General features: G+C 37.6%; 45 protein-coding genes and 1 pseudogene (1 of these 46 cut by a window edge). 37 read left to right on the forward strand and 9 right to left on the reverse strand.

All coding sequences use genetic code 11. The features are described from left to right. The 9 genes from QUF91_RS05035 to lpdA all read left to right on the forward strand — a co-directional run. Positions 1-96 carry the final stretch of an NAD-dependent epimerase/dehydratase family protein gene (locus QUF91_RS05035; RefSeq protein ID WP_289417050.1) on the forward strand. The gene continues 831 nt to the left of window position 1, outside the view, so 96 of the gene's 927 nt are visible here — the last part of the coding sequence; its start codon lies beyond the left edge, outside the window; the stop codon is at positions 94-96. A 741-nt stretch (positions 97-837) separates the two neighbouring features. Next, positions 838-2,121 carry an AAA family ATPase gene (locus QUF91_RS05040; RefSeq protein WP_289417051.1) on the forward strand — a complete coding sequence of 428 codons (1,284 nt, stop codon included), beginning with the start codon at positions 838-840 and terminating at the stop codon, positions 2,119-2,121. Between the two features lie 266 nt (positions 2,122-2,387). Beyond that, positions 2,388-2,963, forward strand: a complete 576-nt coding sequence (locus tag QUF91_RS05045; protein WP_285397590.1) for an RloB family protein — start codon at positions 2,388-2,390, stop codon at positions 2,961-2,963. A 431-nt stretch (positions 2,964-3,394) separates the two neighbouring features. Next, a complete protein-coding gene (locus tag QUF91_RS05050; protein WP_289417052.1) occupies positions 3,395-5,038 on the forward strand; it encodes a glycerol-3-phosphate dehydrogenase/oxidase in 1,644 nt (547 codons plus the stop codon). 257 nt (positions 5,039-5,295) lie between these two features. Continuing rightward, positions 5,296-5,853, forward strand: a complete 558-nt coding sequence (locus QUF91_RS05055; RefSeq protein ID WP_289417053.1) for a glycerol-3-phosphate responsive antiterminator — start codon at positions 5,296-5,298, stop codon at positions 5,851-5,853. Positions 5,854-6,014: 161 nt separating this feature from the next. After that, positions 6,015-6,818: an MIP/aquaporin family protein gene (locus QUF91_RS05060; RefSeq protein ID WP_289417054.1), complete on the forward strand. Its 804-nt coding sequence runs from the start codon at positions 6,015-6,017 to the stop codon at positions 6,816-6,818. Between the two features lie 42 nt (positions 6,819-6,860). After that, positions 6,861-8,357 (forward strand): glycerol kinase GlpK, encoded by a 1,497-nt coding sequence (gene glpK / locus QUF91_RS05065; protein ID WP_289417055.1) that lies wholly within the window; start codon positions 6,861-6,863, stop codon positions 8,355-8,357. 327 nt (positions 8,358-8,684) lie between these two features. Next, complete coding sequence (locus QUF91_RS05070; RefSeq protein WP_289417056.1) at positions 8,685-10,766, forward strand: catalase; 2,082 nt, start codon at positions 8,685-8,687, stop codon at positions 10,764-10,766. Positions 10,767-11,361: 595 nt separating this feature from the next. Next, complete coding sequence (gene lpdA, locus QUF91_RS05075) at positions 11,362-12,699, forward strand: dihydrolipoyl dehydrogenase (protein ID WP_289417057.1); 1,338 nt, start codon at positions 11,362-11,364, stop codon at positions 12,697-12,699. 144 nt (positions 12,700-12,843) lie between these two features. Here lpdA and QUF91_RS05080 read toward each other — a convergent pair whose 3' ends face one another. Beyond that, positions 12,844-12,999, reverse strand: coding sequence for a hypothetical protein (locus tag QUF91_RS05080; protein WP_285400278.1), 156 nt, complete (start codon positions 12,997-12,999; stop codon positions 12,844-12,846). A 211-nt stretch (positions 13,000-13,210) separates the two neighbouring features. Between QUF91_RS05080 and QUF91_RS05085 the strand changes: the two genes are divergently transcribed. The 7 genes from QUF91_RS05085 (at position 13,211) to QUF91_RS05115 (ending at position 25,662) form a co-directional block, all read left to right on the forward strand. Continuing rightward, the gene (locus QUF91_RS05085; protein WP_285400277.1) at positions 13,211-14,599 is read left to right on the forward strand and encodes an aldehyde dehydrogenase; all 1,389 of its coding nucleotides are present in this window, start codon (positions 13,211-13,213) and stop codon (positions 14,597-14,599) included. Positions 14,600-14,946: 347 nt separating this feature from the next. Beyond that, complete coding sequence (locus QUF91_RS05090) at positions 14,947-16,413, forward strand: UDP-N-acetylmuramoyl-L-alanyl-D-glutamate--2,6-diaminopimelate ligase (RefSeq protein WP_285400275.1); 1,467 nt, start codon at positions 14,947-14,949, stop codon at positions 16,411-16,413. Positions 16,414-16,692: 279 nt separating this feature from the next. Further along, positions 16,693-18,270 (forward strand): peptide chain release factor 3, encoded by a 1,578-nt coding sequence (locus tag QUF91_RS05095; RefSeq protein ID WP_285400274.1) that lies wholly within the window; start codon positions 16,693-16,695, stop codon positions 18,268-18,270. Between the two features lie 560 nt (positions 18,271-18,830). After that, positions 18,831-21,884, forward strand: a complete 3,054-nt coding sequence (locus tag QUF91_RS05100; RefSeq protein WP_289417058.1) for an efflux RND transporter permease subunit — start codon at positions 18,831-18,833, stop codon at positions 21,882-21,884. A gap of 18 nt (positions 21,885-21,902) precedes the next feature. After that, the gene (locus QUF91_RS05105; RefSeq protein WP_285400271.1) at positions 21,903-22,988 is read left to right on the forward strand and encodes an SDR family oxidoreductase; all 1,086 of its coding nucleotides are present in this window, start codon (positions 21,903-21,905) and stop codon (positions 22,986-22,988) included. Between the two features lie 411 nt (positions 22,989-23,399). Beyond that, a complete protein-coding gene (locus QUF91_RS05110; protein WP_289417059.1) occupies positions 23,400-24,164 on the forward strand; it encodes a TerC family protein in 765 nt (254 codons plus the stop codon). A 142-nt stretch (positions 24,165-24,306) separates the two neighbouring features. Further along, on the forward strand, positions 24,307-25,662 hold the full coding sequence (locus QUF91_RS05115; protein WP_289417060.1) for a TrkH family potassium uptake protein: 1,356 nt from the start codon (positions 24,307-24,309) through the stop codon (positions 25,660-25,662). A gap of 456 nt (positions 25,663-26,118) precedes the next feature. On the opposite strand, the gene QUF91_RS05120 is transcribed toward QUF91_RS05115, so the two are convergent. Beyond that, positions 26,119-27,858 (reverse strand): B12-binding domain-containing radical SAM protein, encoded by a 1,740-nt coding sequence (locus tag QUF91_RS05120; protein WP_289417061.1) that lies wholly within the window; start codon positions 27,856-27,858, stop codon positions 26,119-26,121. Between the two features lie 315 nt (positions 27,859-28,173). Between QUF91_RS05120 and QUF91_RS05125 the strand changes: the two genes are divergently transcribed. Next, positions 28,174-29,535, forward strand: a complete 1,362-nt coding sequence (locus tag QUF91_RS05125) for an ATP-binding protein (protein WP_285400281.1) — start codon at positions 28,174-28,176, stop codon at positions 29,533-29,535. A 123-nt stretch (positions 29,536-29,658) separates the two neighbouring features. Next, positions 29,659-30,105, forward strand: a complete 447-nt coding sequence (locus tag QUF91_RS05130) for a MarR family winged helix-turn-helix transcriptional regulator (protein ID WP_289417062.1) — start codon at positions 29,659-29,661, stop codon at positions 30,103-30,105. Positions 30,106-30,265: 160 nt separating this feature from the next. Here QUF91_RS05130 and QUF91_RS05135 read toward each other — a convergent pair whose 3' ends face one another. From QUF91_RS05135 to QUF91_RS05145, 3 genes are all read right to left on the reverse strand, one after another. After that, positions 30,266-30,967, reverse strand: a complete 702-nt coding sequence (locus QUF91_RS05135) for a hypothetical protein (RefSeq protein ID WP_289417063.1) — start codon at positions 30,965-30,967, stop codon at positions 30,266-30,268. Between the two features lie 61 nt (positions 30,968-31,028). Next, positions 31,029-31,646, reverse strand: a complete 618-nt coding sequence (locus tag QUF91_RS05140; RefSeq protein ID WP_285400262.1) for a CPBP family intramembrane glutamic endopeptidase — start codon at positions 31,644-31,646, stop codon at positions 31,029-31,031. Between the two features lie 79 nt (positions 31,647-31,725). Next, entirely contained in the window at positions 31,726-31,914 is a 189-nt protein-coding gene (locus QUF91_RS05145) for a YkvS family protein (protein WP_285400261.1), read from the reverse strand. 124 nt (positions 31,915-32,038) lie between these two features. Here QUF91_RS05145 and QUF91_RS05150 point away from each other — a divergent pair, with 124 nt between their 5' ends. From QUF91_RS05150 to QUF91_RS05185, 8 genes are all read left to right on the forward strand, one after another. After that, a complete protein-coding gene (locus tag QUF91_RS05150; RefSeq protein WP_285400259.1) occupies positions 32,039-32,227 on the forward strand; it encodes a hypothetical protein in 189 nt (62 codons plus the stop codon). Positions 32,228-32,319: 92 nt separating this feature from the next. Further along, positions 32,320-32,496 (forward strand): aspartyl-phosphate phosphatase Spo0E family protein, encoded by a 177-nt coding sequence (locus QUF91_RS05155; RefSeq protein WP_285400257.1) that lies wholly within the window; start codon positions 32,320-32,322, stop codon positions 32,494-32,496. A gap of 457 nt (positions 32,497-32,953) precedes the next feature. Further along, positions 32,954-33,820, forward strand: coding sequence for an NAD(P)-dependent oxidoreductase (locus QUF91_RS05160; RefSeq protein WP_285400256.1), 867 nt, complete (start codon positions 32,954-32,956; stop codon positions 33,818-33,820). Between the two features lie 724 nt (positions 33,821-34,544). Then, a complete protein-coding gene (locus tag QUF91_RS05165) occupies positions 34,545-35,864 on the forward strand; it encodes an MFS transporter (protein ID WP_289417065.1) in 1,320 nt (439 codons plus the stop codon). Between the two features lie 68 nt (positions 35,865-35,932). Further along, positions 35,933-36,835, forward strand: a complete 903-nt coding sequence (locus QUF91_RS05170) for a chemotaxis protein (RefSeq protein WP_285400253.1) — start codon at positions 35,933-35,935, stop codon at positions 36,833-36,835. A gap of 247 nt (positions 36,836-37,082) precedes the next feature. Next, positions 37,083-38,636 carry a Ppx/GppA family phosphatase gene (locus QUF91_RS05175; RefSeq protein WP_289417066.1) on the forward strand — a complete coding sequence of 518 codons (1,554 nt, stop codon included), beginning with the start codon at positions 37,083-37,085 and terminating at the stop codon, positions 38,634-38,636. After that, complete coding sequence (locus QUF91_RS05180; protein WP_285400250.1) at positions 38,626-40,782, forward strand: RNA degradosome polyphosphate kinase; 2,157 nt, start codon at positions 38,626-38,628, stop codon at positions 40,780-40,782. Before QUF91_RS05175 ends, QUF91_RS05180 begins: the two co-directional genes overlap by 11 nt. A gap of 27 nt (positions 40,783-40,809) precedes the next feature. Next, on the forward strand, positions 40,810-42,816 hold the full coding sequence (locus tag QUF91_RS05185) for a putative bifunctional diguanylate cyclase/phosphodiesterase (RefSeq protein WP_289417067.1): 2,007 nt from the start codon (positions 40,810-40,812) through the stop codon (positions 42,814-42,816). Between the two features lie 22 nt (positions 42,817-42,838). Here QUF91_RS05185 and QUF91_RS05190 read toward each other — a convergent pair whose 3' ends face one another. The 4 genes from QUF91_RS05190 to QUF91_RS05205 all read right to left on the reverse strand — a co-directional run bounded on the left by QUF91_RS05190 (position 42,839) and on the right by QUF91_RS05205 (position 45,858). Continuing rightward, complete coding sequence (locus QUF91_RS05190; RefSeq protein WP_289417068.1) at positions 42,839-43,012, reverse strand: hypothetical protein; 174 nt, start codon at positions 43,010-43,012, stop codon at positions 42,839-42,841. A 94-nt stretch (positions 43,013-43,106) separates the two neighbouring features. After that, positions 43,107-44,573 carry an IS1182 family transposase gene (locus QUF91_RS05195; protein ID WP_285398117.1) on the reverse strand — a complete coding sequence of 489 codons (1,467 nt, stop codon included), beginning with the start codon at positions 44,571-44,573 and terminating at the stop codon, positions 43,107-43,109. Between the two features lie 349 nt (positions 44,574-44,922). Next, entirely contained in the window at positions 44,923-45,198 is a 276-nt protein-coding gene (locus QUF91_RS05200) for a hypothetical protein (protein WP_289417069.1), read from the reverse strand. Positions 45,199-45,249: 51 nt separating this feature from the next. Beyond that, positions 45,250-45,858 (reverse strand): TetR/AcrR family transcriptional regulator, encoded by a 609-nt coding sequence (locus QUF91_RS05205; protein WP_289417070.1) that lies wholly within the window; start codon positions 45,856-45,858, stop codon positions 45,250-45,252. Positions 45,859-46,263: 405 nt separating this feature from the next. Between QUF91_RS05205 and QUF91_RS05210 the strand changes: the two genes are divergently transcribed. The 11 genes and pseudogenes from QUF91_RS05210 to QUF91_RS05260 all read left to right on the forward strand — a co-directional run bounded on the left by QUF91_RS05210 (position 46,264) and on the right by QUF91_RS05260 (position 57,649). Continuing rightward, positions 46,264-47,157, forward strand: coding sequence for an NAD(P)-dependent oxidoreductase (locus QUF91_RS05210; protein ID WP_289417071.1), 894 nt, complete (start codon positions 46,264-46,266; stop codon positions 47,155-47,157). Positions 47,158-47,172: 15 nt separating this feature from the next. Beyond that, positions 47,173-48,698 (forward strand): annotated as a pseudogene (locus tag QUF91_RS05215) (CoA-acylating methylmalonate-semialdehyde dehydrogenase). A 62-nt stretch (positions 48,699-48,760) separates the two neighbouring features. Next, positions 48,761-50,077, forward strand: coding sequence for a GntP family permease (locus QUF91_RS05220; RefSeq protein ID WP_289417072.1), 1,317 nt, complete (start codon positions 48,761-48,763; stop codon positions 50,075-50,077). Between the two features lie 12 nt (positions 50,078-50,089). Then, positions 50,090-50,851, forward strand: a complete 762-nt coding sequence (locus tag QUF91_RS05225; protein WP_289417073.1) for a 3-hydroxybutyrate dehydrogenase — start codon at positions 50,090-50,092, stop codon at positions 50,849-50,851. A 14-nt stretch (positions 50,852-50,865) separates the two neighbouring features. Beyond that, a complete protein-coding gene (locus tag QUF91_RS05230) occupies positions 50,866-52,050 on the forward strand; it encodes an iron-containing alcohol dehydrogenase (protein ID WP_289417074.1) in 1,185 nt (394 codons plus the stop codon). Between the two features lie 512 nt (positions 52,051-52,562). Further along, positions 52,563-53,015 carry an HIT family protein gene (locus QUF91_RS05235; protein WP_289417075.1) on the forward strand — a complete coding sequence of 151 codons (453 nt, stop codon included), beginning with the start codon at positions 52,563-52,565 and terminating at the stop codon, positions 53,013-53,015. Next, positions 53,008-53,832 carry a PP2C family serine/threonine-protein phosphatase gene (locus QUF91_RS05240; protein WP_289417076.1) on the forward strand — a complete coding sequence of 275 codons (825 nt, stop codon included), beginning with the start codon at positions 53,008-53,010 and terminating at the stop codon, positions 53,830-53,832. The genes QUF91_RS05235 and QUF91_RS05240 overlap by 8 nt, the downstream gene beginning before the upstream one ends. Before the next feature lie 923 nt (positions 53,833-54,755). Continuing rightward, entirely contained in the window at positions 54,756-55,523 is a 768-nt protein-coding gene (fadH, locus tag QUF91_RS05245) for a 2,4-dienoyl-CoA reductase (protein ID WP_285399760.1), read from the forward strand. A 253-nt stretch (positions 55,524-55,776) separates the two neighbouring features. Continuing rightward, complete coding sequence (locus QUF91_RS05250; protein WP_285399758.1) at positions 55,777-56,016, forward strand: short-chain dehydrogenase; 240 nt, start codon at positions 55,777-55,779, stop codon at positions 56,014-56,016. A 236-nt stretch (positions 56,017-56,252) separates the two neighbouring features. Continuing rightward, entirely contained in the window at positions 56,253-56,693 is a 441-nt protein-coding gene (cbpB, locus tag QUF91_RS05255) for a cyclic-di-AMP-binding protein CbpB (RefSeq protein ID WP_285399756.1), read from the forward strand. A 68-nt stretch (positions 56,694-56,761) separates the two neighbouring features. Further along, a complete protein-coding gene (locus QUF91_RS05260) occupies positions 56,762-57,649 on the forward strand; it encodes a transcriptional regulator CcpC (protein WP_285399774.1) in 888 nt (295 codons plus the stop codon). Positions 57,650-57,671 lie beyond the last annotated feature (22 nt).

Raw genomic sequence — 57,671 nt, forward strand, 5'->3', positions numbered from 1 at the left:
GCGAAGGCAATAGGATGGAGACCAAAAACTTCTTTTGCGGAAGGCATAGAGCGTACATTGCAAGCATTACAAAATGAAAAGATAGTAGAAATTTAAACAAATTGTAAAAGTATGTCCACAGTACCTCGCTTAGTACTCAAATATGAAGATGAAGATTTTTAAGTGTAGTATTTGACGATTTACCCTACTATATAGGGAAAATCGTCTTTTTATATTTTTACAGGCGTGTTGATTAGGAAAAAATAGGTTTATTATTGATCGATGAAAGGGTTTTTCTTGTTGCTAATTAGTGTCGAGCCCCAAAACAGAATCGCTAAAGCTACTTTCGTTCGTTTTATAGGAATACTTTGAAGATTTATCGAAACAAAATCGCTCTTTATCGAAACTATTTGAGCTTTTATCGAAACAAAATCTTATTTTATCGAAACTATTTGGGCTTTTATCGAAAAACAAGCTCTTTCTATCAAAGAAATCAACCACATGTTATGATGAAGAGCTTGTAGCGTTGGGCTACTCGACGCTCGCTCGCAGGAAGCCTTGCTCTGTGCGAAAGCGCAGCGACAGCAACAATACGAGGTTGGTCACGGAAGCGTTATTACAGGACGTGATGCTCTTAGCCTTCGTTCCTCTGCCGGCTTGCTCCATGGTCTCATCTGTGACACTGACCCCCCAAGGAGTCGCCCAGTCTCCACTCAACTTATTTACATAGCATACGTTTTAACATATGTCATCCACAACTTTTGGTGATGAGCCATTACGCGGAGTAATAGGCGTTTTTTTACGGCTATAGTATAATTATCTTAAAGGAATGTTGCGGAATTGAACGGGGGCTTGTATATGTTAGTAGATTTTAGAGTGAAAAATTGCTTGAGTTATAACGATGAAACGCTATTTTCGATGGTGGCGGGAAGCCGCATTCGAAAATTAAAGGACACACATACGATAAAATGTGACTCGTTTCGCCTTGTAAAAAGTGCCTTTATTTTCGGACCAAATGGAAGTGGAAAATCAAACTTATTCACTGCTATTAAAGTGTTGCGTTCTTTGTTGTTTAACTTTGAAAATCTTAATAATGTCAAACAACTGCGCTTACCCTATCAACCGTTTAAGCTAGGAAGTCAGCAAGGGCAACCAACAGAATTTATGATTTCATTATTACTCGATGGGGTACTGTACGATTATGAGGTACAGTATAATGCATCGCAGGTACTTTATGAATGCCTAACTAAAACGACAAAGTCCGTGAAAGAACAGCTCTTTATCAGACAGTGGGATGGGACAGAATATTTGTATAAAACTGCCCAAAATACAGCACTAGAACTGACAAAATATACGCGTAATAATACAGCTTTCTTATCAGTATTAAATGTCTTTAATGACCCAGATGCTACGAAAATATTTGATTGGTTTTTACATAAAATCCTATTTTTAGATGAGGCAAATCGGTTATCAAGTCATCCGCTTATTCGTAAACTTGAAGAGGAGCCATTTAAGAAAGCGGTTATTAAGTTACTAAAGATTGCGGATTTTTCTATTCAAGATGTGACGGCAAGACGCGTTGAGCGAAGAGAGAAAAATACCATTGGCTATGAATTTGACACACCAGAGGTTATACAAGAGGTGGATATTGATTTGCACTATTTATCGTTCAATGAAGCAGGTGCACCGATAGGCACAGAGACGATCAATTGGACGATGGATTCAAAGGGTACAGTCCGTATGTTACATTTAGCATGTGTTATGGTAGATGCATACAATAAAGGAAAGACCATTTTTATAGATGAATTTGATACGGCATTTCATGTGTCTATCTGCGAATTTTTAATGGCCATTATGAACAGCAAACGTAACGCTACGAATCAATTTGTTGTTACAAGTCATGAAATTGATTTATTAGATCAGCCACTACGTTCCGATCAAATATGGTTTGTGAATAAAAGCTTTAAAAATGAATCCGAGTTATACTCCTTATTTGATTTTACAGATTTGCAGAAGAAACGTGGAGATATTTCCTATGCCAAGCGTTACTTAAAGGGCGAATTCGGGGCAACACCGGTTATTAATGAATATTTATCAGATCAATATTTAACTTCTTTCAGCGGGTATCCAAACACCCGCTGAAATAGAGGAACTCAGTCTAAGAACGCTACGTCCTGTGGCAATTTATCTGTGCGAAAGCGTAGCGTCAGCAACACATGACTGAGTGACCAACATCATGTTACTGACGCTACGTTAGCACTGCGCTTTCGTACAGAAAACATTTGTTGGCCCAAAGCCTCTGGCGGATGTCACGGAATTGGAAAGGAGTGCTTTGTGCAAGCACAAAGCCGATTCCGGACGCAATTATGCCGAGGCATAATTGATAGGGAAGTGGAGGTTTCTGAGCAATGAGAGTACGTCAACAAGGTAACCGAACACTGCGTAAAACAATATTAATTTATTGTGAAGGTGAAACCGAGCGCATTTATTTTGAACAAATGCGTATTTTAAAGCGCTCAAAAATGGTAAGTGTCAAAATAAAAAACGTTAAGCGTTCAGCTATTAAGCTAGCCCAGCATGCATATCGAGATTCAAGCTATCAATATTTTGATGAGGTTTGGATTGTTTTTGATAAGGATGATTTAACCGAAAGGCAATTAGAGGAAGTTAATGACTTTTGTGAGGAGCAAAATATTCATATTGCCTACACAAATGAAGCGTTTGAATTATGGCTGCTGTTGCATTTTGAAGAGGTCGATATTTCGGAAAAGTATCCTCGTGCTGTCTTAAATGACAAGATGGAGCAGCATCTTGGGATTTCACGCTATTTTCGTCATAAAGCGGATGAGTCAGTCATTGCACCTATCGCACTTCGACATGAGGTCGCTATTAAAAATTGCACGGAAATGATGGCACTTCGCAAGACAGAAAGCCGTGACAACCCTTATTGCAACATACATGAAATGATACAATACATATTTTAACTTCTTTCAGCGGATATATGGACACCCGTTGAAAGAAAGGAACTCAGTCTAAGAACGCCACGTCCTGTGGGAATTTATCTGTGCGAAAGTCACGTTAGCACTGCGCTTTCGCACAAAAAACATGTGGTACTCATCGGCCCCCTAGACAGCCATAATGGGAACGGAAATCAACCACACGTTATGGTAATGAGCCAAAAATATGACAATTAATCTGTACATTTGGCACGCCTTAAAGCTATAAAAGAAACGTGTAAATTGTATTCGTCATCCTTTGCGATTAGCTAGATTGCCTTTTCAATCTAAACCCATTACAATAAAGTTAAGTTAATAAAAGGTTTGAGAGATTGAGAGACCATTAAAAACATATGTACATTTTGTACATGTGCTTTTAATGGTCTCTTTTTTCGTTCTCAATGAGGAGGGAATTCATTATGAGCACAGCTTCAGCATTGCAGCGTCAACAAACGATTGAAGATTTACAAAGTAAAGAATACGATTTATTGGTTATTGGTGGGGGTATTACAGGTTGCGGTATTGCGCTGGATGCCATTGCCCGCGGATTATCTGTAGCGTTAGTTGAAATGCAAGACTTTGCTGCTGGTACTTCTAGCCGTTCGACAAAATTAGTCCATGGTGGGCTACGTTATTTAAAGCAATTTGAAATAAAAGAGGTTGCGGATTTAGGAAAAGAGCGTGCGATTGTTTATGAAAATGGACCACATGTGACAACTCCTGTTTGGATGCTACTCCCATTCCATAAAGGTGGTACATTCGGCAAATTCTCAACGAATATTGGCTTACGTGTATATGATTTTTTAGCAGGCGTTAAACGTTCTGAGCGTCGATACATGTTAAAAGCTGCAAAAACAATTGAAAAAGAACCTTTAGTCAAAGCTGAGGACTTACGTGGTGGTGGTGTATATGTAGAATATCGTACAGATGATGCCCGTCTTACAGTTGAAGTTGCCAAAGCTGCTATCGAAAAAGGCGCTACACTTATTAACTATACAAAGGCAGAAAGCTTTTTATATAACGACCAAGAGAAAATTAATGGCATCATAGCACAAGATTTGATTGCCCAAAACACGTTTAATATTCGTGCTAAAAAAGTTGTGAATGCTGCTGGTCCATGGGTAGACGATGTTCGTGAGATCGACGGGAAAGAAAATGGTAAGCATTTAATTTTATCAAAAGGTGTGCACATCGTTTTTGATGAATCCAAATTTCCATTACATCAAGCTGTCTATTTTGATACACCTGATGGCCGCATGGTATTTGCGATTCCTCGAGATGGAAAGACATATGTTGGAACGACAGATACATTTTATAAAGGTGATGCATGTGAAATGAATATTCATCAAGAAGATCGTGATTATATGATGAAGGCAATTCATTACATGTTTCCAAAAGTTAATGTCACTGATGAAGATATCGAATCAAGCTGGGCAGGTGTTCGTCCATTAATTCATGAGGAAGGTAAAAATCCATCTGAAATTTCTCGTAAGGACGAAGTATGGGAATCTCCTTCAGGTCTTGTGACGATCGCTGGAGGTAAATTAACAGGTTATCGTAAAATGGCTGAAACAGTTTTAAATATGATTGCGCAAGAGTTAGAACAACAATTTGGTGTTACATCTAAACCATGTCATACAAAGCATATTCATATTTCTGGTGGAGATGTTGGTGGCTCCAAAAACTTCCATGCATTCGCATCTAAACGAACAAAAATGGGCGTCGCCATCGGATTATCTGAAGAGGAAGCACAACATTTAGCACATCATTACGGTGCTAATGTAGACACTGTTTTTGAATTTGCAAAAGAAAAGCATGCGGTTTTACCACAGGGGCTATATGCTCAGTTACTGTACGGTATTCATCATGAAATGGTTGTTCATCCAAACGATTTTTTGATTCGTCGTACAGCATATATGTTCTTTAATATCGCCCTTGTGAAACTGTATAAAGATGCGGTATTAGATGAAATGGCAAAACAATTATACTGGTCTACTGAGCAACGTACACAATATGAAAAAGATTTAAATACAGAAATAACACGAGCAACTACCGCATTATAATAAAAATGAGGAGCTGTCCTAAAAGTAAGAATATATAGGTAAAAGCGCGCGTAGACTTTAGCGAATTGTTTTTTCGACGAAGCATGGGCTGAGACGTGGCGTAGAAGATTCCTTTGCGATAAAGCGTAAGTGAACCACGTAGCGTATAAGCACCGCGATACGGCTCATGTCATGTTTGAGAAAAGCGAAGCGGATAAATTATGATTTCTTATGAAGAACTTTTTGACAGCTTGATTTTTAAATAAAGGGGTAATCTTATGAATTTCAATAATCAACAAATTATTCCCGCTGCACGTACAGTAAAGCAATTTGATGATGTTTTAAAAAGTCGATTCGAATACATTGTTCTACTAGAAGTGCATATTAGTTTACTCAAGTCAATAAAGCGTGAGGTAGATCGTAACGGTAAAAAATTAATTATTCATGCAGACTTAATTCATGGCTTAAAAACGGATAATTTCGCAGCTGATTTTTTATGCAATGATATCCGTCCAGCAGGTATTATTTCTACTCGATCAAATATGTTAATAAAAGCAAAATCTCGTGGGATTATCGCTATTCAGCGTGTCTTTTTAATTGATACGATTGCGCTTGAAAAAAGTTTTTCAATGATTGAATCAGCGAAGCCTGATTATATTGAATTATTACCAGGTATAATTCCTTCAATGATTTCAGAAGTACACCAGCGTACAAAAATCCCTGTTATTACAGGAGGCCTAGTCCGCACAGGTGAAAGTATAGAGGAAGCGCTAACAGCTGGAGCAGTAGCCATTACGACATCTAATGAAAAATTGTGGGAAAATTTCAAAAAATAGGTTGACTATATATATTGTTTTCTCTACAATGTGGGTAAGTTCAAAAGCGCGTGGTTAGGAAAAGGAACCCACATTTATTCATCTGCATTTCAGTGTGCAGTTTGTTTAGGTGTGGGTTTATTTTTTTTGCTAGGCGTACTATAACAAAGGGGGCTTCTTGTATGTCTACATTTACAGCTGAAATTGTTGGCACGATGATTCTTATTTTATTCGGTGGTGGCGTTGTTGCTGGAGTATCATTGCACAAATCGAAAGGCTTTGGCGGTGGATGGGTGGTGATTACATTCGCTTGGGGTCTAGGTGTGGCGATGGCTGCATATGCTGTTGGTGGTATTAGTGGTGCTCATTTAAACCCTGCTTTAACAATCGCACTTGCTACAATTGGTAATTTCCCATGGGAAGACGTCCCTACTTACATTGTTGCACAATTGATTGGTGCATTTTTAGGTGCGGTACTCGTTTATTTTATGTATTTACCACATTGGAAAGGCACGAAAAATCCAGATGCAAAACTGGGCGTATTTTCTACAATTCCTGCTATTAAACATCCATTATCAAATTTAATTTCAGAAATGATTGGTACATTTATACTTGTTTTAGGTATTCTAGCATTAGGAACAAATACAATTACTGATGGCTTAAATCCATTTCTAGTTGGTTTGCTAATTGTAGTCATCGGGATGGCATTAGGGGGGCCTACTGGTTATGCAATTAACCCTGCACGTGATTTAGGTCCACGTATTGCTCACTTTTTCTTACCAATACCAGGGAAACGTGACTCGGGGTGGTCATATGCATGGGTTCCAATTGTTGGTCCAATTATCGGTGGTACATTCGGTGCCCTATTTTTCCAACAAATTTTTGAGGGGAAAAATAGTATTGCATTTTGGTTGCTTGCTATTATCGTAGTTATTATTTTTATCAGTGCTCAAATGACAGTGAAAAATGTTAAAAGTGAAGCGTAATTAAAAAATTAGTAATTAAAAAAATATTTGGAGGTTTGTCCGATGTCAGAAAAAAAATATATTTTAGCTTTAGACCAAGGTACAACAAGCTCACGTGCTATTTTGTTTGATGAAAAAGGGAGCATTCTCCATAGTGCACAACAAGAATTCCAACAATATTTCCCACAATCTGGATGGGTTGAACATAACGCAGAAGAAATTTGGTCGTCCATTCTGTCTTGTATCGCTACAGCGCTTTCTGCAAAAAATATTGATTCAAATCAAATTGCTGGGATCGGTATTACAAACCAACGCGAAACAACAGTCGTTTGGGATAAAAATACAGGGAAGCCAATCTATAATGCGATTGTATGGCAATCACGCCAAACGAACGCTATTTGTGAAGAATTGAAAGCAAATGGTTACAATGACTTATTCCGTGATAAAACAGGTTTATTAATCGACGCATATTTCTCAGGTACAAAAGTAAAATGGATTTTAGACAATGTTGAAGGTGCCCGTGAAAAAGCAGAAGCAGGGGACTTACTATTCGGCACAATTGATACGTGGTTAATATGGAAGTTGACTGGTGGTAAAGTACATGTAACGGATTATTCAAATGCTTCTCGTACATTAATGTATAACATTTATGATTTAAAATGGGATGAGGAATTATTAAATATTTTAGGCGTTCCTGCCTCTATGCTTCCAGAGGTTCGCCCTTCTTCAGAAGTATATGGTTATACAGAAGAAGCTCTGTTCTTCGGTTCTGCTGTTCCGATTGCTGGTGCTGCGGGCGATCAACAAGCTGCTCTATTTGGTCAGGCTTGCTTTGAAGAAGGCATGGTCAAAAACACTTATGGTACAGGCTGCTTTATGTTGATGAACACTGGTGAAAAGGCAGTAAAATCAGAGAATGGCTTATTAACTACGCTAGCTTGGGGCTTAAATGGTAAGGTAACTTATGCTTTAGAAGGAAGTATTTTCGTAGCTGGCTCTGCTATTCAATGGTTACGTGATGGCTTACGAATGTTCCGCTCTGCTGCTGATTCTGAGCAATATGCTGAACGTGTGGAGTCGACGGATGGCGTTTATGTAGTTCCTGCATTCGTTGGTCTAGGAACACCTTATTGGGATTCTGATGTACGAGGTGCTGTTTTTGGTTTAACTCGTGGTACATCTAAAGAACATTTTGTACGTGCAACATTAGAATCATTAGCTTATCAAACAAAAGACGTACTTAGCGCAATGGGAGCAGATGCAAATATTCCATTAACAAAATTACGTGTAGATGGCGGCGCTGTTGCAAACAATTTCTTAATGCAATTCCAAGCAGACTTATTAAATGTTCCCGTTGATCGTCCGGTTATTAACGAAACAACTGCTTTAGGTGCTGCCTATTTAGCAGGTTTAGCAGTTGGCTTCTGGAAATCAACAGATGAAATTAGTGAGTATTGGAATTTAGAGCAACAATTCACACCTGATATGGATGACTCACTTCGCGAAGAAATTTATGCAGGCTGGAAAAAAGCTGTGACAGCTGCTCAAGCGTTTAAATAATTAGATTAATAGGTTGGATTTAAAAGATAGTTGTAGTGATAAGAAAAACCTTGATAGGCTAATTTGAAGCGAATCCCAGATTGTTAGACAAACAATTTAACTGTTGGGGTTACTTCATTCGCCAATCAAGGTTTTATTTGTTAATAAGAAATTATTCTATAACCACTTCGATAGTAACTTTAAGTCACTGTTTAGCAGACTTTTTTGAAACCTCCACTATTCGACCGTGCCCTTAGTGCCGAGTCGTATTTCTTCTATAGCAACGATCTTGAAGCATGTTTATTCCAAAAAAACATATAGTGTATATTGAGAATTATGAGTACTGGAATGAAAGGGGATTGCGTGGATAATTCTAAGTCGAATCAGCGCAAAAATTTAGATGAGAATGCAAAGGATCAGCAGCTGGAGCCATTTCGTGTCGATAATGATGGAAAAAAGATGACAACGAATCAGGGGCTGAAAGTTTCGAATGATGAGGATTCGTTGAAGGCTGGCATTCGTGGGCCAACTATTATGGAGGATTTTCATTTTCGAGAAAAAATAACACATTTTGACCATGAACGTATTCCAGAGCGTGTTGTACATGCAAGGGGCTTTGCGGCACATGGAGAATTTGAGTTGTATGAGTCGATGGGGGAATATACTAAAGCGAAATTTTTACAGGACCCTAGTAAGAAAACACCTGTATTTGTCAGATTTTCAACCGTAGTTGGAAGCTTAGGATCGATGGATACTGCACGTGATGTTCGTGGCTTTGCGACGAAGTTTTACACAGATGAAGGTAATTATGATTTAGTCGGCAATAATATACCTGTCTTTTTTATTCAAGATGCCATTAAGTTTCCTGATTTAATTCATGCAGTAAAACCGGAGCCTCACAATGAAATGCCCCAAGCAGCCTCAGCGCACGATACGTTTTGGGATTTTGTGGCGAACAATCAGGAAATTGCGCATATGATTATGTGGCATATGTCTGATCGAGCAATACCTAGAAGTTTTCGAATGATGGAAGGCTTCGGTGTTCATGCTTTTCGTTTCGTCAATGATAAAGGAAAGTCGAGATTTGTGAAGTTTCATTGGAAGCCTGTGTTAGGTGTTCATTCACTCGTTTGGGATGAAGCGCAAATTATTGCTGGAAAAGATCCGGATTTTCAACGACGTGATTTATGGGAATCAATAGAGATTGGTGATTATCCAGAATATGAGCTTGGTGTACAGATGCTTGAGCCAGAGGACGAATTTAAATTTGATTTTGATATATTGGATGCAACAAAGCTTTGGCCTGAGGAGATCGTGCCAGTTAAAAAGATTGGAAAAATGACCTTGAATCGCAATGTTGATAATGTTTTTGCTGAAACAGAGCAAGTCGCCTTTCATCCCGGAAATGTTGTGCCAGGCATAGATTTTACAAATGATCCACTTTTACAGGGACGATTATTTTCTTATTTAGATACACAGCTAATTCGTCTGGGTGGACCAAACTTTGCAGAAATTCCGATTAATCGACCTGTTTGTCCAATTCATAATAATCAGCGCAATGGGTTTAGTCGACAAACTATTAATGTAGGAAGAGTAAGCTATCATAAAAATTCCTTGGCAAATAATACACCGTCAACATCTACTGCAAAAGAAGGTGGCTATGTCCACTATGAAGAAAAGGTTGAAGGACGGATTACACGAGCAAGAAGTAAATCCTTTGATAATCATTTTTCACAGGCAAGGCTATTTTGGAATAGCATGTCGCCACCTGAAAAACAACATATCATTGACGCCTTTAGCTTTGAGGTAGGAAAGGTAAAAAGTAAGTCAGTTCGCCAACAGGTTGTCGATATGTTCGTTCGTGTGGATAAAGCAATGGCAACGACTGTGGCTGATAATATTGGTGTTAATCGTCCAAAAGGAGAGCAAATAAATGTCACTTTATCATCACCTGCACTAAGCCAGGCTAATACAATAAAAATGCCACAAACACTTAAGGTAGGTGTGCTAATAGGTGATGGGTTTGACGCAAATGAAGTTGGCGAAGTGCTGAAATATTTAACAAGACAAGGTGTACGATACAATATTATTTCCGACAGATTAGGGGTTGTGACTAGCAGCGATGGCGTACAGTTAACAGCAAGTGACACATTTATTACTACTGATGCGGTACTCTTTGACTCATTATATGTTGTAGGTGTAAAAGCAAACAACCAGGCAAAGTTTAATTCGCAAATTGTAAATTATATGAATGAAGCGTATAGACATTATAAACCGATAGGCATTGCCAAATCTGGAATTATATTTTTTAATATGTCTAACGTCAATGTAGGGCCAGGAATTGTGTTGGCAACTGGCGACGAAGGTTTCGCTAAAAAATTTGTAGCTGCCATTGCCCAGCAACGCTTTTGGGAGAGGAATATTTACTAACTTTACGTTGTTTCTACGAGGAACAGAATGTTTGCTTGCCGAGGAATACCCGCGGAAGAGGAGCGAATACCCGCGTAAGAGGAGCGAATACCCGCGGAAGAGGAGCGAATACCCGCGGAAGCGAAGCGAATACCCGCGGAAGAGGAGCAAATACCCGCGTAAGAGGAGCAAATACCCGCGGAGCCGAGCGATACCCGCGGAAGCCGAGCAAATACCCGCGTAAGAGGAGCGAATACCTGCGGAAGCCGAGCAAATACCCGCGGAGCCGAGCGATACCCGCGGAAGAGGAGCGAATACCCGCGGAGCCGAGCGATACCCTTTCAATCTATATGGCAAAAACGAGTATCTGCATAGAAAATAAAGTCTCTCATTGTTCAAAATGAATAGTGAGGGACTTTTTCGCGCTGATGGTTTGTATTTCGTTTTTTGTTCAGGAGGTCTTCTGTTAAAAAAATCGGCATTCTCATTCGCGATATAATGACTTTTTTTACGGCAGTGAACGATGGAGTGGACAAAGGATCTCAGAATTTACTGTAATTCCCATGACATTGCATTCAAATTTTGTAAATGATATGGTGGTCATGAGGTGAATTTTGTGGGAAAATTTGATATTGCAATTATTGGCGCAGGTCCAGGGGGATATGTGGCAGCCATTCATGCAGCAAAAAGCGGCAAGAAGGTAGCTTTAGTGGAGCGCGATAAAGTGGGAGGAGCCTGCTATAATGTCGGCTGTATTCCTTCGAAAATTTTATTGGAGCATAGTAAGCTTATTCAGGAAATAAAACGTGGTAATGACTGGGGCATTGAAACTTCTACAGTAAATGTAAATTTTCCGCGATTGATGAAACGTAAAGATGCTATTATCGACGAGCTTTTAACGAATATTGAGGATTATATTTTGAGCAATCAAATTACCTTTTATCGAGGAGAAGCAGCAGTAGCTAAAGATTTAACTGTAACTGTTGGAAGTGAGTCCTTTACTGCAATGGATATCATTTTAGCGACAGGAAGTAAACCATTTGTCCCACCGTTTAAAGGTCTAGAGACGTCTTCATATTTTACAACGGATACATTTTTTGATATTGAAGAGTTGCCAACGCAGTTAACAATTATCGGTGGTGGCGTGATCGCTGTGGAGATGGCATTTAGCCTAGCACCACTTGGAACGAAGGTGACGATGCTAAATCATAGTGAGGACATTTTACAGACAGAAGAGCCGGACGCACGCCCAGTTATTCGCGAAAAGATGAAAAAGCTTGGTATTGAGCTTGTGACAGATTTCCAATTCGAGCATTTTAATGGCAATGAAATTCATACATCTAAAGGAATTTATACATATGAAAATCTATTATTTGCAACAGGTCGACGCCCAAATACAGAAATCGCTCAGCAATTAGATCTAGCTTTCGATGGTCGATTGATTGCAGTCAATGAGCATCTTGAAACAAGTCAGCCACACATTTATGCCATAGGCGACTTAGTGGGTGGTTACCAGCTAGCTCATTCAGCGAGTGCAGAGGGAATTCATGTTGTGGATCATATTTTAGGAAATGAGCCAGCACTGATTGATCAAACATTGATTCCTCGCTGTGTTTATACACATCCTGAAATTGCGACGTTTGGTTTACTGGAAGAGCAGGTGAAAGAACCTTATACGGTGACTCAAATGCCTTTACGGACAAACCCTAAGGCATTAATGGAAGGAAATACAGTAGGTTTTATAAAGGTTATTGCGACGAAAAAGGAAGGACGTATTTTAGGAGCATGTGTTGTTGCTGATGGGGCAACAGAAATGTTAAATGCTATTTTAGCTACTAAAAATGCTGGTGGCACTGCTCATACTCTCGCAAATATGATTTTCCCACATCCTACAGTTTCAGAGCATATTGGGGATGCAGCAAAAGCTTTTTTTGACAAAGCCATTCATCAGTAGAAGTTTAATCATCTACATTCTTTAGCGGAAGATCGCCTTTTTCATTGGAAGAGGCGATCGATGAGAATTAAAATAATTAACTCCAAGTATCAAGTCCAAAAAAATAGCGCATTATAGGAAATAACCTCCTATAATGCGCTATTTTCAATCTGTATCAAGCTCTTCTTTTTTCTCAAGCGGTGTTGTAGAGAGATATAAGAAAGCCTCATCTTGCAAAAGTAATAATTTTTCTTCACTAATACCGTGTGCTAATGGTCCAGAAAAAATAGACTCCCACCAAGTTCCTGTTGTTGCTGTCATTCATCTACGCCCCCGTTTCAATTTTTCAATATGTAGTTGTAAATTTCCCAAAATCACAAACCATCTTAGCTTCATTCATTTCATCATCAGATCAGTAATAATTTAAGAAAGAGGAATTTTTGCTGTCAATGTTGTATCGTATAGACAAAGATAGTTTGTTTCGAAATGAAAAAACTATGTATGCCATTTTTAAAATAAGGGGTGCTTTAATATGAATTTTACGCCACAAGACGTTGAGAATATGATTACGGAGCAGCGTCAATTTTATTTTTCACGAGCGACTAAGAGTACAAAATTTCGAAAAGAACAATTAAAAAATCTGAAGAAATCAATTTTAAAATATGAAAAAGAAATTTTGAATGCTTTACATTTAGATTTACGAAAGAGTGAGTTTGAGGCATATGCAACAGAAGTTGGTATTGTTTTAGATAGTATTTCTCATATGGTAAAGCATGTTGAAGAATGGATGAAGCCAGAAGCAGTAAAAACTCCAATTCAATATCAGATGGGGAAAAGCTTTATTGTTCGAGAGCCATATGGAGTGACATTAATTATTGGCCCATTCAATTATCCATTCCAACTTGTCATGGAGCCATTAATCGGTGCGATTATTGGTGGCAATACGGCTATTGTAAAACCATCAGAAACATCTGTGCACACAGCAGTAATTGTTAAAAAAATAATTGAAGAAACGTTTAGTCCTTCCTATGTGCGTGTGGTGGAAGGAGAAAAAGAAGAAGTGACGGCACTTATTCATGCATCCTTTGACTATATATTTTTTACAGGGAGTGTGGCAGTTGGAAAGGTTGTTGCAAAGGCAGCTGCAGAACGTTTAACACCGATTGCCTTAGAACTTGGAGGGAAAAGTCCTGCAATTGTCGATCAAACAGCCAATTTAGAAGTAGCTGCGAAAAGAATCGCTTGGGGTAAATTTACAAATACTGGACAAACTTGTGTGGCACCAGATTATGTCCTTGTCCATAAAGATGTCTATGAACGATTTATGAAGTTATTGAAAGAAACTATTCGTTCCTTCTATGGTAAAAATGCATTAAAAAGCCCTGACTACGGCCGTATTGTGAATCTAAGACAATTTGATCGCTTACAGCAAATTATTACGGAAGAACGTGATGCTATTACGTTTGGTGGTAGAACAGACCGAGATGATCTATATATTGAGCCTACAATTATTGAATATGTGAAATGGTCAAATCCTTCAATGCAGGATGAACTATTTGGTCCAATTTTACCTGTGATGATGTATGGTGATTTGCCACTTGCCATTCACCAAATTCGTCAGTTACCAAAGCCTTTAGCGGCATATTTTTTCTCAGAACATGAAAAGGCTATTCAGTACTTCTTAGAGGAATTACCATTTGGTGGCGGATGTATTAATGATACGATTACACATGTTGGAAATTTACATTTACCATTTGGCGGTGTAGGATCATCAGGAGTAAAAGCGTACCATGGGAAAGCGAGTTTTGAAAACTTTACGCACCCAAAATCTATATTAAAAAAATCTTCTAAGTTAGAGACGAATATTCTCTTTCCTCCGTATAAACAAAAAGTGAAGCTTGTACGAAATATTATGAAATAGTGAAACGGAGGTGTCGGTAATTAAGATTATAGACACCTCCGCCTTTTTAACAGTATCACTATATTTTATACAAGTCTCCCGATATAACATCTACCAGCATATATATGAATTGTAGTTGTCGATACATGCCGATTTTTGAGTAGGAAGGTAAATTTCGACGAATTATTAACTTTATATTGAAATGATAGCGTTTTCATCGAAAAAACGTCGTAAGAGGCATTTTATTTATGGATGAATAAGTAGTAAAATAAATTCAATAGTATGTGGGGGTATTCATATTGTCATTTTTTGTCGAAAAAAACGACAAGTGATGAAATGAGTGTAGAGATTGATTGGAGGACTATGAAATGTATGCAGAGGAATTGTTAAGTGCATTACCTTTGAAAAAAATAATTGGAGTATTACCTGACCAAGTAAGTGATATTGTGATTGATTCACGAAGTGTGCAACCAAATAGTATGTTTGTTTGTATAAAAGGTTATACAGTAGATGGTCATGACTATGCACAGAAAGCTGTTGAAGGTGGCGCAACGATCGTTGTGACTGAGCGAAAATTACCATTAGGAGAAACGATTGCACAGGTCATTGTGAGAGATACAGACCGAGCAGTTGGCCTACTAGCTGCAAAGTTTTTTGATTATCCGTCTAAGGATATGACAATGATTGGCGTGACGGGTACAAATGGAAAAACATCAGTAACCGGTATTATTCAAAATATAATGCATGGTATGGGTGAGAAATCTGCATTAACAGGAACTATCGGCTTTAATTTAAATGGTATTTTATATGAATCTGCAAATACTACGAGTGATGCTTTGTCCACGCAACAAATGATTTTCCGTGCAAAAATGGAAGGCTGTCGATTAATGACTATGGAGGTATCTTCGCACGGTTTAACACTTGGACGTCTAGCTGGTGTAGAGTATGATGTAGCTATTTTTACAAATCTGTCACATGATCACCTTGATTTCCATGGTACGATGGAGGAATATGGCCATGCGAAGGGCTTATTATTCTCTCAACTTGGACAAGACTTAGAAAAGAATAAATTTGTAGTGTTAAATGCTGACGATGTTTGGTCGGAACGCTATGCAGCGATGACACCATTTCCAGTATGGACATATGGTTTAAATAATGAAACAGCTGATTTCCGTGCTATTAACTGTGAGTATCATGATTACAAGACATCTTTTGACGTCGAAATGTCAGAGGGAATATACCATGTGCAAATGAATTTACTTGGGGAATTTAATATATACAATGTACTTGCTGCTATGGTTGCTTTTTATGGTCGTGGTTATTCAATGGAAACAATCATTGAGCAAATTGAGCAATTACCACCAGTAAAGGGCCGCATGGAGAAAGTTTGCTCAGATTTACCAGTGCAGATTTTTGTTGATTATGCACATACACCTGACGCAATTGAAAAAGCGATTTCTTCAGCCCAACCATATAAAAAAGGCAAGCTTATTTTCCTAGTTGGCACAGGTGGTAATCGTGATAAATCGAAACGTCCTGCAATGGCAGAAAAGGCTTCAGCCGCTGATTACGTTATTTTAACGACAGATGACCCACGCTATGAAGAGTACGATAGTATAACAGGTGATCTTGCCAAAGGGATGCTACATGAAAATTTTGCATGTATAGGAGATCGTGCTGAGGCAGTGCGTCATGCGATTGAGGTTGCTGAACCAGGAGATATGATTATTTTTGCTGGTAAAGGTCATGAAGATTATCAAATTATTGAGAATACAAAATATCCTCATAGTGATGCAGAAATTGCAATAGAAGCTGGCCGTTTAAAATTCGTATAATATCTATTATCTGCAATCAAGCTGTTCTTAGCGCTGGATGCTAGAGCTTACTTGAATGTGTGACCGCCATACATGCAACAATGTGATAAATTCAAGACATTTAGTGAACCCTTTTAGTTACAGCTAAAGGGTTTTCTTTTGGGTTCTATTCTAATTGTTCAGTATTTACTCAAAACATTTGATATAAAACCTCTTTTTTTGAGAATTCATGTAAAAAGGTTGTACGAAAGGCAAGTCTTCTTTTATTATTATTAAGTATGAAAAAAGGAGAATGACGAGATGAATTTAAATTTAGAAAAAGATATATTATCGCGTCGAACTTTTGCCATCATCAGTCACCCTGATGCTGGGAAAACGACGATTACAGAAAAGCTTTTACTATTTGGTGGCGCGATTCGTGATGCCGGTACAGTAAAAGGGAAAAAATCAGGTAAGTTTGCAACTTCTGACTGGATGGAAATTGAAAAGCAACGTGGGATTTCTGTAACTTCTTCAGTTATGCAATTCGATTATAATGGCTCACGTGTCAATATTTTGGATACTCCAGGTCACCAAGATTTCTCGGAGGATACGTATCGTACATTAATGGCGGTGGATAGTGCTGTCATGGTCGTGGATGCTGCCAAAGGTATTGAAGCACAAACTTTAAAGCTGTTCAAAGTTTGTAAAATGCGTGGTATTCCGATTTTTACTTTTATCAATAAACTAGACCGTCAAGGGAAGGAGCCACTTGAGCTGATTGAAGAGCTTGAGGAGGTACTTGGCATTAACGCATACCCAATGAACTGGCCAATCGGTATGGGGAAAGAGTTTTTAGGTATTTACGATCGTTACAATAAACGTATCGAGCAATTCCGTACTGAAGAAGAAGAACGTTTCTTGCCAATTGATGATAATGGGGAACTTGCAGTCGAGCATCCAATGAAGGTGACTTCTTATTATTCACAGGCAATGGACGACATCATGTTGCTTAACGAAGCGGGTAATGAGTATTCTGAAGAAAAAATTCGTCGTGGTGAATTAACACCTGTTTTCTTCGGTTCTGCTTTAACAAACTTTGGTGTGCAAACATTCCTTGAAACATATTTACAATTTGCACCGACACCACAGCCTCGAATTACTGAGGATGAACAATTTATTGATCCAGTTGAGCATGATGAGTTTTCAGGCTTCATTTTCAAAATTCAAGCGAATATGAATCCTGCTCACCGTGACCGTATTGCCTTTGTGCGTATCGTATCTGGTAAATTTGAGCGTGGCATGAACATGACTTTATCTCGTACAGGTAAATCATTCAAAGTGACACAATCTACACAATTCCTTGCTGATGATCGTGAAACTGTAGATGAAGCTGTTGCTGGTGATATTATCGGTTTATATGACACAGGTACTTATCAAATTGGTGACACAGTTGTAGGTGGTAAAAAGACGTTCCAATTTGAAAAATTGCCACAGTTCACACCAGAGTTGTTTGTTCGTGTAACTGCGAAAAACGTCATGAAATCTAAGCAATTCCATAAAGGGATTTTACAATTAGTGCAAGAGGGCGCTATACAATATTATAAAACGTTGCATACCGAAGAAGTTGTTCTGGGAGCAGTTGGTCAATTACAATTTGAGGTTTTTGAGCATCGTATGAAAAATGAATATAATGTTGAAGTAAAGATGGAGCCAATTGGTTCAAAAATTGCACGATGGATTGAAAACGAAGAAGATGTTAAAGAATCGATGTCATCAGGTCGTTCAATGCTTGTAAAAGATCGTTTTGATAATCTTGTTTTCCTATTTGAAAACGAATTTGCTATGCGTTGGTTTGCTGATAAAAACGAAAACATTAAGTTATATAGCCTTTTATAATAAAAAACACGAATCGACATGTTGCGATTCGTGTTTTTTTACAAGGAAAATTGGTGCTATATGTAGAATATATACAGTATTAGTAAATTTAAGTCTCATGAAAAGCCTCTAGGAAAGAGGGATGGCATTTATTAAAACGTATATTATGTATAAAAGTTGATCTTTGTTCCGACTGGGCGACTCCTTGGGGATCAGCGTCACAGTTTAGACCCTAGAGTGAGCAGGCAGAGGAACGAAGGCTAAAAACATCCCGTCCTGTGATAACGCCTCCGTGACCAACATCGTGCTACTGCTGCTAGGTTAGCACTACGCTATCGCGCAAAAAGCATCGTGCTACTGCCACTAGGTTAGCACTACGCTATCGCGCAAAACATCGTGCTGCTGCCGCTACGTTAGACTATGCTTTCGCGCAAAAAAACATCTGTTGCCCCAAGCGGCTCATCGGACGCCACTGGTCGGAACGAAAATCAACTACACGCTATGGTGATGCCAAAATTTATAAAATATTCTCCTTTTCGGTTATCATAGAAGGGAAGAGATGGAAAAGGAGTTTGTAAAAAGTGAACATTAGTAATTTTTCTATTAAAAGGCCTGTTTTTACAATCGTTACGATGTTATTGGTCATTATTTTAGGTGGCGTGTCATTATTAAAAATACCTATTACGCTTATTCCAGATTTACGTCCACCAATAGGCGTCGTTGTTACCTCTTATCCTGGTGCAAGTCCAACAGAGGTTAATGAAAAAATCACGAAGCCTTTAGAAACAACACTAGCAACCTTACCAGGGATAAAAAAACTAAAGTCTACCTCGCAAGAAGGATCTAATTTAATAGTTCTCGAATTTGATTGGTCAACCAATATTGAAGATGTTCAGCTCGATATATTACAACGCATCGATATGACTCCTTTACCAAATGATGCTGAGAAACCTAGCTTTTTAAAATTTGATCCATCACAATTTCCTATAATACAGCTTTCACTAAGTGCGGAAAATGACAATGTAGACGTGAGGTTACTGGCGGAAGACTTGGAAAAAGAACTTCGTCGAACAGCAGGTGTAGCAAGTGTAAATGTTTCCGGTAAGCTTATTGAAGAAGTTCAAATCACTCTAGATGAATCGAAGTTAGTAGAAAAAGGGATAACCCAAGCAGATATTATTCAAATTATTCAATCGAACAATGTTTCTCTTCCTGGTGAACCGGTATTAACAGCCGATGGGAAAATGTTAACTACTCGTATTGTTAGTACGTTAACTTCACCAGAAAGCATTGAGGATTTAATCGTTTCAGTAAATCCAATAGATGGTAAAGCATTAACGGTTGGAGAAGTAGCGACTGTTGAGCGCGTGGAGCAAAAATCCATAACTACAACACGAGCAAATGAGCACCCTGCAGTTTTAATGTCTGTATTACAGGAATCGGGTGCAAATACAGCTGAGGTATCAAAAGCTTTCAAAGAAACTTTAAATGACTTATTAACGAAGAAGGAATATCAAGGAATCGCTGTGGATGTGCTAGTGGACCAAGGTAACTATGTGGATTTAGCGATTAGCAATATCGGATCTTCATTACTTTTAGGTGGCTTATTCGCGATGTTCGTACTATTTGTCTTTCTGCGAAGTGTGAAAAGCCCTATCATTATTGGGATTGCGATTCCATATTCAGTTATTGTTACATTTGTTTTAATGTTTTTTGCAAATTTCTCACTCAATATTATGACATTAGGAGCGTTAGCACTTGGCATCGGTATGCTTGTTGATAATGCTATCGTTGTTATTGAAAACATTGAACGACATTTAGGTCTTGGCAAGGATTCGATAGTAGCAGCTAAGGAAGGGACAAAGGAAGTGGCACTGGCGATTATTGCTTCCACTCTCACAACTATTGCAGTATTCATTCCTGTAATGTTTATTGAAGGTTTAATCGGACAAATCTTTACAGAATTTGCTTTAACTATTTCCTTTAGCTTAATTGCTTCTTTAGTCGTTGCGCTAACAGTTGTCCCGATGCTTGCAAGTCGTCTTTTGAAAATGAAATCTACAAATATTTATGAAAAACGTCATGAGTCACGTTTCTACAAAAGCTACAAATCATCAATTATTTGGGTACTACGTCACCGAATGCTTGTCCTTATCTCAGCCGTTGTTTGTTTTGGACTTGCGTTGTTTGGACTTACGAAAATTGGAACAGAGTTTTTACCGCCCACCGATGAAGGATTTACATCCATTAGTGTGAATCTCGAAAAAGGTGTAGCAGTATCACAAACAGAAAAAGTTGTTGCGAAAATTGAAGAACGCTTAAAACAGGAGAAAGATGTTGACGTATATGTTAGCTTTATCGGTGGTACACAGCAGACACAATCACGAGGACAGACAAATGCAAACCAAGCAGAGATCTATGTAAAGCTTGTCCCTTTAGCAGATCGGAATCGTTCTATTTTTGAATTTGTAGAAGAGGTTGAGCGAGATTTGCAAACAGAGCTTGGTGAACAAGCTGAAATCGCCTTCAGTGTCTCAACGTCAACTGGCTCTTCACCGAATACATTAACGTTTAGATTAACTGATTCAGATGAGCAACGACTTCATAGCTCTGTTGATAAAGTGCAGCAGGAGTTATTAAAAGTAAATGGAGTGTCAAAAGTAACTACGGATTTAGATAACATTGTTAAAGAAATTCAAGTAGAAGTAGACCGAGAAAAGGCAAAGGATTACGGATTTGTACCTGCACAAATTGCTCAAACGGTCAATCAAATGACAAAGGGACAACTAACTACGCAAATAATTGCAGAGGATGGTGCTGTATTGCCTGTCTATACCGGCTTTGGACAAGTATTTAATGATAGTATCGAAGCCTTAAAATCGATGCAGCTTCGTTCACCAGCTGGTTTATTTGTAAAGCTAGAGGACATTGCTACTGTTTCTGTAAAGGAAGGACCAGTATCGATTAGACGTTCTGATCAGGCGCCAGCTGTTGCATTCTTTGTCGATTATGAAACGAAGGAATCATTAGGAGGTATTTCAGCTAAAGTGGATCGAGCAATGGAAAAAGCTAATTTACCATCCGAAACTGAAGTGATCTTTAGTGGAGATCGTGAGCTTTATGATAGTGCGATTAAAGATATGATGTTAGCAGTTGCACTAGCAATAGTGCTTGTGTATATCGTGATGGCTGCACAATTTGAATCATTCAAATATCCATTCGTTATCATGTTCACGGTACCGTTAATGATTATTGGCGTTACAATGGCGATGTTTGTTACGAACACGCTTATTGGAGTGACATCTATTATAGGGATTTTAATACTAGTTGGAATTGTCGTAAATAATGGAATTGTACTTGTAGATTACATTAATCAACAAAAAGCCAATGGAATGGCAACGTACGATGCGATTATACTTGCTACACAGGATCGAATTCGACCAATTTTAATGACTGCACTAACTACAATTTTAGGATTGTTGCCACTTGCTCTTGGCATTGGAGAAGGAACAGAGATGAATCAACCAATGGGGATTGCAGTAATTGGAGGACTTGTAACTTCAACTTTGCTGACATTATATATTGTACCGATTGTTTATAGCTTAATGGATAAAGAAACTAGGAGAATGCGGTAAGTTCAGGAGGAATAAGAGATGGGAGTTCATTTTTTTACAGGTTTTCCAGGGTTTATTTCGGGTCAATTAATACGCGAGTTATTTCGAAAAAATCAATCACAGGAAGTAATCGCTATTGTTTTAGCTGGTGAATTAATAAAGGCAAATATAGAGAAAGATAATATATTAGCGGAGTTTCCCAACTGTTCTATTCGTATTGTAGAGGGAGATATTACATTACCGAATCTTGGTCTAGAAAATCAAGCTGGACAGGAAATTGTATCTCAAATTGAGGTATTTTGGCATTTAGCTGCAATTTATGATTTAGCAGTACCACGCGATATAGCGTGGAAGGTAAATGTGCATGGTACGACTATGGTCAATGATTTTGTTCGAACACTTCCGAACTTAAGGCGCTATATGTATTTTAGTACGGCGTATGTGGCAGGTACACGTGAAGGCGTTTTGCGTGAAAACGAACTAATTCGCCCTCCTGCATTTAAAAACTATTATGAGGAAACAAAATATGAAGCTGAGCAACTAGTAGAGGATCTAAAATCAGAGATACCACTGACAATTATTCGACCAGGCATAGTGCGAGGTCATTCCGAAACAGGAGAGACAGTTAAATTCGATGGACCTTATTTCCTTTTAAATATGGTGGATAAATTAAAATGTCTCCCTTGTATTCCGTATATTGGCCAATCGACATCAACAATCAATGTGGTTCCAGTAGATTATATTGTAAACGCTTCTACTTATTTAGTAGATGAAAAATGTGCTGAAGGGAAAACCTTGCATCTAACGGATCCAAATCCACATCCTGTGCAGGAAGTATACCGTACGATGGTAAAATTATTAACTAACCATTATCCTAAGGGACGATTACCGTTAACACTGGCAAGAGTATCTTTACAAGTGCCTATGATTCGGAAAAATCTAGGTGTTGAGCAAGAAACTTTAGATTATTTAACTTGGAATGCGAAGTTCGATACATCCGAAGCGGTTGCGATTTTGAAAAAGGGGGGTATTACCTGTCCCGATTTTATAAAGACTATGCCTAGGATGATTGATTTCTATTTATCGCATAAAGAAGATACAACCTATCAAATTGAGATAAAGTGAAACATCAATCAGTGGAGTCACTGGCTATTAACTGCCCGTAAACGCCCGATTGGTTTAACTAACGAATTAATGGAAAGATAATTTTGCCAGCCTTAAATGATAGTGCTATAATAAGTTTACAGAAGAAAATCCTTCGACATTTTGTCAAAGGGGAGTAGCTAACAGTTACGAACGATGTATCTGGATTCACATTCGTCAATACATGGTTTTTACCATCGGGTGTGATAGGCGAATAACTCTATGCTAAGGTATTCAATTACTAGTTATAGAGTGAGGTACTGATAACAAAGTGTCAGGTATTTATTTGCTTAGCGAGACCTTTGCCTTTTTAAACGGGCAGAGGTCTTTTCTTTTGTACTCGTATAGTAAAAACTATTTTTGGTATAAAGAGCTTGAGAGGGAGGCACTTGAATGGAATCAATTATTTTACAATACGGTTGGGTGCTTATTGTACTTATAGTATTAGAAGGGCTATTAGCAGCAGATAATGCGGTTGTAATGGCTGTGATGGTCAAGCATTTACCACAAGAGCAACAAAAAAAGGCTTTATTTTATGGGTTATTCGGAGCGTTAATTTTCCGATTCTCAGCACTCTTTGTCATTACAGTATTAGTTAATTATTGGCAAATCCAAGCGTTGGGAGCAGCTTATTTATTATTTATGTCTGCCAAAAACATATATGATTTGCATTATAAAAAGGAATCAGAAGAAGAGTCTAACGATCAGGTTAAGAAAAAGGGCTCTGGTTTCTGGATGACAGTTCTTAAGGTGGAAGCGGCGGATATTGCATTCGCTATCGATTCTATGCTTGCTGCAGTTGCCATTGCTGTAACTTTACCTGAGGTAGGTAACTTTGATGTTGGCGGCATCAACGGTGGTCAATTTATGGTCATGTTACTTGGTGGATTTATCGGAGTTATTATGATGCGATTTGCGGCACAATGGTTTGTGAAAATATTAAATGACTATCCATCGCTTGAAACCGCTGCGTTTTTAATTGTAGGGTGGGTAGGTGTTAAACTTGTTGTGCTAACTTTGGCACATGAGAAGGTGGGCATTTTACCAGTAGAGTTCCCACATTCTACTGCATGGGAGTTAACCTTCTGGATTGTGTTATTGGCCATCGCACTAGGAGGTTATCTAGTAGGCGTTCGTAATAAAGATCAACATAAATAATGAACTTATTTTAGCAAACACCATCCGCCAGAGGCATAATTGATGAGGAATAGTCGTAATCTATTCCTCTTTCTTTTTTTATGTATTTTTCCTATACTAATATCTATCGGGTTTGGCATTATGTGAGGGGGGAGATGTTAAAGTGCCTTGGAAAAAATCATCTAATAGACTTGTAACACCTTTTCAGGTACTTGTTTCTTATTATTTTATTGCTATAGCGATTTCCTTCCTGTTACTACGGTTACCAGGCGTTCATAAAGAAGGTGTGGAAGTTTCATTATTAGATAGCTTGTTTACTGCAGTAAGTGCCGTTAGTGTAACAGGTTTAACAACATTCAACATATCTGAGAGCTATACAACATTTGGGCTCGTAATGGTCCTTGTTATTTTACAGCTCGGAGCAATTGGCATTATGTCACTGGGTACCTTTGTTTGGTTACTTGTTGGGAAGAAAATTGGTATGCGTGAGCGTCAATTAATCATGATTGACCATAACCAGTACAATTTGTCAGGCGTTGTTCAATTAATTCGAGAAATTTTGAAAATTTTAATTGGTATTGAAGTGATTGGTGCGATTATTTTAACTTTGCACTTTACCAATTATTTTGATACTTGGGAAGAAGCCTTGATTCATGGTGTCTTTGCCTCCGTTTCTGCTACTACAAATGGTGGTTTTGATATTACAGGAATGAGTTTACTACCGTTTCATAACGATTACTTTGTTCAATTGATCACGATGGTACTCATTGTGCTTGGTGCTATAGGATTCCCTGTACTAATAGAAGTGAAAACTTTTTTACTCCATCGTCATGAGAACTTTCGCTTTAGTTTATTTACAAAAATAACTACCTCCACATATGCAATTCTATTTGTTGTAGGGGCTGTCGTTATTTTTTTGCTCGAATCATTCCATTCTTTTAAGGGGATGCCTTGGCATGAGGCTCTGTTTTCTGCGATGTTCCATTCTGTTTCAACACGATCTGCTGGACTTACGACATACGATGTAACATCCTTCAGTGAAGCGACAGATATTTTTATGAGCTTTTTAATGTTCATTGGTTCTTCACCAAGTTCAGTTGGTGGTGGGATACGTACAACAACGTTTTCGATGGCCATTTTATTCCTCATTACTTTTTCACGAGGAAGAGAGGATATTCAAGTATTCGGACGTGAAATACATTTAATTGATGTTTTCCGCTCGTTTGTCGTTATTTTATTGGCATTCTTTATGGTATTAGTCGCGACAATTATTTTACTCATTACGGAGCCAAACGCAACGCTCATTCAAATAATTTTTGAAATTACATCAGCGTTCGGAACCTGCGGGATGTCTTTAGGAATCACTTCTGACTTATCAGTAGTTGGAAAAATTATTATTATGATTTTAATGTTTATTGGTCGTGTCGGTTTAATTTCCTTCCTTTACACTCTCGGTGGTGGCGGTAGAGGTAAAAAATCTACTTATCACTATCCAAAGGAACGCGTTATTATTGGGTAACCTTTTGCTAGGATCCTTAGTGCACAATGAAGACTTCTTAGTAGAAGATTATATTGTGTCCTGAGGGTTTTATTTTAGTGTTCATGGTTTAACATTTGCAAGACATTCAGTAGAAAATTTGTTCGTTAAAATCCCTTTCTTGTAGTTTAAATAGCAAAAACTAGCTGTCGCCATACAATTGTCAAAAAATTTTTAATTGTTTTTTCCTGAGTATAATGACTGCTTAATGGGTATTATTTACAAGATAACTAGGTTAGTGAGACGAGAAATTAGTACTAAGCTTTTTTAGGATAATTGTAATGCCTTTACAAACATCTGATGATTATAAGAACGGTAAAGCTTTTACGGAAAATAAGTAATTGTTGAGTTTCATTTTAGGTTACTGAGAAATTTAAGAATTCTTTATGAATGTAAAAAACGCTAGTCCAATATTTATTAATGGACTAGCGTTTCTTATTATATAGAATGGATTGTTGCAAAGTATGGTGCTTGACCGTGACGGAAGTAAATTAAGAGATAGCCATTTTTTTGTACAATTTTGCCTTTTGAAAAATTTTGGTAATCGATGTGATGCGGAATAACGAGCGTATGTTTAAACAACTCTTTTTCAGAGAGATTGAAGTTGGCGAATGTTTCACCCGCAATTCCAGGGTTTTCACGTAAGGCATTATAAATTGCTTTTTGTTGCTCCTCTGTAGGGCGCTCTTTCCACCATAATTTACGTGGCTGGAACTGCTGTATTTTTAAATAATCTAGCTGCATTAAGCTTGTAATGATAGTTAAATTAGCACCCTCTACAGTCTCTAAAAACATTAATAAACGACGGAATAAATCCTCAAGCTGATGTCCGATACGTGACCAACCTTTTGTTTCCCAATACGTACCGAAATTTTGGAAGAAATCAAATGGTGTTTCAAACACTTCAGTTACTAAATATTCAATCGTATGATCCATACGGTGATCATTCCAGTATTTTTCAAGTACATCCTCTGCATGTTTAATGCGTACAATATCATCAAATGTTAAGACATTATTTGAGAAAATCTCGTAAGGAGCTAAGTCCACATAAGTATAGCCGAATTTTTCAGCCTCTAGACGAAGGCCTGTACCGCGCAGAAGTTTAAGGAATCCAAGCTGTAGTTCTTCTGGTCGCATGGCAAATACATCATTAAAGGTTTGACGGAAGCTTGCATAATCTTCCTCTGGTAAACCAGCGATTAAATCTAAATGCTGATCAATCTTTCCACCTTCTTTGACCATCGTCACTGTACGCTTTAATTTTTCAAAGTTTTGACGACGTTTCACAAGCGTATTGGTTAAATCATTTGTTGATTGAACACCAATTTCAAAACGGAAAAGACCTTTTGGTGCGTTATCATTTAAAAATTGGATAACCTCAGGACGCATAATATCTGCGGTAATCTCAAATTGGAATACAACCCCTGGTTGATGTTCATCAATTAAAAACTGGAACATTTCCATTGCATAGCTACGGCTTATATTAAATGTACGGTCAACAAATTTAATAGTACGTGCACCATTGTCCATTAAGAATCGAATATCTTCTTTTATTTTTTCTCGACTAAAATAACGAACTCCTACTTCAATAGAAGATAAACAAAATTGACAGCTAAATGGACAGCCTCGACTTGTTTCTATATATTGAATTCGTTTGCCTAGATGCGGGAGATCCTCCTCAAAACGAAATGGACTTGGCAACTCACGTAAATCTATTTTTGGTGCTTGTGCGTGAATTCGTACCTTACCATCCTCTAAGTAGCAAATCCCTGGAACATCCTCTAATGCTATTTCTCCATGTAAATAGCGTAGTAATTGTTTAAAAGAAGTTTCTCCTTCACCCATAACAATGAAATCAACCTCTTCAATCCTGCGCAACCAATGGTGGGCATCGTAAGAAACTTCCGGACCCCCGAGCAAAATTTTAACATTTGGACAGACAGTTTTTAACATTTTGATAACGTGAATGGTTTCTTCAATATTCCAAATATAGCAACTAAATCCTACGATATCAGGTTTTTTTTGGAACAAATCTGATACAATATTAAAAGCAGGATCTTTAATTGTATATTCTGCAATGATTGGATTGAACTCTGGTAAAGCAGCACCTTTTAAATAACGCAAAGCTAAATTGGTGTGAATATACTTTGCGTTTAATGTAGTTAAAATAGTATTCATGCAATAATCTTCCCTTCAATTTCTAATTGTAACAGTCAAGTAGCTGTCATACAATATAATTCTTTTTACCTATTTATTTTGTGAACAGTTCGTGAAATAATTTTAAATACTTAAATTTACTAAATTTTGTAATAATAGAATCGTACAGTCATAAATTATATAAAGGCTCAAAATTCGATTAAGAGGTTTTATACTCTTTTGAAAGGTTCGGTGAGAAAGTTGAAGCAAAATGATATTAATCAATGTTTTGGAAATCTTATGAAAAGTACTTCGTCACCAACACTTATTCTTAATAAAGCAGGAAAAATTTTGAACATGAATGAGGCTGCTATTAAGCTTTTTAACCTTAATTCAACGTATATTGGCTATTTAGCTATGGACGAGCCATCAAATTTAAATTGGGCAAAGTTCATCAAACAATTACAAAGTGATTTGAGATCAGAAGAAATCTTCAATATTCAAACAGCTAGTAATGAGTTCGAAATGATGTCCTTCAAATGTTTTTATGATCCGAACACAGAAGAAATAGTTGCGCAAATTTCAACATTAAATAATGATGTAGCTCATGAATTGTATGTTAGTCAAGAGCAGGAGAGATCCCAATTTTTCAATGCTTATGATCACTTACCGTATGCCGTTATTGTAAGTGACGCTAGCGGTATAATACTTGGGCTTAATAAGTATGCTGAAATGTATTTAAAAATAGAAAAGTCGCAGCTTCTTCATAAGGCACATCAACACATATTTGACGCATTTTCTTTGAAGAATGGTCAAATTACATCATACCTTTCTAAACTGATGGGTGAAAAACATGCAAGTATTCATGTAGTGGATGAAGCTCAAGTTAGCAGAATTTGCTATTATGAAATTTCGAGTATTTTTGATGAATATAACAATATTATTGTCACAGTCATTAATGATGAAACAGAAAAGAAACAACTTCAACATAAAGTTGAACATCAGCAAGCTTTAAATGTTGTCGGTCAAATGGCCGCGAGTATTGCCCATGAAATTCGTAATCCATTAACTTCCTTAAAGGGCTTTACCGAATTATTAAAGCTAAATGCTGATGAAGAGTCACGCATGTATTTATCTGTCATCGATAGTGAACTCCAAAGGATGGAACAAATTTTATCCGAGCTTTTAGTATTGTCCAAGCCTACAAGTATGAAGGTGGAATTACTAGAGATAGACAGCATTGTGAAGCAAGTGATTGAGTTTATGCTACCAGATGCACTTATGAAAAATATTATGATTCAATATATTTCTCCTCCTACCCAAGTATATATTGGAGGCAATGAGAATCGCTTAAAGCAAGTATTCATGAATCTTATTAAAAATGCGATGGAGTCCATGAATAATGGTGGAACGATCACAGTAGAAATGAATGTTCTTGACTGTGCGATTGTAGAACTAATGATTAAAGACGAAGGTGTCGGTATGGACAGCGCTACCCTTCAAAACTTATTCCAACCTTTTTACACGACGAAATCAACAGGGACAGGACTAGGCCTTGCTTTCGTGAAAAAGGTGATTGAAGAGCATGAAGGCGTAATAGGTGTGAATAGTGAATTACAGAAGGGGACATGCTTCCACTTACAATTCCCAATTTACACATTTAATCAGCTAGATAAAATGGACGTAACCGCGAAAGATTCTGCTTATTTAGTAACATAAAAAGATTAATAATGGTTGCATAAATCACCATAATATGACACAAAATCAAATATTGCTTTTGACAAGGCTTTTCTAATATCGCTATAATGGCATGTATAGAGAGCGAATTGAGAGGAAAAGGTTATGACGTCAGAAGATATAAAGCAATCTTTAAAATTGTATATTGTATTATCACGTGCACATAAAGCAATTAATGAAATGACACATCAATTTTTTCAAGAGAACGGATTAAACCCTACTGAATTTGCTGTATTAGAGCTTCTTTATCATAAAGGAAGACAGCCATTACAGCAAATAGGCAATAAAATTTTGCTAGCTAGTGGGTCTATTACGTATGTCATTGACAAGCTTGAAAAAAGAGGGTATTTATTGCGTGTTTCTTGCCCCGCAGATCGCCGTGTTACCTATGCAGAAATTACTGAAAAGGGTGAGGCGTTTATGGGCGAACTATTCCCTGAACATGAACGACAATTACATGAATTGCTGAGTGTGCTGTCGTTTGAAGAAAAAGAACAAGCTATTACTTTATTAAAAAAATTAGGTCTGTCTATTAAAGATTTGTCTTATTAAAAAGAGTTGTCTCAATGCATTTGAGGCAACTTTTTTTAATGTAAGAACCTCCTCATTTTGACGTTCTATCTGTCACTTTTGTTTCTATGAGCACAATGCAAGCCTTTAAAAACATAAAAAGACTGTAGAGCAAAGTATGTCTACAGTCTTTTTAGATGGATTAATTTTTAGAAATAGTTGCTGCCATTTTAAGCATAGCATCTGTTAGATCTAGTTCGTCGTTATCGTGAATCGTTAGTTTTGAAATTAAACCGTCTTTTTCAAAAACAACACCGATTACTTTTTCTTTATCGAAATCTACAACATAACCTTCGACGTTTTTAACATCTTTAAATGCTGCTAGTTCTTCAGAAGATAACGCTGCTGTTTCACCAACAGCATTCATATAATCTTGCATAGATGTTTTTGCATCAGCATAGCTTGATTGTGATGCATCAACTGTTTCGATACGCATGAATACTTCAGAGTTTTCTTTAGAAACTAACATGTCTTTCCCTGGTTCTTCTTGAGTAAGTGTAAATCCAGGTAACTGTTGCATTTTATAGCCTAGATCAGCACTTTTAGATTCCGTTGCTTTTTCAGTCTTGTCTTCGCCTTTTTGTTTGTATTTAACTTCTTGTTCGGTCTTAGATGAAGTGTCTGTTTTGTCCTTATTGTCTTTATCTGTTTCGTTTGATGTAGGCGTTTCTTGCGATTCATCTACAGCTTTATCCTCAGAAGCTGGTTTTTGTTGTTCAGTCGATGTATTTGATGGCTCATTTTTTTGAGCATCAGATTCCTCTGATTTATCAGAAGTGTTACATCCTGCGACTAAAACGGCTGTTAGAAGTAATGCAGATAGAGAAAAAAACATTTTTTGCATGAAAAGCCCTCCTTTTCTTAATTAAACGTTCGTAAAGATAAAATGTTTCCAAATTTTAATGTTAAGATGTTAAAGGTAACACTAAAAATAATAATAGTACAAAAACTACATGGGTTACAATAACAAGTGGCATACTTTTACGCCATTCATATAAAAAGCCCCAAATAAGGCTTGTTATAAGTGCAGCGATCACACCAAGCATAAAACCGCTTAGTGCAATGGAGATGGCGCATAAAATCGCAGTTACAATAACAGCGTAAGCAGGACGCATAAAGCGCTTCAGCTGTTGTTGAATATAGCCGCGCCAAAATAGCTCTTCACCAATAGCAACGATGAATACTAGTAAAATATAGTGCCAAATATTATGCGGTCCATAGTTAGTTAAGAAATTTTGTACTGATTGTACTAAAGAATCATTAATGTATGGTGCAAGCCAATAGCCAAAGCGTATAATACCGTATGTTATTGTACCGTAACCAATACCGAAGAGTAAAAATTGCCAGGTAGGTAACTGATCTTCGATTTTACCAGCCATAATTGCAATTGCAATACAAACAAGCAAAGTAAATGCATATAGGTACCAAAATACAGCTTGGTTAGCAAAAGTAAAAGCTAGCATGCCATAAACGAATAATAAAGAAAGGAGAAATATTATAGTTTGTTTCGAATTTGTAATCATATTCGACCTCCATACTTTAATATTATCAAAAAAAAAGTCCCTTATCATCTATAAAGACAAATAGGGACTATTCAGACTATTAAGCTTTATTTGTATACAAAATTTTGTACCGTTTATGGTTGACGACCGTTTTCTCTTCAATTTCAAGGGAATCAAAATTCTCCATGTATGTTAAATCAACGATCACCGAATTTTCATTTACTTTTTCGACTATACCTTGTAAGCCATCTTTAAACTCGATAATATTTCCAACTTCAGCTATTTTCACAGACAGTCAGCTCCTTCATCGACTAATAATATACAGTTTGCATGAAAAAATGGGAAACGTAAAGGCTTTTTTGAATAATTCATAATATATTACACAAAATGATAAAAAGAAAGGAATAGAAATAATGGAAAAATACGAAAATATGATTAAACAATTACAAAACGGGGAATTAAATAGTATAGAAATAGACAAGGAACAATTTTATGAGTTTCGAGAAGTACTTGTAAAACATCCTTTATTTAAACATTTTAGAGGTGAGGCCAAACAAAATGGACTTGTGATTTATACTTATCAGGAAATTCCTAGAAGTTGATTTGTCGAACATTGTCGGAAGTTAATGCTGTAAGAAATGAAATATAAATGTATAATAATGGTATGATTATTTGTGTGTGGAGGGTTATATGAATGGTCAATCTACTCTTGAAACAAATGGAACAAACTCGTGAGATGATGATTCGCTCAGGTGTAGAAAACGGGTTGCGAAATGCGAAAACCATTCAACTGAGTCGCAGATTAGATCAGTTAATGAATACTTATTATAGACAGACAGCATTTGAAGAAGAAGAAGATCAGGAAGATTGAACGAATGTTCCAATTAAGAGTATAAACTTTTTAAATAAATTGTTTAAAAAGCATTCTACGGGGAATACTAAGTACGAACACAGCAACATTCTCATTTCCCCCTTTAGAGCAGTGATACCCCATCAACTGCTCTCTTTTTTATCTTCATTCTACTGAATGAAAATAAAGCTTACAGCGGATGTCACGCGTTGTTCGTCTGTGCGACAGCCACAACATGGTTTTGTCTGTGCGAAAGCGAAGTGCTAACGTAGCGACAGCCACAATTACGCGTAATGAGAAATTGATTTACTCGTATATATGCAACACATTAGGTTTTTAGTACAAGTCATAACAAGAGTTTGAATTATCCTACTTATTCAACTACACTGAAAGATAAAATAAGTGCTAATGGTTGGTAATTTGAACAATGGAATAAAGAATCAATCAAAAGCCTTTATAACAAAGGAGTATTTTACATATGGGAAAAGAGCGCATTGCATTTATCGGTACAGGCGTTATGGGAGCTAGCATTATCAAGCATTTATTAGAAAATGGTCATGAGGTAACCGTTTATACACGTACAAAGGAGAAAGCAGAGCCACTTATGGCATTGGGGGCATCTTGGGCAAGTTCTCCAGCAGAGGCATTTGAAAATAAAGATATTGCCTTTACGATGGTTGGATACCCTGCAGATGTAGAGGAAGTTTATTTTGGAGACAACGGATTGTTTCAAACGGCTGAATCGGGCAATATCGTTATTGATATGACTACTTCAGAACCAACATTGGCAAAGAAAATTTTTGAACATGCCCAAAAGCTTGGAGTAGAATCGTTAGATGCACCTGTTTCTGGTGGAGATATCGGTGCTCAAAATGGTACATTATCCATTATGGTTGGAGGTAGTCGAGCTACATTCAATAAAGTTTTACCAGTCATGAATCATTTTGGTGAAAATATTGTTTATCAAGGTGAAGCTGGTGCAGGACAGCATGCTAAAATGTGTAATCAGATCGTTATTGCCTCGGGAATGATTGGTGTGTGCGAGTCAATGGCTTACGGTTTAAAGGCTGGACTAGATTTACCAACAGTATTGCAATCCATTTCTTCTGGAGCTGCAGGTTCTTGGTCGTTAAGTAATTTAGCACCCCGCATGATAAAAGGAGATTTCGCACCAGGTTTTTATATTAAGCATTTCGTGAAGGATATGAAAATTGCTTTAGATGAATCTCAAAAAATGGGGATTACATTACCAGGTCTAACACTTGCTTATGATATGTATGAAAAGCTAATTGAAGAGGGCTATGGTGAAAATGGTACACAGGCACTTTTAAAGGTTTATCAATAAATGTTAATACTTTAACAAGTTGTGAGAATTCATCATAGAAAACACTAACTATAGAAAAATTTTAGGAAGCCCGAAGTATCATCTTATGAAAGGATGGATACTTCGGGTTTTTCATATTTCAAATAGCTTTACTACCACACAGAAATAGTGAGGCTAAGGAAGTATTACGCTTTACCAAAAAGTTTTGCGTATAAGAAAAACTAGATGCCCTTGCAAGTGCAAAGTATAAAGAAATTGCCAGCTAAAGGCTAAATCTTATTCATATACAGCAGAGCCGTCTGTGCCGATAAAGCCAACGCTAAGCTTCACTGAAAAAATGGCAACTAAAGTAGCGAAAAGTCTTGTGCCTAATCCTAAAATAATGGCGAGGGGGGCTTGTATACCTTTTTTATAATGGAGGTAAAAGTGATGACCGTATGTTATGTGTATAAGTTGTTCTTCGTTCCGGCTGATTGACTCATCGGACGCCCCCAGTCGGAACGGAAATTACCCCAAGCTATGATGATAAGCCATATTTTAAAAAAGTTCTATAGTCCTTGGTATTAAGTATCAAGTGAATCTTTAGTATGGTTTAGATAGGGAGAATATTCGTTCATTTTAGAGTGTTAGTTAAGTGAGTTTGATTGTATATTGTAAATAGTATTAATTTTCTTTTAAAAAGAATATTTTTTATTACAGAGGGGAATTTTTTTTCATATTATAGAGAATGGGGAGGGGGGTTTTTATGAAGCGGAATACAGAAGACGCACAGCATCGAAGTCAGTTAGCTCTTTATTTGTCACTGCCAATTTTATCGTGGGCATTTTATGATTTTGCGAATACAATATTTTCTTCAAATATTAATACGATATTTTTCCCATTTTATATGGATGAGGTTTTAGGAAAGAATGAGGTCATGCAGCAGGTGGCAAGCACGTTTATTTCGTATGCCAATGCCATTGCAAGCTTTTTCCTCGTCGTTTTTTCACCTCTCTTTGGTGTATGGATTGATAATACTGGTTATAAAAAGAGATTTATAGTGTGGTTTGCATCTATTTCTATTTTCTTTACTTTTATGATGGGTGTTTTTGCGAATCTACAGACGTCAACAAATTATTCAGGCGTGCCAATTAGTTTGTTTTTAGTTGTTGCTAGTTTTGTCATTGCGAAATTTTTCTTTAATTCAAGTCTAGTGTTCTATGATTCAATGATGGGAGATTTAGGGACGAAAGAGGAAATGCCTCTTATTTCTGGTTATGGGGTAGCGATTGGCTATTTAGGTACAATTTTTGGATTACTTGTTTATTTGTATGTCGGAAACAGTGGTTTCCATCGTGCATTTATTCCAACTGCCATTTTATATTTATTATTTTCTTTGCCATTATTTTTTATTAATAAAGATATACCGATTCCAAAGTCTCAGCGAAAGACCATTAAATTTCTAGATGGTTATAAGGAAATCGTTAAAACCTTTAAGGAAATGAAGCAATATAAGGCCATTTTCACCTTTATGATTGCTTATTTCTTTATAAATGATGCCATTGCAACAACCATTGCAATGATGGCTGTATATGCAACAGCGATTGTCGGCTTTACTTCGGGTCAATTTATCGTACTTTATTTAGTGTCCACTGTTTCAACAATTATTGGCTCACTAGCATTTGGTTATATTACAAAGGCAATTGGAGCTAAACGTGCGATCACTGTGGTAGCACTAATAATGATTGTCGCTTTATCTTTTGCTGTTTTTGCGACCGAGCAATGGATGTTCTGGATTGCTGGTAGTATGTTTGGCATATCACTCGGATCAATGTGGGTAACATCTAGAACCTATATTATTGAATTGTCTCCAGATGAAAAACGTGGTCAGTTTTTTGGCTTATTTGCATTTTCAGGTAAAGTATCCTCAATAATTGGGCCAGCAGTCTACGGAACAGTCACATTATGGATGAAAGATTACGGAACGCTAGCAAGCCGTGTTGCGCTATCTACATTAATTGTGATGACAGTAATTGGCCTATTGGTGCATCTAAAAGTCAATGAAAAAAATGGGAAAAGCAAGTAGGAGAAACGTCTTGCCTATGATACAATTGAATTATAAATAGAAGATGGAAAGAAAGGAGCGGGGTTGCTTTGGAACATAAAGGTATATTATTAGAAAGTGGCACAAATGAGCTAGAAATTGTTGAATTTGAAGTAGCTAACAATAAATTCGGTATTAATGTTATTAAAGTGAAAGAAATTATTCAACCGATTCCAGTTACGTTTATTCCACACGCGCACCCGCATGTAGAAGGGATTATACAATTACGAGGTGAGGTTTTACCGGTAGTTGATATGCTTAAAGTATTGGGAATTCAAAATACAACGCGTAATCCTCAACAAAAATATATTGTTGCTGAATTTAATAAACAACGAGTAGTCTTCCATGTCGATAACGTTACACAAATTCACCGTATTTCATGGGATCAAATCGAGAAACCTTCTGATATGTATCAAGGAGGAACATCTCAAGTAATTGGTGTTATTAAGCAAAATGAGCAAATGATTCTATTGCTTGATTTCGAAAGAATTATGGTGGACATTAATCCAGATTCAGGTATTAGTGTAGAATCTGTTAAAAAGCTTGGTAAACGTGAGCGCTCTGAAAAACGAATTTTAATTGCTGAAGATTCACCATTATTACGCAAGCTATTATTCGATACTATGAATGAAGCAGGTTACGAGAATGTAGAATTCTTTGAAAACGGCCGTGATGCTTATGAATACTTAGAAGCAATCGCTAAAAGTGGTAGCGATGTAACTGAACATATTCAACTAATCGTGACGGACATTGAAATGCCACAAATGGATGGACATCATTTAACGCGTAAAATAAAGGAACATCCGGATCTCCAAAAGCTTCCTGTCATTATTTTCTCAAGCTTAATTACAGATGATCTTCGCCATAAAGGCGACCAAGTAGGTGCAGAGGATCAAATTAGTAAGCCAGAAATTGCAGAGCTTATTTTACGAGTAGACCAACTTATCCTCTAAAAGAAAGATTACTAAAACGGATAAAGTTAGATAAGGTACTTCACAATATTAATAATGGGTATCCTGAAAGTATATTAATAATTAAAAGAAAGTCGGATGCCTATTTTAGGCCCGACTTTTTTTGTATAGATCATGGTGCTACGAGTAAAATAAAGAGTATCCATACAATTTAACATCTGAATAACGTGCCGAAAAATAGGCTAGTCATCGGAAAGAATATGCATGTACATGTTAAGGAAGTGATTATTTGAACGAATTAAAAACAGCTATCATCGATATTGGCTCAAATACCATTCGATTAGTATTGTATCAATACGATAAAGAAGAGGGACTTCGTGAAATTGGAAATATTAAAACAGTTGCACGTTTACGTACATATTTACAGCCCTCGGGTGAAATGTCTGAAGAAGGTATACAAGTATTAACAGAAACGTTGTTGACTTTTAAAGCAATGCTTGATGATTTTGAAATAACTGATGTAAAAGCTGCTGCAACAGCTGCAATCCGTCAGGCAACAAATAGAGCAGAAATTATTACCTTAATGAAGGAACGGACAGGCATTCAAATAGAGCTTTTAACTGAAGAAGAAGAGGCATATTATGGCTTTGTTGCTGTAGCGCATTCAATAGGCACAAAGTCTGCTGTAACTATTGATATCGGTGGTGGTAGTACCGAAATAACGCTTTTTAAAAATAAGGAACTACAGAAATCTCATAGTTTTCCTTTTGGTACAGTTTCTTTAAAGCAACGTTTTGTAAAGGGCGATATTATAAATGGCAGTGAAAAAAAGGAACTCATTGCATTTATAAAAGAGCAGTTTAAATCACTTCCTTGGATTCAGGATATCGGTTTACCAATTATCGCTATTGGTGGTAGTGCCCGAAATGTTGCTCAAATTCATCAACAAAAGCATGCATATCCAATCGCAAGTGTACATGGTTACGAAATGACTAAGGAAAATTTAGATGAGCTTAGTTTATTTTTAGGTAATTTAAGCTTTAATGAATTAAAACAGTTAGATGGGCTTTCGGCGGATCGTGCCGATATTATTGTCCCTGCATTAGAGGTTTTCAGTGTATTAATGGAGGTAGTTGGCAGTGAGTTGTTCCAGATAACAAAGAACGGACTGCGTGAGGGACTCATTATACAGCGTATTTTGCAAACAGATAAAAGTGCATTTGATAAGTACAATGTGTTTGAGGGAAACGCTAGAAGATTGGCTCGTCAGTATGGTCGAACTGAAGAAGAAGTGGACTATTTGATGAATTTAACGGATCAATTGTACCGTGAATGTTGCCATCTTGGTTATTCACAATATAATCAAAAAGATTTGGAATTATTAACGAGAGCGTCGAAAGTTTTTAATATTGGAGAGTATATTGAGTTAAGTTCTGCAAGCCAGCATACCTTTTATTTAATTGCGAACCAATCTATTGATGGGCTGAATCATAAGGAACGTGTGAAATTAGCACTTTTAGCTTCGCATAAAAATAAAGATTATTATCAACGATTTGTTGCTCCGTTTACAGAATGGATGAGTCGTGAGGAGTATCGTAAAATAAGAGACTTTGGCGCACTTTTAAAATTTGTCTATGCGTTAAATGTATCGAAAAGAAAGATTGTACATGCCATTGAGATGCAGACAGAAGAAGATTATGTGCAGCTTAGCATTTACGTGAAAAACAATGCTGCCGCTGAAAAATATCAAGCAAACCGACATAAAAAACATCTAGAACGTGCACTAAAGATACCTATAAAAATAAACTTTATTGAAGAAGGGTTGAATAATAATGACAACTGAAGTTACTAACAATCAGCTACAAGAAGAGGAATTCACAGAAATACAAGGTCGATTACTAGAGGAAATCGCTAAGCCGCAATACTATAATAATCGTGAATTAAGCTGGTTAGCCTTCAATGAACGTGTTTTAGAGGAAGCAGAGGATGTCAATAATCCTCTGCTAGAGCGTCTAAAATTTTTAGCGATATTTAGTTCGAATTTAGATGAGTTTTTCATGGTGCGTGTTGCAGGTCTACAGGATCAAGTACGTGCAGGATTCCATAAGCCTGAAAACAAGTCAGGCTTAACACCAAAAGAGCAATTAGCGAAAATTGCTGAGCGAACGCAGGCATTAGTGCGCCGACAAACTGAAGTATATCGACATTTAATCTATGATTTATTGCCACAACATAATGTACATATTGCAGACATAAAAGACTTAAATAGTACACAAAAAGCATTTGTTAATGAAATGTTTGCAGAAACCATCTTCCCTGTTTTAACTCCCGTAGCTGTAGATGCGTATCGTCCTTTCCCAACTTTGTTTGGTAAAACATTAAATTTACTTGTTTTATTAGAGCAAGATGAAACAGACATGGAGAATCGTGAAAAGGTAGCAATTGTTCAAGTACCATCTGTCTTAGATCGTTATATTAAAGTACCATCAGCAGACGGAGAGACAGTTATTGTCTTATTAGAAGATGTGATTGTAGCGCATATAGAAAAGCTCTTTTATGGTTACAGTGTTAAGTCGGCACAGGCTTTCCGTTTGACACGTAATGCGGATTTGACAATTCATGAGGAAGGCGCAAGGGATTTACTTGTTGAAATCGAAAAAGAACTGAAAAAACGTAAATGGGGAGAAGGCAGTCGTCTAGAAGTGCGTGAGGGCGAGATGAGCGAGGAAGTTCTTCAATACTTACTAGATGAATTTGAAATTGAAGAATCGGATGTCTTTCATATAGATGGACCGCTAGATTTAACATTTATGTTCTCGTTTGTAAAAGGCATATCAGTTGGCCGTGAACATTTAGAATATGAAAGCTTTATCCCACAGCCACCATTAGATTTGCAATCGGATGAAAATATTTTTGAAAAAGCGCTGCAACAAGACATTTTCTTCCATCATCCATTTGAATCGTTTGCGCCAATCGTTGATTTTATTGCAGAGGCGGCCGTCAATCCAAACGTTTTAGCGATTAAACAAACATTATATCGAGTAAGTGGCAATTCACCCATTATACAAGCATTAAAGCTCGCAGCGGAAAATGGTAAACAGGTAACGGTTTTAGTTGAATTGAAAGCACGTTTTGATGAAGAAAATAATGTGCATTGGGCAAAGCAACTTGAGCAAGCTGGCTGCCTTGTCATTTACGGTATGAATAATTTAAAAACACACTCAAAAATAACGCTTGTTGTAAGTCGTCGAAATGGAAAAATTGAGCGTTTTGTACATCTTGGAACAGGGAATTATAATGATGCCACTGCAAAAATTTATACAGATATGGGAATAATAACGACAGATAAGGAATTTGGCATTGATGCCACTAACTTCTTTAACTATTTAAGCGGTTATACAGAGAAGCCAACTTTTAATCATTTAGTCGTGGCACCGTTTGATATTCGAGATGAATTTATCAGGTTAATGGATGAGGAAATTGCTTGTCATAAGAAGTATGGTAATGGTTTTATTCGAGCTAAAATGAATTCACTAACAGACAAAGACTTAATGATGAAGCTGTATGAGGCGTCTATTGCAGGTGTAAAAGTAGAGCTTATCATTCGTGGTATTTGTTGCATTAGACCAGGTGTCCCTGGAATTAGTGAAAACATAACAGTAACAAGTATTGTTGGTCGTTTCCTTGAGCATTCTCGTATTTATTGGTTCCATCATAATGGGGAAAATAAAGTATACTTATCTTCTGCAGATATGATGACTCGTAATATGATCAAACGTGTAGAAATTTTATTCCCAGTATATGCAAGCGAAGCGAAAGCCCGTATTATTAACATCATGAATACACAACTTGAGGATACAGCAAAAGCTCGTATTCAAGACTCCAATGGAAAATATCATTACAAAGAGTTTGATCGTAGTGAAGATCCAATTAATAGTCAGGAAATTTTCCTAACGGATGCACTAAAACCTACGCTAGACGAAGAATAAAGCAAACGCTACTTAGTGAGGGATATAATGAAAAAATATAAAGAGAGTGTAGCGCAATTTGCAGACTATCATCAAATCATACAACTTAATCCATTTGATGCAGTCGTATGTTTGAGAAAAGTGGATACAAAAGCGTTTGAAGTCATTATCTTTAACGATAAACTCCCGTCTTTTATTGAGCTACAGGATGTGAAAGCCACCAACGCAGAACAATTTTTTACGGAGCACAGCTGGCTGCAATTATTCAATATATTACAACAAGAATTGAATATGGACCAAATGCTGGAAATATGTACGGAGCACAAAGTAAAAACATTTGTTGTTCATATACAACACTTAGAAAAATCAGTTGTAGCAGTTATTCTGCGTGAGAAACAGAATGAAGTGGAACCATATTTACAATTTGTGGAACAGCACGTAAGTCCGGTATTAACAACTGATTTACAAGGTTGCATTATTCATCAAAACGCTGTTGCCACTTCTCTATGGGCAAACGAACATCAAAGCTTTATAGGACAAAATATTTTTTCATTATTAGAGAGTAAATATATCGATGAATTTAAATTACTATTTGCAAAAACTATTGAAGGCACAGCATCAGGTATGCCAAAATGCTTGTTTAAGCGCCAATTGCTAAATAAAGAACTATTTTATTTAAGAACGCTTCCAACGTACTTTAATGGTGAAATTATTGGTGTACATTTTTTTGTGAAAGACGTCAATTCATTTATGAATGATCATAAGGGCTTTTATTACCTAGCATTAATCGATGAATTAACGGGTATTTGGAATCGTAAAGCTTTTAAGGAGCATTGGCAACATCATTTAAATGATGAAAAGCATGAAAATAAGCAAACAGCGCTTATTTTAGTGGATATTGATCGCTTTAAAAAGTTTAATGAATCCCTTGGTGAAAGTAAGGGAGATGAGCTTATGCGGATGTTTAGTCTTAGACTTCGTGAACTCTGTTGCTCTAAATGCTCGCTTTATCGTTATAACAGTGATGAATTTATATTTATTTTAAAAGAAGCAACTATCAATAAAATTGAGCATACAGCAAACGCTATTTTAGACGCATTAAAACAGCCATTTATAATTGATGGGCAGGAATATTTTATTAGCGTGTCGATCGGTATCTCACTTAGTCCGGCAGATGGCAAGGATTTAGAAACACTTGTACTGAAGGCAGATAAAGCGTTATTTTCTGTAAAAGAGCATGGACGTTCACACTACCGTTACTACCGTGAAGATATGACAACTATTTTTCCAAATGAGGCATTAATGGAAGCACATTTACGTCGTGCCATCGAATTTAATGAGCTCAGTATTCATTTACAGCCACAAATGGATTTAACGAATAACAGTATAAATAGCTTCGAGGCATTATTACGATGGAATAATCGCAAATTTGGCTTTGTGTCTCCTGCACAGTTTATACCCATTGCAGAGGCATCAGGCCTAATAATTGAAATTGGTGATTGGATTATTGACGAGGTGTGTCGCTATCAAAAAGACTGGCAGCTAAAGGGCTATCGACCAGTACGAGTTGCCATCAATATATCACCAAAACAATTTAGAAAAGAAAACTTTGCTCGGAAAATTAAAACTGCCTTGAAAAAGTATAATGTCCCACCTGAATTATTAGAGGTGGAAATTACCGAAAGCTCCATGACCAATGTTCATGAAACCTTTTCAATATTAACTGAATTAAAGCAGCTAGGCGTTTATGTTTCAGTGGATGATTTTGGAACTGGCTATTCATCTTTAAGCTACTTAAAGCGTTACCCAATAGATATCATAAAAATTGATCAATCATTTATAGCTGATATTGCAAAAGATGATAAAAATGAGGCAATAATCAAGGCCATTATCTCTATGTCTCATAATTTAGGATTAGAAGTTGTTGCTGAAGGGATCGAGGAATCAACACAAGTTGATTTTCTAAAACGCCATCGATGTCAAAAAGGGCAAGGCTATTTATATAACAAGCCATTACCCGTAGAAACCATTGTTGAGAAATATTTTGTTAGCTAATAAAAACTGATCAAGTAGCACTTCATTCTAGATTGGATGAAGTGCTATTTTTTTGTAGTTTGGGGAAAAGAAGTGCATCACCAAAACGTGTGGTTGATTTCCGTTCCGGCTGGGCGCTTTCCTGGGGGCGTCCGATGAGCCGCTTCACTCGCGTTGCTCGCTCCAGGGTCTCATCTGTGACGCTGATCGAGGGCACTGAAAAACTCATCAAAATTAAAATTTTTTAACTCAAAAAAAATATCGGGCGCCATTTCATCCTTTTTTAGGAAGGGGTCGTCCGATTTCTTTCATTATTCTTTGCTTTTTTCGTTCATTAGTTTTAAAATTCTCTTCATATTCACGACAAATAGCGTTGCGGCTGCTTGTATTTGCATACCAAATAGACCCGTGGCGTTTGCTTGATTATACCCGTGTCTGTTTTTTATTTCACTATTCTTTGCTTCGATTTTATAGCGTTCTTTTGCCAATTGTTTAAAGGATTCCGTTTCCTGAAACACTTCTTGTTCTATGTGTTCATTTGACAGAAGAGAAACTGAATAACTTTTTGTTTTCGCTCCTTCTTTATAACACCCTTCTTTTAAAGGACAAACTTTACATTTTTCTATATCAAAGAAATATTTTAATTGTGTATTTTGCGTGGAATTCTTACGCTTTTTAATACTTTTACTCTTTGCTAAATGTCCAGCAGGGCACACATATAAATCGGCATCTTTATTAAACTCAAACTTACTTTCTTGCTTCCGTTGACCGTTCGTAATAACAGGATGTAGCCTTGAAATGAGTTGAATCTCTTTCTTTTTTGTGTATAATAAATTCTCTTTACCAGAATACGCTGTATCTCCAAGAATGGTGTTCACTTCTATGCCTGCTTGCTCACTCTTCTCTACTAGCTCTTGTAAATAATTCCCGTCACTTTTTTCACCTGTTGTTACAACTACTGCTGTTATAAGTCTTTCATCACTCATTGCCAAATGTGTTTTATAACCAAAGAAAGGATTCTCTTTAGATTTATAACCGACACGTGCATCAGGATCAGCTGAGTAATTTATTTTAAGCTCATAATCTTCAATAACTTCTTTGAGGACATTTACTTTTTCTTGTACACTTGGTATTTGAGCAATAGCCTTATTTTCTTCTATTATTTGAATGACTTGGTGACAATAGTCCACTTCTTTTTGGATATCTTGAGAAGTCGGTTTAGTGGGAAATTTTGATTTCATTGTTTCATCGAATTGATACACGGCTTTTCGTACCTGTTTTGATTTCTCTTGTAAAAACTCTTTCGGGGACTTCTGTTGGTAGCGTGCCTTCGTATGTGTTGCGTCTACAATCAATGTTTTACTTTTTAAAACACCCTGTGCAATAGCTAGTTCTACGGTTTTGTGAATGAGTAAATCTAACAATTGGACATCTTGTAAACGTAATCGACGGAATTTTGTTAAAGAACTTGCCTCAATAACACCTTCTTCTGGTGCCATATCTAAAAAATATTTAAAGGACATATCATATTTAGAACGTTCTACTACATCAACATCAGAAATATCATAAATTGCCTTAAGTAATAAATATTTGAACATACGAATAGGTGAAATAGCGTAACGACCATTATCTAGACAATATTTAGTCTCTAATTCCTCTAAAACAAAAGTAAAATCAATTAATTCCTTCATTTGACGAAGCATATTATCTTTTGGCACAACTAAATCATAGATTGCCATATGAGGACTAAGAGCAAGCGTTTCTTGTTTGGAAAGCATAAAAAGCACCACCTAAAATGAACAGTATACTAATAATTATAGATGAAAAAGAAAAGGAAGTAGAGAAAAAATTCGCTACTTCCTTTATCTAACCACTTTTTCAGTGCCCTCGACGCTGATCCCCAAGGAGTCGCCCAGCCTCCACTTCAATCAACTTATATACATAGCATACGTTTTAACTAATGTCATCCACTACTTTTGGTGATGAGACAGAAAAGAAGTGCAACCTGATTGGAAAAAGGGCGCACCTGAGCGAAAAGAAGTGCAACCTGATCAGAAAACGGCTGTACCCGATCACTTTTACGGCATACCCGAGCGGTTAAGGGAGTTACCCGATCACTTTTTCAGCCTACCCGATCACTTCTTCGGCATACCCGAGCGGTTTTGAGCGTAACCCGATCACTTCTTCGGCATACCCGAGCGGTTTTGAGCGTAACCCGATCACTTCTTCGGCATACCCGAGCGGTTTTGAGCGTAACCCGATCACTTCTTCGGCATACCCGAGCGGTTTTGAGCGTAACCCGATCACTTCTTCGGCATACCCGAGCGGTTTTGAGCGTAACCCGATCACTTTTTCGGCATACCCGAGCGGTTTTGAGCGTAACCCGATCACTTCTCCTGGCATACCCGAGCGCATTCAGTTTCCAACTAAGCAAACCCTTTTACAACGAGCCATTTATTTCACTTTCAATCCATCTAATACAATAGCTGTAAATTGTGCCATTTCTATAGCTAAATCGAAGTCTTCATTATGGATTAACCAATCATAGATGTTTGCACGCATACAACGTTGAATAACAGCCTGCATGTCAGTTACTTGTAAATCTTGACGAAACTCCCCGAGTCGAATGCCTTCCTCGATATAGGAATTAATAATTTGGAATATTTTCCTTTGTGGATTAATTAAATAATGATCTTGTTCTACTTGATTTGTCATAGCTGCAGTATAGACTGTTCTCAATAAATCTTTTCCGACAACATTTGTTAAGTACTTCATTTGTTCTTGATAAAGTAGTAGAATTTTTTCACTTGCTGGTAAAGTACGGTCAATATTTTTTTCCACCGTGCTATAAAAACTATCAAGCTCTTTAAATTTTTCTAAAATAACATCGTACTTAGATGGGAAATGAGTGTAAAACGTTCCCTTCGATACATTACATGCTTTAGTAATTTGTTCAACAGATACATATTCAAATCCATGTTTATTAAAAAGGTCTAATGATGTTTTTAGTAATTTTTCCCGTGTTTCTAATGCTTTTAATTGACGACTAGTTAGTGAATTCATATTTCGATTATTCCTCCAAATTTAAGGCTCATCTCTATAAAGTGTGGTTGATTTCCGTTCCAACTGTGGGCGTCCGATGAGGCGGTGCTCGCTCCAAGGTCTCAACTGTGACGCTAATCCTCAAGGAGTCACCCAGCCGGAACGAAAATCAACTAGGTAGTCTTAACGAATATCATCCCTAACTTTTTGTGATGAGCTGAATTTAAGTATTTTAAGATATTTTTTTGTAAAAATATTCTGAAAATATATTTTTTTTCGATTGACGAGATGGATTTATTTTGATTATGATTTAATTGACCGTAGTCAATGACTGGGGTCAATTAATGAATCTTGTTATTAATGTTACGACAAAAGACTAGAGTTGGCTAGTGTTCATTAGAGTTTGAAGGAACGGGGGAGGTCAAAATGACGGAGAAATTAGGTTTTATCGGCTTAGGCAATATGGGGTTACCGATGTCGATTAATTTATTAAAAGCAGGCTTTACGGTTTATGGCTTTGACACTAATTCAAAGGCAATGGAACAATTTATAGACGAAGGCGGAGTCGGACTAGCAACAGCAAAGGAAGTTGCAGAACAAAGTGATATTATCATGACGAGTTTGCCGACACCTCAAATCGTGGAACTAGTGTATAAATCGGAACAGGGAATCATACACCATGCTAAGAAAGGGAGTTTATTAATAGATTTCAGTACGGTAAATCCCGAATTAAATGATTCCTTACATAAAGAAGCGCAATCATTGGGGTTACGTTACCTCGGAGCACCTGTTAGCGGGGGAGTCATTGGGGCAATTCATGCAACTCTAACGATAATGGTCGGAGGAGAAGAGGAAGATTATCAAAGTGGGTCTGAAATATTCGGAATAGTCGGGAAAAACATTTATCATCTTGGGACTTCTCCAAGTGTAGGTACACGCATAAAATTACTCAATAATTTAATGATTGGCTTCTATACAGAGGCAGTCGCTGAAACGATTGTGCTTGGCGAAAAGATGGGTATCCATGCAGATACGCTGTATGAAGTTTTAAGTAATAGCTATGGTCAAAGTCGTATTTATGAACGTAATTACGTAGAATATATGAAAAATGAAAACTATCAGCCAGGCTTTTCTACAAACCTTTTATTAAAAGATTTGAGACTAGCTAAAAATATGGCAAAAGAGGCAGGGGTACCACTTCGAATCGGGGAACAGTTGGTAGATCTTTATAGTAATATTTCTCAACAGGGTTATGGAGAAAATGATATGTCTGCCGCTTATTTAAGTTTAAAAGAAAAATGCAAAATTGAACAATTTTAAAGGAGGACTAGAAATATGACAACAGCACAAGAAGTTAAAACTTTAACACATTTTATTGGTGGGGAACTAGTTGAAGGGAAAAGCGGGCGTTTCGGTTCAGTATTCAATCCAACGACAGGTGAGGTTATTGCCAAGGTGCCACTTGCAACTGTAGAAGAAACTAGGGAGGCTATTGATAAGGCACAGGCAGCATTTCCAAAATGGCGTGATACGTCAGTAGCTAAGCGAGCAGAGGTTGTGTTAAAGTTCCGCAATCTTATCTTATTACTGAAAATATGGAGGAGCTTTTACAAATCATTTGTACAGAAAGTGGGAAAACAATTGAGGACGCAAAAGGTGAAATTACTCGAGGTTTAGAATCTGTTGACTTAGCAATCGGTGCACCTCATTTAATGAAAGGTGAGTATTCAGTAAATGTTGGCGGTCAAATCAATGCCTATTCTGCAAAATTTCCATTAGGTGTAGTAGCCGCTATTTCGCCATTTAATTTCCCAATTATGGTGCCATTAGCGCAAACTAGTATGGCAATTGCTGTTGGTAATGCAGTTATTTTAAAAGCATCTGAACGTGTTCCTATGACTGCCTTGTATGTTAGTGAGCTTTGGAAAAAGGCTGGATTACCAGATGGTATTTGGACTGTAGTAAATGGTGATAAAGATGCTGTTAATGAACTTTTAGAAAACCCGATTGTGCAAGCGATTTCATTTGTAGGATCGACACCAGTAGCTAAATATATTTATGAAACGGGCTCGAAATACGGTAAACGTGTGACAGCGCTTGGTGGAGGAAAAAACAATATGGTTGTCATGCCTGATGCAGACCTTGAGCAGGTAGCAAATGCCTTCATTGGTGCAGCGTATGGCGCGGCCTCTCAACGTTGTATGGCCATTTCTACAATTATGCCTGTTGGTAAGGCTACTGCAGATCGTCTTGTTGAAATCTTAAAGGAGAAAATCGCTAACTTGAAGGTAGGTTCATATACAAATCCAGAGACCGATTTTGGTCCTGTCATTTCACAGCAATCGAAGGAAGCGATTATTGCTGCTATCGGTCGAGGAGAGTCTGAAGGGGCAACAGTTATTTGTGATGGTCGTGAACTTGATATTGTGAAAGAATCAAAAGGATTTTTTGTAGGACCAACATTGCTAGATAACGTAAAAACTGGCATGGAAATTTATGAGCAAGAAATATTCGGTCCAGCTCGTAATGTTGTGCGTGTGGATTCATTGGATGAAGCAATCCAACTTATTAATAAGCATGAACTTGGGAATGGTGTCACGATTTTTACGAATGATGGCTTAGCATCACGTAAATTCACAACAGAAATAGATGTTGGCATGGTAGGTGTCAATGTACCGATTCCAATTCCGGTTGGATACCATAATTTCGCTGGATTTAAAGGTTCTCGTTTTGGTGAAGGGCATATGTTTGGACCTGATCAGGCACGTTTCTTCACAAAAACAAAAACAATATCAGAGCGTTGGATGGAAGGAAATGCATCGACAGCATCTACATTTGCATTCCCTAGTAATAACGACTAATACAAACGAAGAGCTGTTTTTCTTGCAGCTCTTTTTTCTAAAAGAATAAAGGGGGCAAGTGGATGTTAGAATACATTGGACTTTTTGGTAGTTTAGCTTTACTTGTGTATTTAACAATGAGGGGTGTTAATTTACTTATTTCAGCACCATTGACTGCATTGATAGCGGCTGTAACGAATGGTCTAGCATTTTTTCCACAAACAGCTGATGAGAATCAAGCTAACTTTTTAACAAGTTATATGGATGGGTTTACTGGATTCGTTGGTTCATGGTATTTAATGTTCATGGCAGGTGCAATTTTCGGAAAGGTAATGGAGGATACTGGGGCGGCTGATAGTGTTTCTAAATGGATTGTGGAAAAAATCGGGGTTAAATATGCAGCCTATGCCGTAGTACTTGCTGCAGCTGTACTAACGTATGGTGGTGTCTCCGTCTTTATCGTAGCCTTTTCGGTATATCCAATGGCTATTAGTTTATTCAAGCAAGCGAATTTCCCTCGTCGCTTTATTCCAGCAGCGCTTGGTTTAGGTTCTGTAACCTTTACGATGACCTCGGCAGGTTCACCTGAAATTCAAAACTGGATTCCTATTCAATACCTTAATACAACGCCATATGCTGGATGGCAAGTAAGTATAGTTGTTGCAATTTTTATGGCAATTGGTGGATCTCTGTGGCTAAATTGGATGATTAAACGTGCAGTAAAAAGTGGAGAAGTATTTATTGAACGATCTAATGATCCAGTTGTTGATGAATCTCGTAAGCTTCCGAGTCCAATTTTAAGTCTTGTACCACTATTGGTAGTTTTAGGTATTTCCTTTGTGTTCCATGATTCTCTTGGAACTTCAGCTTTAATTGTGGCATTAACGAGTGGATGTATTACGGCTTATTTAGTGAGCTATAAATATTCAAAATCTGTCGGAGCCACACTAGCAGCTGGTGCAATGGGTGCCGTTGTAGCTATTGCTAATACAGCAGCAGTGGTTGGCTTCGGAGGTGTGGTAAAAGCTACACCATCATTTGTGGCAACTGTTGACGTAATGACTAATATTCCTGGAAGTCCGTTAATTGGCGGTGCATTAGCCATCGCAGTAATAGCAGGTTTAACAGGCTCGGCCTCTGGTGGTCAAACAATCGCAATGCCTTTACTTGCGCCACACTATATTGACATGGGGGTTGATACCGAGGCATTACACCGTACAATTGCTATTGCGTCGGGGTCTCTCGATTCATTGCCACATGGCGGTTATGTAGTAACAACTATCAATTCTGTATGCAATGAAAAGCATAAGGATGCTTATATGCCATTTGGTGCCTTAACTGTCATTATACCTATCATAGGTACGATAATCGCAATCATATTATTCTCACTAGGAATGTAGGAGGGATGTTAAGTGAAAGGAAAAACAGTTTTTATTACTGGAGCAGCTCGTGGTATCGGGTTATCCATGGCACTAGCGTTTGCTGAACAAGGTGCGAATGTAGTGATAACAGATATTAATGAACAGCTTTTAGCAGAGGCAATTAACAACAATCCTCAATTAACTGCATACACATGTGATGTTGCGGATGAACAGGCAATATGTGATGCGATTGACTTTACTGTTAAAAAGTTTAAGACAATAGATATTTTAATCAACAACGCAGGGTTTCAGAATGTTTCTTTTATCGAAGATTTCGCGACAGAAATATTTGAATCAATGCAAAAAGTGATGCTTGTTGCACCTTTTATCGCAATGAAATATGCGATACCACATATGAAGAACAATAAGTTTGGCCGCATTATTAATATGGCATCCATTAATGGAGTTATTGGGTTTGCTGGGAAAGCTGGATACAATGCCGCTAAGCATGGACTTGTCGGTTTAACGAAAGTGGCCGCATTGGAGGTTGCAACAGAGGGGATCACAGTGAATGCGATTTGTCCAGGCTATGTCGATACAGAATTAGTGCGTAATCAGTTTACGGATTTGGCCAAGACAAGAGGGATTCAAGTAGAAGATGTGCTTGAGCAGGTGCTTTATCCGCTCGTACCTCAAAAACGCTTACTTGATGTATCAGAAATTACAGGACTTGCGCTTTATTTAGCAAGTGATATGGCAAAGGGTTTAACAGGTCAAGCAGTTATTTTGGATGGCGGTTATACAGCACAATAGTAGGAGGGTGAGATATGATACAAACAAAAACAATCTTCACGGTTCATTCGCCAGGAACTATCGTTTATGGACGAGATTCTTTTGAAGAAGTCGGTGTCTATGCAAAAAAATTAGGGACTAAAGCGCTTATCATTAGCGATCCGATAATGGATAACTTAGGCTTTGTTAAACAATGTAGCACTTTATTAAAAACCAATGGATTGGAAGCGGTTTCATATTTAGGTGTTACAACGGAACCTGTGGATACGTATGTGGCAGAGGGACTACGTGTTTTACAATCTGAGGGCTGTGATATCATCATTTCCGTTGGTGGTGGGAGCTGTATTGATACAGGGAAAGCAATCGCGGTAGTGGCAACGAATGGTGGCTACATTGGCGAATATATGAAAATGGCAAAAATTGCTGAGCAAGCACCGATTCCACATATTGCGATACCGACAACAGCGGGGACTGGCTCAGAAGCAACGGATGCAACAGTCATTACTAACACGACGAATGAAGTGAAAATGATGATTAAGCAGCCTGCATTTATGCCAAATGTAGCGATCGTAGACCCGATTTTAACGGTTACATCTCCACCCGCCATCACTGCAGCAACAGGTATTGACGCGTTAAGTCATGCGATTGAGAGCTATTTATCACGTTTAGCACATCCTTACTCGAATGTACTTGCGCGATCAGCGATGGAGTTAATCGTTAATAATATGTTAAAAGTTTATGAGCACGGTGATGATATTGAAGCTCGTGAAGCGATGTCACTAGGCTCAATGCAAGCAGGTCTTTCATTCTCCAATGCTTCTGTTGCATTAGTACATGGTATGTCTCGCCCAATAGGAGCCCTATTCCATGTACCACATGGTATTTCAAATGCCATGCTCTTGCCAGCAGTATTAGAATTTTCAAAGGATTCTTGTGTCGATCGGCTTGCAGATTTAGGTGAATTTTTCAATAAAGATAAAGAGCCGTTATCTCAAGAAGAGCTTGCTAATTTAGCTATAGTTTCGATTAAGGAAATGTGCAAGAAGATGGATATAGGTAATTTACAACAATGGGGAATCGATGAACAAGCCTTTTACGCAGCTATTTCAAAAATGGCTGCTGATGCAATTGCCAGCGGTAGCCCTGGAAATAATCCTAAGGTGCCGACATATGAAGAACTAATTGAGCTTTATAAAATTGCTTATCATTATGAGTTTTAGGAATTCAAGAAGGAACTGTCTAAAGTAGAGTTACAAATCATATGTAATTTGTAACTCTATTTTTATTGCTTAAAATCAATTTATTGGTTCATTACGAAAGTTGAGGATGACATTTGTTGATGTGGAGGCTAGGCTGGGCGACACCTTTGGGATCAGTCACAAATGAGACCCTGCAGCACAAGCGAAGCAGGTAGGGGAACGAAGGCTAAAAGCATCACGTTCAGTGATAACGCCTTCGTGGTCAACATCCTGTTGCTGCCGTACACTACGCTTTCTAGCAAAAACATCTACTGCTGCCGCTACGCTTTCGCACAGAAAACATTTGCTGCCCTAACGCCCCTAGGAGATTTATCGAAACAAAATCGCTCTTTATCGAAACTATTTGAGCTTTTATCGAAACAAAATCTCATGTTATCGAAACTTTTTGGGCTTTTATCGAAAAACAAGCTCTTTCTATCAAATTATTTGATTTATTTTATAATTTTGAAAATATAAACAAAGGAGAGGGTTAAATGGAAGAATGTTTTATTTGTAATAAACACACGGGTAACATCCAAACTTCAGGGGTCATGATTTATGAAGACGAATATGTTTATGTTGGACATATTGATAAAAATGGAGCACCCAATTATTTAGGTCATATTATGATCGATTTAAAAAGACATGTTCCTACTCTAGGAGATATGACTATAGAAGAAGCAAAAGCATTTGGCGTTATTATGGCTAGGGTCAGTAAGGCAATAATGGAGTGTGAAAAGGCTGAGCATATCTACTCATTGGTTTCTGGAAACTCAGTGCCACATTTGCATATGCATTTAGTTCCACGATACCCTAATACCTCTAAACAGTATTGGGGACCAGATGCTGTTTATGATTGGGAAAATGCTCCGATGGGGGACAATAGCGAAGTTGTTAAACTTTGTACACGTATAAAAATATATCTGGAGAATCATGCAGATGAGTAAATCAATAGAAGAGTTTAGCTGGGTAGGTAGCCAAGAAAACTTTATTGATCATCCAAATCTTTATCCAATTAAACATGTTATTGTGGGACGCTATGGTGGTAATTCCGATGCAGGACAATATAAAAATGAAGATGGTTGTTTAGTATGGCTAGATGAAAAGGAAGATTGGGAATTTACTATTTTACTGGATGCTCATAATTCAGCTGAGAGTGCTCAAATAATTACCGAACAATTTTTTTATCATAAAAATGAAATAAAACATTTATTATCTTTACCAACAAACCATCAAACCTTTAAAAGAATTGAGGAGAAGATTTTAGCAATATTTCAATCTGAAGAGTTCTTATCTGTTTGCAGGAATATTACGGGAGAAACAGCATGTTTAATTGTCGTAAGAAAGGATAAATATGTTTGGTGGTTTTCAGTTGGAGACTGTGTTCTTTATTTATTTCACGAAGAACTGGCTGCACTAGGTCAGTATCAATTAAATCAAAGGCAATTTTACGAATGGATAGGACAAGTCAATACGTTTGAACAGGACGTCCCTTGCTATAGTGTTGGCATTAAAGAATTAAGAAAAGGAGAAAATCGTCTTTTTCTCACTACAGATGGCTTAATTGAATGTCCAGGTGAGTCGTATTCTAACCCTATTAACATTTATAATGCCTTCCTTAACTCTACTGATAAGGAAAGCATTTGGTCAATGTTAAAGAATATTAGACGTAATGGTGTAAGGGATAGCACGACCATCGTTTTTTGGAAAGTTACTATTTCAAAGGAAGCCACTAGAGCAAGTGATCAAGAAGCAAGTTCGTAGTTGATTTTAATAATGATGACTTTGATAAATGTTCACAAAGGGAGAATACTTGCGCGTCAAGGATGAATACCCGCGGAAGAGAGGGAAATACCCGCGCGCAGCAGGAGAATACCCGCGGAAGGGAAGGGAATGTCCGCGTCAGGAGGATACCCGCGGAAGAGAAGCGAATACCCGCGCGCAACAGAAGAATACCCGCGGAAGAGAGGTGAATACCCGCGCGCCAGGAGAATACCCGCGGAAGAGAAGCAAATACCCGCGCGTCAAGGATGAATACCCGCGGAAGAGAGGTGAATACCCGCGCGCAACAGGAGAATATCCGCGGAAGAAGTAAATACCCGCGCGAAAAGGGAGAATACCCGCGAAAGAGAAGTAAATACCCGCGCGCAACAGGAGAATACCCGCGGAAGAGAGGGAAATACCTGCGCGCCAGGAGAATACCCGCGGAAGAGAGGGAAATACCCGCGCGCAGCAGGAGAATACCCGCGGAAGAGAGGGAAATACCTGCGCGCCAGGAGAATACCCGCGGAAGAGAAGTAAATACCCGCGCGCAGCAGGAGAATACCCGCGGAAGAGAGGGAAATACCCGCGCGCCAGGTGATACCCGCGAAAGAGAAGGAAATACCCGCGCGCAGCAGGAGAATACCCGCGGAAGAAGTGAATACCCACGCCCAACAGGAGAATACCCGCGGAAGAGAGGGAAATACCCGCGCGCACCAGGAGGATACCCGCGAAAGGGGGAAAACCCCACGCGCTCCAGAAGATCCCCTGTATTTATAATATAGTTGTCACCTCCATCCTTCCCCTCACTTCAATCAAGAAAAGAATTCTGCATGTATTTTGTAGAATTAATATGACATATGAGAGAAAATATAGTAATATTTTAAGTGAATCATCATTCATTTTTTGCGAAGGGGAGATCTTAAATGTTGCAGGGGAAAACAATTATTATTACTGGTGGATCAAGTGGAATGGGGCTTTATATGGCAAAGCAATTCGTTACTGAAGGTGCAAATGTTGTTATTACTGGTCGTAATGAGGAGCGATTAGCGGAGGCGAAAGCTTTTATTTTAGAGGCTGGAAAAACGATTGAAACATTTCAAATGGATGTTCGAGTGCCAGAACATGCAGAAGCAATGTTAGCATTTGCTGTTGAAAAGTTTGGACAGGTTGATGGGCTTGTGAATAATGCAGCCGGCAATTTTATAGTGCATGCGGAGGATTTATCACCAAATGGCTGGAAGGCAGTTATTGATATTGTTTTAAATGGGACATTCTTCTGTTCTTCTGCAGTCGGTAAGTATTGGATTCAAAATAATATTAAAGGGTCGATTCTTAATATGGTCGCGACTTACGCATGGAATGCAGGGGCTGGTGTTATTCATTCAGCGGCTGCGAAAGCAGGTGTATTGTCGTTGACTAGAACGTTAGCTGTTGAATGGGGTAAACAGTATGGAGTTCGAGTAAATGCAATTGCTCCTGGTCCAATTGAGCGTACAGGTGGTGCAGAGAAGCTCTGGGTGTCAGAGGCTGCTGCCGCTCGAACGTTAGACTCTGTTCCGTTAGGCCGTACAGGTACTCCTGAAGAAATAGCTGATTTAGCAACATTTATGATGTCTGATAAGGCAAGATATATGAACGGTGAATGTGTGACACTTGATGGCGGGCAATGGCTAAATCAGTATCCATTCTAACTAGGAGTTCAATATAGGATGTTAGCCTAAAATCATCGCATCCTTGCGATAATTGCTAACTGACCTGCATAGGTAAAAACGCCACGTCTTGTGGCATTACCGAAAGGGCCAACATCGTGTCGGCCCTTGTGCAGGCAGAAGCACAAAGCCGATTCCGGACGCAATGATGTCGAGGCATAATTGATAACAAAAATCTTTGCATAATGGGGAGCTGGGTTGACGCATACTAAGGATAAAGAAAGGAGTTTTGCCTATGGGTATGTGGTTAATACCGGCTCTTATTGCCATTACGATTATTGCTGTCATTTCGCTTGTGTCAACGTTGAAAATTGCCAAAATGACGTCTGAACGGAAATCAGAAAAGGATACACCGATTTCAGAAACCGTTGAAGAATATACAACTATGCTAAACCCAATTGTTTGGGTATATGGCATTTTTCTACTCTTCTTAGGCATAATGATTTTTTATTACTGGAGTAAGACAGGTTATTAAATAAATATTGTCTTCATTCAGTACATATTATGCTGAATGAAGATCCTTCTTTAAACCTCGAAATCCCCCTTTACAAGCTGTTTCCGATACTTAGTTTTCTTCAAAATGCTAAAATAATTCGTTGTTCTGGAAAAACTCTTCTCGGCCTTGTCGTGGTCATAAAAGGAATAGTTATGATATGATAAAAGGGAAGCATCCTGTTCTGCAAAGCAAGGACAGAAAAGGAGAAGAAGTTCATGATTTCAACTAACAGTAAAGGCTTATTAGCAATGCCAATTAGTGATTTTATTATTTCGTCTGAAAAGGTTGCGCATGTACAGAGTGGAAATAATGCGGAACATGCCCTCCTAGTACTTACACGTACAGGGTATTCGTCGATACCTGTTTTAGATTTGAAATATCGACTTCAAGGTTTACTAAGCATGAAAATGATTACTGAATCCATTCTTGGACTAGAGCATATTGAATATGAAAAGCTACCCGATATTAAAGTGGATACAATAATGGATAAAGATATCGCTGTATTAAAGTTGACGGATACTTTTCAGCGAGCGCTTGACTTAGTTATTAATCACGCCTTTTTATGTGTTGTGGACGAAGAAGGAACATTTGCGGGAATATTAACGAGACGTGTTATTTTAAAGCAATTGAAAAAATATATTTATCAAAAAGAGTAGTAGTTTAAGAGGGGACTCAGATGAAAATCATGAGGCCCTCTTTGCTTGTATCGGAGGTTTACTGATTGATGGCAACGGAGGCTGAAATTTTAAAAGTACTAGCAGAGGAAAGAAATATGCGTAAAGCAGCAGAACGTCTATTTTTATCCCAACCAGCGCTTTCTCAACGGTTGCAAACAATTGAAAAGGACTGGGGCGCACAGTTATTTATTCGTTCGCAAAAAGGACTGACAGCGACACCTGCTGGAGAGCAAGTTATTGCCTATGCAACTGACATGCTAAGCAAAAAAGAAGAGATTTTTGAAACAATCCAATCACTAACGACAAAAGTAAACGGGACTTTGAAAATTGCCTGTGCATCTATTGTTGGTCAAAACTGGCTTCCAAAAATTTTAAAGGATTTTGTCTCAAAATATCCAGAGGCAAAAATTTCTCTTATGACCGGCTGGAGCTCTGAAATTGTAAAAGCGCTTTATGAAGGTGAGGCTCATATTGGAATTGTGCGTGGGCAGGTTGATTGGAAAGGGGAAAAAATTCACCTTTTTCGTGATACCCTTTATTTAGTAGATAAAGAGGTAAAAACGATTGAAGATGTTCTGACGACAGAGCGACCTTTTATTCAATTTAAAAGTGACTCCAATTATTATCAGGAAATTCAGCAATGGTGGCAACAGCATTTCGCTTCAAATCCGAGCAAACAAATTTTAGTTGATCAGATTGAAATTTGTAAGCAAATGGTATTGAACGGCATCGGTTACGCTATTTTACCTTCAATCACTTTAAATGAACACGATGGTATTAATAAAATAGCATTAACTAATAATGAAAAAGAATTTGGTTTAACTCGTGATACATGGTTAATAGGCTATGAATCCTCATTTCAATTACGACAAGTAGAAGCTTTTGTTGAAGTGGTACAGGATCATGCACGATGTTTGTTTGATTACACGAAATAAGATCAAGGCAGTCTCAAGTGAT

The organism is Lysinibacillus sp. G4S2 (assembly GCF_030348505.1).
Lineage (GTDB): Bacteria > Bacillota > Bacilli > Bacillales_A > Planococcaceae > Lysinibacillus.

Coding starts and splice junctions, on each gene's coding strand:
- QUF91_RS05040 (WP_289417051.1), top strand. CDS start 838: ATGTTAGTAGATTTTAGAGTGAAAAATTGCTTGAGTTATAACGATGAA.
- QUF91_RS05045 (WP_285397590.1), top strand. CDS start 2,388: ATGAGAGTACGTCAACAAGGTAACCGAACACTGCGTAAAACAATATTA.
- QUF91_RS05050 (WP_289417052.1), top strand. CDS start 3,395: ATGAGCACAGCTTCAGCATTGCAGCGTCAACAAACGATTGAAGATTTA.
- QUF91_RS05055 (WP_289417053.1), top strand. CDS start 5,296: ATGAATTTCAATAATCAACAAATTATTCCCGCTGCACGTACAGTAAAG.
- QUF91_RS05060 (WP_289417054.1), top strand. CDS start 6,015: ATGTCTACATTTACAGCTGAAATTGTTGGCACGATGATTCTTATTTTA.
- glpK (WP_289417055.1), top strand. CDS start 6,861: ATGTCAGAAAAAAAATATATTTTAGCTTTAGACCAAGGTACAACAAGC.
- QUF91_RS05070 (WP_289417056.1), top strand. CDS start 8,685: ATGAAAGGGGATTGCGTGGATAATTCTAAGTCGAATCAGCGCAAAAAT.
- QUF91_RS05080 (WP_285400278.1), bottom strand. CDS start 12,999: ATGACAGCAACAACAGGAACTTGGTGGGAGTCTATTTTTTCTGGACCA.
- QUF91_RS05085 (WP_285400277.1), top strand. CDS start 13,211: ATGAATTTTACGCCACAAGACGTTGAGAATATGATTACGGAGCAGCGT.
- QUF91_RS05090 (WP_285400275.1), top strand. CDS start 14,947: ATGTATGCAGAGGAATTGTTAAGTGCATTACCTTTGAAAAAAATAATT.
- QUF91_RS05095 (WP_285400274.1), top strand. CDS start 16,693: ATGAATTTAAATTTAGAAAAAGATATATTATCGCGTCGAACTTTTGCC.
- QUF91_RS05105 (WP_285400271.1), top strand. CDS start 21,903: ATGGGAGTTCATTTTTTTACAGGTTTTCCAGGGTTTATTTCGGGTCAA.
- QUF91_RS05110 (WP_289417059.1), top strand. CDS start 23,400: ATGGAATCAATTATTTTACAATACGGTTGGGTGCTTATTGTACTTATA.
- QUF91_RS05120 (WP_289417061.1), bottom strand. CDS start 27,858: ATGAATACTATTTTAACTACATTAAACGCAAAGTATATTCACACCAAT.
- QUF91_RS05125 (WP_285400281.1), top strand. CDS start 28,174: ATGAATGAGGCTGCTATTAAGCTTTTTAACCTTAATTCAACGTATATT.
- QUF91_RS05130 (WP_289417062.1), top strand. CDS start 29,659: ATGACGTCAGAAGATATAAAGCAATCTTTAAAATTGTATATTGTATTA.
- QUF91_RS05135 (WP_289417063.1), bottom strand. CDS start 30,967: ATGCAAAAAATGTTTTTTTCTCTATCTGCATTACTTCTAACAGCCGTT.
- QUF91_RS05140 (WP_285400262.1), bottom strand. CDS start 31,646: ATGATTACAAATTCGAAACAAACTATAATATTTCTCCTTTCTTTATTA.
- QUF91_RS05150 (WP_285400259.1), top strand. CDS start 32,039: ATGGAAAAATACGAAAATATGATTAAACAATTACAAAACGGGGAATTA.
- QUF91_RS05155 (WP_285400257.1), top strand. CDS start 32,320: ATGGTCAATCTACTCTTGAAACAAATGGAACAAACTCGTGAGATGATG.
- QUF91_RS05160 (WP_285400256.1), top strand. CDS start 32,954: ATGGGAAAAGAGCGCATTGCATTTATCGGTACAGGCGTTATGGGAGCT.
- QUF91_RS05165 (WP_289417065.1), top strand. CDS start 34,545: ATGAAGCGGAATACAGAAGACGCACAGCATCGAAGTCAGTTAGCTCTT.
- QUF91_RS05180 (WP_285400250.1), top strand. CDS start 38,626: ATGACAACTGAAGTTACTAACAATCAGCTACAAGAAGAGGAATTCACA.
- QUF91_RS05185 (WP_289417067.1), top strand. CDS start 40,810: ATGAAAAAATATAAAGAGAGTGTAGCGCAATTTGCAGACTATCATCAA.
- QUF91_RS05195 (WP_285398117.1), bottom strand. CDS start 44,573: ATGCTTTCCAAACAAGAAACGCTTGCTCTTAGTCCTCATATGGCAATC.
- QUF91_RS05200 (WP_289417069.1), bottom strand. CDS start 45,198: ATGCCAGGAGAAGTGATCGGGTTACGCTCAAAACCGCTCGGGTATGCC.
- QUF91_RS05205 (WP_289417070.1), bottom strand. CDS start 45,858: ATGAATTCACTAACTAGTCGTCAATTAAAAGCATTAGAAACACGGGAA.
- QUF91_RS05210 (WP_289417071.1), top strand. CDS start 46,264: ATGACGGAGAAATTAGGTTTTATCGGCTTAGGCAATATGGGGTTACCG.
- QUF91_RS05220 (WP_289417072.1), top strand. CDS start 48,761: ATGTTAGAATACATTGGACTTTTTGGTAGTTTAGCTTTACTTGTGTAT.
- QUF91_RS05230 (WP_289417074.1), top strand. CDS start 50,866: ATGATACAAACAAAAACAATCTTCACGGTTCATTCGCCAGGAACTATC.
- QUF91_RS05235 (WP_289417075.1), top strand. CDS start 52,563: ATGGAAGAATGTTTTATTTGTAATAAACACACGGGTAACATCCAAACT.
- QUF91_RS05240 (WP_289417076.1), top strand. CDS start 53,008: ATGAGTAAATCAATAGAAGAGTTTAGCTGGGTAGGTAGCCAAGAAAAC.
- fadH (WP_285399760.1), top strand. CDS start 54,756: ATGTTGCAGGGGAAAACAATTATTATTACTGGTGGATCAAGTGGAATG.
- QUF91_RS05250 (WP_285399758.1), top strand. CDS start 55,777: ATGGGTATGTGGTTAATACCGGCTCTTATTGCCATTACGATTATTGCT.
- cbpB (WP_285399756.1), top strand. CDS start 56,253: ATGATTTCAACTAACAGTAAAGGCTTATTAGCAATGCCAATTAGTGAT.
- QUF91_RS05260 (WP_285399774.1), top strand. CDS start 56,762: ATGGCAACGGAGGCTGAAATTTTAAAAGTACTAGCAGAGGAAAGAAAT.